51 protein-coding genes and 1 riboswitch (1 of these 52 cut by a window edge) are annotated in these 55,982 nt (G+C 71.8%); of the genes, 25 read left to right on the top strand and 26 right to left on the bottom strand.

Annotated features, from left to right (window positions below):
* The 4 genes from FHP08_RS11330 to FHP08_RS11315 form a co-directional block, all read right to left on the bottom strand.
* Positions 1-371, bottom strand: partial view of a DUF484 family protein gene (locus tag FHP08_RS11330; RefSeq protein WP_147704566.1) — the 5' portion only. Its footprint begins 304 nt before the window's first position; only the first 371 of its 675 coding nucleotides appear in the window; it begins with the start codon at positions 369-371; its stop codon lies off the left edge, out of view.
* Entirely contained in the window at positions 368-1,240 is an 873-nt protein-coding gene (gene dapF / locus FHP08_RS11325) for a diaminopimelate epimerase (RefSeq protein ID WP_147704565.1), read from the bottom strand. The genes FHP08_RS11330 and dapF overlap by 4 nt, the downstream gene beginning before the upstream one ends.
* Before the next feature lie 37 nt (positions 1,241-1,277).
* Complete coding sequence (locus tag FHP08_RS11320) at positions 1,278-2,180, bottom strand: LpxL/LpxP family acyltransferase (RefSeq protein ID WP_147704564.1); 903 nt, start codon at positions 2,178-2,180, stop codon at positions 1,278-1,280.
* Between the two features lie 65 nt (positions 2,181-2,245).
* Entirely contained in the window at positions 2,246-3,160 is a 915-nt protein-coding gene (locus FHP08_RS11315; protein ID WP_147704563.1) for a lysophospholipid acyltransferase family protein, read from the bottom strand.
* A gap of 237 nt (positions 3,161-3,397) precedes the next feature.
* Between FHP08_RS11315 and metK the strand changes: the two genes are divergently transcribed.
* A complete protein-coding gene (gene metK, locus FHP08_RS11310; protein WP_147704562.1) occupies positions 3,398-4,564 on the top strand; it encodes a methionine adenosyltransferase in 1,167 nt (388 codons plus the stop codon).
* Between the two features lie 78 nt (positions 4,565-4,642).
* Here metK and FHP08_RS11305 read toward each other — a convergent pair whose 3' ends face one another.
* The 4 genes from FHP08_RS11305 to FHP08_RS18460 all read right to left on the bottom strand — a co-directional run bounded on the left by FHP08_RS11305 (position 4,643) and on the right by FHP08_RS18460 (position 10,609).
* On the bottom strand, positions 4,643-7,750 hold the full coding sequence (locus FHP08_RS11305) for an efflux RND transporter permease subunit (RefSeq protein WP_147704561.1): 3,108 nt from the start codon (positions 7,748-7,750) through the stop codon (positions 4,643-4,645).
* Between the two features lie 3 nt (positions 7,751-7,753).
* A complete protein-coding gene (locus FHP08_RS11300) occupies positions 7,754-8,938 on the bottom strand; it encodes an efflux RND transporter periplasmic adaptor subunit (RefSeq protein ID WP_147704560.1) in 1,185 nt (394 codons plus the stop codon).
* Between the two features lies 1 nt (position 8,939).
* Entirely contained in the window at positions 8,940-10,256 is a 1,317-nt protein-coding gene (locus tag FHP08_RS11295; RefSeq protein ID WP_147704559.1) for a TolC family protein, read from the bottom strand.
* A gap of 212 nt (positions 10,257-10,468) precedes the next feature.
* Positions 10,469-10,609 (bottom strand): hypothetical protein, encoded by a 141-nt coding sequence (locus tag FHP08_RS18460; RefSeq protein WP_187272270.1) that lies wholly within the window; start codon positions 10,607-10,609, stop codon positions 10,469-10,471.
* Between FHP08_RS18460 and FHP08_RS11290 the strand changes: the two genes are divergently transcribed.
* Positions 10,608-10,997 carry a hypothetical protein gene (locus FHP08_RS11290; protein ID WP_147704558.1) on the top strand — a complete coding sequence of 130 codons (390 nt, stop codon included), beginning with the start codon at positions 10,608-10,610 and terminating at the stop codon, positions 10,995-10,997. The two genes, FHP08_RS18460 and FHP08_RS11290, sit on opposite strands and share 2 nt — an antisense overlap.
* Before the next feature lie 40 nt (positions 10,998-11,037).
* On the opposite strand, the gene pdxH is transcribed toward FHP08_RS11290, so the two are convergent.
* Positions 11,038-11,673: a pyridoxamine 5'-phosphate oxidase gene (gene pdxH / locus FHP08_RS11285; protein WP_147704557.1), complete on the bottom strand. Its 636-nt coding sequence runs from the start codon at positions 11,671-11,673 to the stop codon at positions 11,038-11,040.
* 48 nt (positions 11,674-11,721) lie between these two features.
* On the opposite strand from pdxH, the gene FHP08_RS11280 reads away from it, so the two are divergent.
* A complete protein-coding gene (locus FHP08_RS11280) occupies positions 11,722-12,048 on the top strand; it encodes a ComEA family DNA-binding protein (protein WP_147704790.1) in 327 nt (108 codons plus the stop codon).
* 18 nt (positions 12,049-12,066) lie between these two features.
* On the opposite strand, the gene FHP08_RS11275 is transcribed toward FHP08_RS11280, so the two are convergent.
* From FHP08_RS11275 to FHP08_RS11265, 3 genes are read right to left on the bottom strand one after another with little or no spacing between them, the layout of a single operon-like run.
* The gene (locus FHP08_RS11275) at positions 12,067-12,645 is read right to left on the bottom strand and encodes a hypothetical protein (protein ID WP_147704556.1); all 579 of its coding nucleotides are present in this window, start codon (positions 12,643-12,645) and stop codon (positions 12,067-12,069) included.
* On the bottom strand, positions 12,642-13,943 hold the full coding sequence (locus FHP08_RS11270) for a M48 family metallopeptidase (protein WP_147704555.1): 1,302 nt from the start codon (positions 13,941-13,943) through the stop codon (positions 12,642-12,644). The genes FHP08_RS11275 and FHP08_RS11270 overlap by 4 nt, the downstream gene beginning before the upstream one ends.
* 11 nt (positions 13,944-13,954) lie before the next feature.
* Positions 13,955-14,698 (bottom strand): hypothetical protein, encoded by a 744-nt coding sequence (locus tag FHP08_RS11265; protein ID WP_147704554.1) that lies wholly within the window; start codon positions 14,696-14,698, stop codon positions 13,955-13,957.
* A 261-nt stretch (positions 14,699-14,959) separates the two neighbouring features.
* Here FHP08_RS11265 and FHP08_RS11260 point away from each other — a divergent pair, with 261 nt between their 5' ends.
* From FHP08_RS11260 to FHP08_RS11225, 8 genes are all read left to right on the top strand, one after another.
* Positions 14,960-16,522, top strand: coding sequence for an HD-GYP domain-containing protein (locus FHP08_RS11260; protein ID WP_147704553.1), 1,563 nt, complete (start codon positions 14,960-14,962; stop codon positions 16,520-16,522).
* A 19-nt stretch (positions 16,523-16,541) separates the two neighbouring features.
* Positions 16,542-18,014, top strand: coding sequence for an HD-GYP domain-containing protein (locus FHP08_RS11255; RefSeq protein ID WP_147704552.1), 1,473 nt, complete (start codon positions 16,542-16,544; stop codon positions 18,012-18,014).
* Entirely contained in the window at positions 18,001-19,356 is a 1,356-nt protein-coding gene (locus FHP08_RS11250; RefSeq protein WP_187272269.1) for an EAL domain-containing protein, read from the top strand. Before FHP08_RS11255 ends, FHP08_RS11250 begins: the two co-directional genes overlap by 14 nt.
* 8 nt (positions 19,357-19,364) lie before the next feature.
* Positions 19,365-19,450, top strand: a riboswitch (S-adenosyl-L-homocysteine riboswitch).
* 109 nt (positions 19,451-19,559) lie between these two features.
* Positions 19,560-21,011 (top strand): adenosylhomocysteinase, encoded by a 1,452-nt coding sequence (gene ahcY / locus FHP08_RS11245; protein ID WP_147704550.1) that lies wholly within the window; start codon positions 19,560-19,562, stop codon positions 21,009-21,011.
* A gap of 38 nt (positions 21,012-21,049) precedes the next feature.
* Positions 21,050-21,829 carry a TlyA family RNA methyltransferase gene (locus tag FHP08_RS11240; RefSeq protein WP_187272268.1) on the top strand — a complete coding sequence of 260 codons (780 nt, stop codon included), beginning with the start codon at positions 21,050-21,052 and terminating at the stop codon, positions 21,827-21,829.
* The gene (gene metF / locus FHP08_RS11235) at positions 21,826-22,683 is read left to right on the top strand and encodes a methylenetetrahydrofolate reductase [NAD(P)H] (protein WP_147704549.1); all 858 of its coding nucleotides are present in this window, start codon (positions 21,826-21,828) and stop codon (positions 22,681-22,683) included. The genes FHP08_RS11240 and metF overlap by 4 nt, the downstream gene beginning before the upstream one ends.
* Positions 22,684-22,834: 151 nt before the next feature.
* Positions 22,835-24,415 (top strand): HD-GYP domain-containing protein, encoded by a 1,581-nt coding sequence (locus FHP08_RS11230; protein ID WP_187272267.1) that lies wholly within the window; start codon positions 22,835-22,837, stop codon positions 24,413-24,415.
* Complete coding sequence (locus FHP08_RS11225) at positions 24,405-25,790, top strand: EAL domain-containing protein (protein WP_147704547.1); 1,386 nt, start codon at positions 24,405-24,407, stop codon at positions 25,788-25,790. The genes FHP08_RS11230 and FHP08_RS11225 overlap by 11 nt, the downstream gene beginning before the upstream one ends.
* On the opposite strand, the gene FHP08_RS18455 is transcribed toward FHP08_RS11225, so the two are convergent.
* Positions 25,759-26,358, bottom strand: coding sequence for a 5-formyltetrahydrofolate cyclo-ligase (locus FHP08_RS18455; RefSeq protein ID WP_187272266.1), 600 nt, complete (start codon positions 26,356-26,358; stop codon positions 25,759-25,761). The two genes, FHP08_RS11225 and FHP08_RS18455, sit on opposite strands and share 32 nt — an antisense overlap.
* 36 nt (positions 26,359-26,394) lie before the next feature.
* On the opposite strand from FHP08_RS18455, the gene FHP08_RS11215 reads away from it, so the two are divergent.
* The 3 genes from FHP08_RS11215 to FHP08_RS11205 all read left to right on the top strand — a co-directional run bounded on the left by FHP08_RS11215 (position 26,395) and on the right by FHP08_RS11205 (position 30,652).
* Positions 26,395-28,380 (top strand): lytic transglycosylase domain-containing protein, encoded by a 1,986-nt coding sequence (locus FHP08_RS11215; RefSeq protein ID WP_147704546.1) that lies wholly within the window; start codon positions 26,395-26,397, stop codon positions 28,378-28,380.
* A 78-nt stretch (positions 28,381-28,458) separates the two neighbouring features.
* Positions 28,459-29,424, top strand: a complete 966-nt coding sequence (locus tag FHP08_RS11210; RefSeq protein ID WP_147704545.1) for a complex I NDUFA9 subunit family protein — start codon at positions 28,459-28,461, stop codon at positions 29,422-29,424.
* Between the two features lie 19 nt (positions 29,425-29,443).
* Entirely contained in the window at positions 29,444-30,652 is a 1,209-nt protein-coding gene (locus FHP08_RS11205) for a multifunctional CCA addition/repair protein (protein WP_147704544.1), read from the top strand.
* Here FHP08_RS11205 and FHP08_RS11200 read toward each other — a convergent pair.
* A complete protein-coding gene (locus tag FHP08_RS11200) occupies positions 30,564-30,758 on the bottom strand; it encodes a DUF2905 domain-containing protein (protein ID WP_147704543.1) in 195 nt (64 codons plus the stop codon). The genes FHP08_RS11205 and FHP08_RS11200 overlap by 89 nt on opposite strands.
* Between FHP08_RS11200 and FHP08_RS11195 the strand changes: the two genes are divergently transcribed.
* The gene (locus FHP08_RS11195) at positions 30,739-31,656 is read left to right on the top strand and encodes a DMT family transporter (protein WP_225879112.1); all 918 of its coding nucleotides are present in this window, start codon (positions 30,739-30,741) and stop codon (positions 31,654-31,656) included. The two genes, FHP08_RS11200 and FHP08_RS11195, sit on opposite strands and share 20 nt — an antisense overlap.
* Here FHP08_RS11195 and FHP08_RS11190 read toward each other — a convergent pair.
* Both FHP08_RS11190 and FHP08_RS11185 read right to left on the bottom strand, forming a co-directional pair.
* Positions 31,610-32,386 carry a hypothetical protein gene (locus FHP08_RS11190; RefSeq protein WP_147704541.1) on the bottom strand — a complete coding sequence of 259 codons (777 nt, stop codon included), beginning with the start codon at positions 32,384-32,386 and terminating at the stop codon, positions 31,610-31,612. The genes FHP08_RS11195 and FHP08_RS11190 overlap by 47 nt on opposite strands.
* 130 nt (positions 32,387-32,516) lie before the next feature.
* Positions 32,517-33,776 (bottom strand): class I SAM-dependent methyltransferase, encoded by a 1,260-nt coding sequence (locus FHP08_RS11185; protein ID WP_147704540.1) that lies wholly within the window; start codon positions 33,774-33,776, stop codon positions 32,517-32,519.
* Positions 33,777-33,828: 52 nt separating this feature from the next.
* On the opposite strand from FHP08_RS11185, the gene FHP08_RS11180 reads away from it, so the two are divergent.
* From FHP08_RS11180 to ttcA, 3 genes are all read left to right on the top strand, one after another.
* Positions 33,829-34,605 carry a pteridine reductase gene (locus tag FHP08_RS11180; RefSeq protein WP_147704539.1) on the top strand — a complete coding sequence of 259 codons (777 nt, stop codon included), beginning with the start codon at positions 33,829-33,831 and terminating at the stop codon, positions 34,603-34,605.
* A 76-nt stretch (positions 34,606-34,681) separates the two neighbouring features.
* Complete coding sequence (folB, locus tag FHP08_RS11175) at positions 34,682-35,059, top strand: dihydroneopterin aldolase (protein ID WP_147704538.1); 378 nt, start codon at positions 34,682-34,684, stop codon at positions 35,057-35,059.
* Positions 35,056-36,039: a tRNA 2-thiocytidine(32) synthetase TtcA gene (gene ttcA / locus FHP08_RS11170; RefSeq protein WP_147704537.1), complete on the top strand. Its 984-nt coding sequence runs from the start codon at positions 35,056-35,058 to the stop codon at positions 36,037-36,039. Before folB ends, ttcA begins: the two co-directional genes overlap by 4 nt.
* 25 nt (positions 36,040-36,064) lie before the next feature.
* On the opposite strand, the gene FHP08_RS11165 is transcribed toward ttcA, so the two are convergent.
* The 9 genes from FHP08_RS11165 to FHP08_RS11125 form a co-directional block, all read right to left on the bottom strand.
* Positions 36,065-37,228 carry a PP2C family protein-serine/threonine phosphatase gene (locus FHP08_RS11165; protein ID WP_147704536.1) on the bottom strand — a complete coding sequence of 388 codons (1,164 nt, stop codon included), beginning with the start codon at positions 37,226-37,228 and terminating at the stop codon, positions 36,065-36,067.
* Positions 37,225-38,196, bottom strand: a complete 972-nt coding sequence (locus FHP08_RS11160; protein WP_187272264.1) for a patatin-like phospholipase family protein — start codon at positions 38,194-38,196, stop codon at positions 37,225-37,227. Before FHP08_RS11160 ends, FHP08_RS11165 begins: the two co-directional genes overlap by 4 nt.
* Positions 38,193-39,065 (bottom strand): patatin-like phospholipase family protein, encoded by an 873-nt coding sequence (locus FHP08_RS11155; protein WP_147704534.1) that lies wholly within the window; start codon positions 39,063-39,065, stop codon positions 38,193-38,195. The genes FHP08_RS11160 and FHP08_RS11155 overlap by 4 nt, the downstream gene beginning before the upstream one ends.
* Before the next feature lie 23 nt (positions 39,066-39,088).
* The gene (locus FHP08_RS11150) at positions 39,089-39,430 is read right to left on the bottom strand and encodes an STAS domain-containing protein (RefSeq protein WP_147704533.1); all 342 of its coding nucleotides are present in this window, start codon (positions 39,428-39,430) and stop codon (positions 39,089-39,091) included.
* A gap of 48 nt (positions 39,431-39,478) precedes the next feature.
* Complete coding sequence (locus FHP08_RS11145; RefSeq protein WP_187272263.1) at positions 39,479-39,940, bottom strand: ATP-binding protein; 462 nt, start codon at positions 39,938-39,940, stop codon at positions 39,479-39,481.
* Positions 39,937-40,317 carry a response regulator gene (locus tag FHP08_RS11140; RefSeq protein WP_147704531.1) on the bottom strand — a complete coding sequence of 127 codons (381 nt, stop codon included), beginning with the start codon at positions 40,315-40,317 and terminating at the stop codon, positions 39,937-39,939. Before FHP08_RS11140 ends, FHP08_RS11145 begins: the two co-directional genes overlap by 4 nt.
* Positions 40,314-43,388, bottom strand: coding sequence for an ATP-binding protein (locus tag FHP08_RS11135; protein ID WP_147704530.1), 3,075 nt, complete (start codon positions 43,386-43,388; stop codon positions 40,314-40,316). Before FHP08_RS11135 ends, FHP08_RS11140 begins: the two co-directional genes overlap by 4 nt.
* A 219-nt stretch (positions 43,389-43,607) precedes the next feature.
* On the bottom strand, positions 43,608-46,928 hold the full coding sequence (locus FHP08_RS11130) for a carboxyl transferase domain-containing protein (RefSeq protein WP_147704529.1): 3,321 nt from the start codon (positions 46,926-46,928) through the stop codon (positions 43,608-43,610).
* A gap of 37 nt (positions 46,929-46,965) precedes the next feature.
* Positions 46,966-48,624 carry an AMP-binding protein gene (locus tag FHP08_RS11125; RefSeq protein ID WP_147704528.1) on the bottom strand — a complete coding sequence of 553 codons (1,659 nt, stop codon included), beginning with the start codon at positions 48,622-48,624 and terminating at the stop codon, positions 46,966-46,968.
* Between the two features lie 56 nt (positions 48,625-48,680).
* On the opposite strand from FHP08_RS11125, the gene FHP08_RS11120 reads away from it, so the two are divergent.
* From FHP08_RS11120 to FHP08_RS11100, 5 genes are read left to right on the top strand one after another with little or no spacing between them, the layout of a single operon-like run.
* Positions 48,681-49,391 carry a TetR/AcrR family transcriptional regulator gene (locus FHP08_RS11120; protein WP_147704527.1) on the top strand — a complete coding sequence of 237 codons (711 nt, stop codon included), beginning with the start codon at positions 48,681-48,683 and terminating at the stop codon, positions 49,389-49,391.
* Positions 49,392-49,417: 26 nt separating this feature from the next.
* Entirely contained in the window at positions 49,418-50,053 is a 636-nt protein-coding gene (locus FHP08_RS18450; RefSeq protein ID WP_187272262.1) for a DUF4286 family protein, read from the top strand.
* 44 nt (positions 50,054-50,097) lie between these two features.
* Positions 50,098-51,075 carry a TRAP transporter substrate-binding protein gene (locus FHP08_RS11110; RefSeq protein WP_147704526.1) on the top strand — a complete coding sequence of 326 codons (978 nt, stop codon included), beginning with the start codon at positions 50,098-50,100 and terminating at the stop codon, positions 51,073-51,075.
* A gap of 7 nt (positions 51,076-51,082) precedes the next feature.
* Positions 51,083-51,583: a TRAP transporter small permease gene (locus FHP08_RS11105; protein ID WP_147704525.1), complete on the top strand. Its 501-nt coding sequence runs from the start codon at positions 51,083-51,085 to the stop codon at positions 51,581-51,583.
* Positions 51,583-52,887: a TRAP transporter large permease gene (locus FHP08_RS11100; RefSeq protein ID WP_147704787.1), complete on the top strand. Its 1,305-nt coding sequence runs from the start codon at positions 51,583-51,585 to the stop codon at positions 52,885-52,887. The genes FHP08_RS11105 and FHP08_RS11100 overlap by 1 nt, the downstream gene beginning before the upstream one ends.
* 42 nt (positions 52,888-52,929) lie before the next feature.
* Here the strand turns inward: FHP08_RS11100 and FHP08_RS11095 are convergent, their stop codons facing one another.
* Positions 52,930-53,763, bottom strand: coding sequence for an NHL repeat-containing protein (locus tag FHP08_RS11095; protein ID WP_147704524.1), 834 nt, complete (start codon positions 53,761-53,763; stop codon positions 52,930-52,932).
* Positions 53,764-53,909: 146 nt separating this feature from the next.
* Between FHP08_RS11095 and FHP08_RS11090 the strand changes: the two genes are divergently transcribed.
* Together FHP08_RS11090 and FHP08_RS11085 are read left to right on the top strand one after the other, a co-directional pair.
* Positions 53,910-55,517 (top strand): MFS transporter, encoded by a 1,608-nt coding sequence (locus tag FHP08_RS11090; protein ID WP_225879111.1) that lies wholly within the window; start codon positions 53,910-53,912, stop codon positions 55,515-55,517.
* A 48-nt stretch (positions 55,518-55,565) separates the two neighbouring features.
* Entirely contained in the window at positions 55,566-55,955 is a 390-nt protein-coding gene (locus tag FHP08_RS11085; protein ID WP_147704522.1) for a SirB2 family protein, read from the top strand.
* Positions 55,956-55,982: the final 27 nt, after the last annotated feature.

Below are 55,982 nucleotides of genomic sequence, written 5' to 3'. Positions count from 1 at the left end.
TCGTCGCGCAGGCCCCACAGGCGCATCGCGACCTGCGGCACCGAGAAGATCGTGCCGAGCCCGTCGACCACGATGTCGGGCAAGCGGCCAGCGTCGCCGGCCAGCAGCAGCTGCCGGGTCCACTTCTGCAGCTTGCTGCCGATCGCGTCGTTCTCCTCGCCGATCCGGATCAGCTCGGCGAGCTTGAGCTCGAGCGTGCGGTGCCGCTCGCGCAGCACCTCGACCTGCCGCTCCTGCAGCGAGATCGCACGGCCGCCGTGCGGGTGCGGCAGGGTGATCGTGCCGAGCAGGTCGGCGTGCTGGTCGAAGAACTCGGGGTGATCGCGCAGGTAGCGCGCGACGGCGTCGGTGTCGATTGCGGTGTCGCTCATTCGGAATCCGGTGAAGGGAGTGCGGCGAGATCGATCTCGCCCTCGAAAACGGTGGCGGCCGGGCCGGTCATGAACACGCTGCCACCGTCCCAGGCGATGCTCAGCAGTCCGCCGCGGGTATGCACCTGCACCGGCGAGATAGCCAGCCCGCGCCGGATCGCGGCCACTGCCGCGGCGCAGGCGCCGGTGCCGCAGGCCAGCGTCTCGCCGGCGCCCCGCTCCCAGACCCGCAGGCGGATCCCGCCCGGAACCGGCTGCGCGAAGCCGGCGTTGACCCGGGCCGGAAAGCGCGGCGAATGCTCGATCAGCGGCCCTTCGGAAGCGACCGGCGCGGTGTCGACGTCGTCGACGAACTGCACCGCGTGCGGATTGCCCATCGAGACCACCGAGATCCAGCGGGTGGCGCCGTCGACCGCCAGGGGCCAGGTGTCGTCCTGCCCCTGGGGGCGCGGCGCCAGTCCCGCGGCATCGAAGGGGATGCGGGCCGGCTCGAAGGCCGGCGGGCCCATGTCGACGGTGATCCGGCCGTCGGCCTCGAGCCTGGGTTCGATCACGCCGGACATCGTGGCCACGCGGATCGCGCGCTTGGCCGTCAGCCCCTGGTCGACCACGAAGCGCACGAAGCAGCGCGCGCCGTTGCCGCACTGCTCGACCTCGCCGCCGTCGGCATTGAAGATCCGGTAGCGGAAGTCGACGTCCGAACCGGCAGGTGCCGGCTCGACCAGCAGGACCTGGTCGGCCCCGATGCCGAAGTGGCGGTCGGCGATCCGGCGCCATTGCCCGGGCGTGAAGTCGATGCGCTGGCGAACGCCGTCGATCACGACGAAGTCGTTGCCGGCACCGTGCATCTTGGTGAATCGCAGCTTCATGCCCGAATTATCGCCGATCGCCGCGTGCGCCCCGGCATCAGTCGCCCTCGCCCGTGCGCCGGCCATAGAGGTCGGGCGCGCCCGGCGGCCGCGTCTTGAAGCGCTTGTGCGTCCAGAGGTATTGGGCCGGCATCTCGAGCACGCGCGCCTCGATGAAAGCGTTCATCCGGAGCGCGTCGGCCTCGGCGTCGCCCACCGGGTAGTCCTCCCAGGCCGGGTACACGCGCACCACGTAGCCCTCGTCGGTCATCCGGGTGATGCAGGGCACGATCACCGCCTTCGTGATCTTCGCCAGTCGCGCCATCGAGGTGACCGTCGCGGCCGGCACGCCGAAGAAGGGCACGAAGACCGCGTCGCGCGGGCCCAGGTCCATGTCGGGCAGGAAATAGAAGGGAATCCCGTCGCGGATCGGCTTGAGCGCGGCGCGCAGGCCCTCGGTGCGCAGGATCATCGTCGAGGCCTCGGGATGGAAGCGAGAGCGCCCCCGGGTCATCGCCTCGGTCAGCACCCGGCTCTTCTGTGCGGCGTACATCGAGGCCACCGGCCGGTCGGCCTGCAGGCGGGTCCCGCCGGCATCCAGCCCGAGGAAGTGCGGCGCGAGCAGGATCATCGGCTTGCCGTGATGCGCCTCCAGGTGCTCGATCCCCTCCACCTGGCACAGGGCCCGGATCCGCTCGGGCGACCCGTACCAGAACACGAAGCGCTCGAGGAAGCTGCGCACGTAGTAGCGGAAGTGGTCGCGGGCCACCTGTCGGCGCTTCGCGTCGGTCCAGTCGGGAAAGCACAGCCGCAGGTTGGTGAGCGCGATGCGCCGCCGCGGCGCGGCCAGCCACCAGGCGAGCGAGCCCACGGCCTCGCCCAGCCGGCGCAGCACCGGATACGGCAGCCTGGACACCGCGCGCAACGCGGCGAGACCGAAACGCTCGAGCCTTTCCCCCATCGTGCTTCCCTGACGTCCCTTCGTTCGAATCCCGGATCCGTGCCGGCCGGGCGCCGCCGGCCCGGCTAGCGCCCGGCTGGACGCTTGTACCGGTTGTAACCCCACAGATACTGGTCCGGCCAGCGCCGGATCAGCCGCTCCATGCAGGCGTTCAGCGCTTCCGGCGTCGGCGCCTCGGCCAGCCGCTCGAGGTGCAGCCGCCAGCCGCCCGGCACCCGCTCGCCCACCGCCACCATCACCGCCGCGCCGGTGGCCTGCGCCAGCCGCCGGGGCAAGGTCATCGTCCAGGCGGGCTCGCCGAAGAAGGGCGCCCATTCGCCTTCGCCCTCGCCGGGCACCTGGTCCGGAAGGATACCGACCGCCTCGCCGGCCCGCAGCGCGCGCAGCATCGCGCGCACGCCGGCCATCGCCGCCGGCACCGCCCGCATCGACGCGGTGTTGCGCGACTGCCGCACCAGCGGCCGGATCAGCGCCTTGCGGGGCTCGCGGAACATCACCGTGATCGGCGCCCGGCGCGCGTACCAGCGCGCCGTCGCCTCGAAGGCGCCCAGGTGCGGGGTCAGGAACAGGATCCCGCGCCCCTCCGCCTCGGCCGCGTCGAGCAGGGCCTCGTCGGCGCAGGTCATCCGGGCGGCCAGCGCCTCGGGCGGCCTGCCCCAGATCCAGGGCAGCTCGAAGACCGTCCGGCCGGCGCCGGCCGCGGCCCGCAAGGCAGTCGCCCGACCCGGATGGCCGGCGCGCCGCAGGTTCGCGACGATCTTGCGTCGATAGGCCCCCGAGGCGGCGAAGACGAGCACGCCGGCCAGCGCGCCGATGCCGCGCAGCACCGGCAGCGGCAGCCGGCCGAGCGCCTGGAGGACCCCGGCCAGCGCGCGGGCGCCGAACCCCTCGCGCGGCGCGGACGCGAGATCGCCGCCCGCGCGATCGCTGGCGGTGCGGCCGGTGTCCTGGCTGTCGTGGGGGTACTCGGGCTCGGGCATGGGGCGTTCCGGATCGGCGAAGTCTAGTCGATGCCGGTGGCGGGTTAGCCGCGAGCCCGATCGGCCGATATAATCCGCGCGTCGCCGGTTTAATGGACAACTTGCGGGGCGACGCCCGGGGCCGAAGGGCCGCGGGGAAATACCGCTAAAGCGTCGCCGCTTCTCCGCAAGCCGGCTGCGCCGACCGGGCCGAATCCCTCGACAGGCCCACCGTCCGAGTCCCACTGGAGAAGTGTCTTGTCAAACGAGTTCCTGTTCACCTCCGAGTCGGTTTCCGAAGGCCATCCGGACAAGGTCGCCGACCAGATCTCCGACGCCATCCTCGACGCCCTGCTCGCGCAGGACCCGCACTCGCGCGTCGCCGCCGAGACCCTGTGCAACACCGGCCTGGTCGTGCTGGCCGGCGAGATCACCAGCGCCGCCAACGTCGACTACATCAAGGTCGCGCGTGACACGCTCAAGCGCATCGGCTACGACAACACCGAGTACGGCATCGACTACAAGGGCTGCGCGGTGCTGGTGGCCTACGACAAGCAGTCGCAGGACATCGCCCAGGGCGTGGACCGCGCCGGCGACGACAATCTCGACCAGGGCGCCGGCGACCAGGGCCTGATGTTCGGCTACGCCTGCGACGAGACCCCGGAGCTGATGCCCGCCGCGATCTACTACTCGCACCGGCTGGTGGAGCGGCAGTCGCAGTTGCGCAACAGCGGCAAGCTGGCCTGGCTGCGCCCCGACGCCAAGTCGCAGGTCACGCTGCGCTACGCCGACGGCAAGCCCGCCTCGGTGGACACCGTGGTGCTGTCGACGCAGCACTCGCCCGACATCAGCCAGGCGCTGATCCGCGAGGCGGTGATCGAGGAGATCATCAAGCCGGTCATTCCGAAAGAGCTGATCAAGGGCGAGGTCCGCTACCTGATCAACCCCACCGGGCGCTTCGTGATCGGCGGCCCGCAGGGCGACTGCGGCCTGACCGGACGCAAGATCATCGTCGACACCTACGGCGGCGCGGCCCCGCACGGCGGCGGCGCGTTCTCGGGCAAGGACCCGTCCAAGGTCGACCGCTCGGCCGCCTATGCCGCCCGCTACGTGGCCAAGAACATCGTGGCCGCCGGCCTGGCCAGCAAGTGCCTGGTGCAGGTCTCGTACGCGATCGGCATCGCCAAGCCGACCTCGGTGATGGTCACCACGCAGGGCACCGGCAAGATCGACGACGGCAAGCTGTCGAAGATCGTCCAGGAGGTCTTCGACCTGCGGCCCAAGGGCATCGTGAAGATGCTCGACCTGCTGCGGCCGATCTACGAGAAGACCGCCGCTTACGGCCACTTCGGCCGCGACGAGCCCGAGTTCAGCTGGGAGCGCGCCGACAAGGTCGCCGAGCTACGGGCCAGGGCCGGCGTCTGAAGCAGGGAAGAGGCCTCCTCTCTGCGGGGAGGCCCCGTCCGGAAGGCGGGCGGGCCTGCGGGCCCGCCTCCGTCCACCCTACACCTCCACCGCGCGCTCCCGGTCCACCCAGCGGTAGAGCAGCGGCAGCACCACCAGCGTGAGCAGCGTCGAGGTGATCAGGCCGCCGATCACCACGATCGCCAGCGGCCGCTGGACCTCCGAGCCGGGCCCGGTCGCGAACAGGAAGGGCACCAGGCCCAGCATCGCCACGATCGCCGTCATCATCACCGGCCGGAAGCGCGCCGCGGCGCCCTCGGCGACCGCCTGCGCCACGCTGCGCCCCTCCGCCCTGAGCTTGCGGATGAAGCTCACCAGCACCACGCCGTTGAGCACCGCGACGCCCCACAGCGCGATGAAGCCCACCGAGGCCGGCACCGACAGGTACTCGCCGGTCAGGTACAGGCCCACCACGCCACCGATCGACGCGAAGGGCAGCACCGTGATGATCAGCCCCGCGAAGCGCACCGAGTCGAACAGCACGAACAGCAGGAAAAAGATCGCCGCGATCGTGACCGGCACGATGATCGTCAGGTGGCCCAGCGCCCGCTCCATGTTCTGGAAGGTTCCGCCCCACTCGAAGTAGTAGCCCTCGGGCAGTTCGACCTCCCGTTCGACGCGCTCGCGAAGCTCGGCCACGAAGCCGCCCAGGTCCCGGTCCTGCACGTTGATCCCGACCACGATCCGCCGCTTGCCGCCCTCGCGGCTGACCTGCGCCGGGCCGTCGGCCACCTCGATCCGGGCCAGGCTGTCCAGCTTCACCAGCGCTCCGTTCGGCGCGGTCAGCGTGATCCCGCGGATGTCGTCGACCGAGTCGCGCACCGGCTCGGGGAGCCGCACGACTGCCTGGAAGCGGCGCTCGCCCTCGTAGATCTCGGTGGCCACCTTGCCGCCGATCGCCATCTCGATCACGTCGTGCACGTCCGAGGCGTTGAGCCCGGCGCGCGCGATCGCCTGCCGGTCGATGGCCAGCGTCAGGTACTGCTGGCCGCCCACGCGCTCGACCCGCTGGTCGCGCATGCCCGGAACGGTCGCGGCGATCCGCGCGATCTCCTCGGCCTTCTCCCGCAGCGTCTCCATGTCGTCGCCGAAGATCTTCACCGCGACGTCGGAGCGCACGCCGGTGACCATCTCGTCGACGCGGTCCGAGATCGGCTGGGCCATCGCGACCTGCACGCCGGGGAAGCCGATCAGCCGCTGGCGCATCTCGTGCGCGATGTCGTCCTGCGTCCAGCCCTCGGGCCACTGGTCGCGCGGCAGCAGCGTGGCGATCACGTCGGCCTCGTTGGGGCCCGCCGGATCGGCGGGACTGTCGCCGCGGCCCAGCCGCGAGACGACGGTCTTCACGCCGGGCACCTCGCGGATCAGCTTCACGGCCTCCATCTCCATCGCGAGCGACTCGTTCAGCGAGATGTTCGGCACCCGGTCCATGTTCGGCGAGACCGAGCCCTCCTTCATCTCGGGGATGAACGAGGTGCCCAGCATGGGCAGCAGCGCGAGCGCGCCGGCGAAGGCCGCCGCGGCGAGCGCCAGCGTGGTGCGCTCGCGCGCCAGCGCCAGACCGAGCAGGCGCAGGTAGCCGCGCTTCAGGAAGGCCACCAGCCGGGTATCGTGGTCGCCGTGCCCGGCCGGGGCGCGCAGCAGGTACGAGGACAGCGCCGGCGTGAGCGTGAGCGCGACCAGCAGCGAGATCGCCAGCGCGATCGCGATCGTGTAGGCCAGCGGCGCGAACATCTTGCCCTCCATCCCCTGCAGCGTCATCAGCGGCAGGAAGACCAGGATGATGATGCCGATGCCGAAGACCACCGGGGTCGCGACCTCCCGGACCGCGTCGAGCACGACCCGCGCGCGGTTCTCCCCGGGGCGCGCCGCGATCCTGGCGTGCGCGTTCTCCACGACGACCACCGAGCCGTCGATCATCAGCCCGATCGCGATCGCCATGCCGCCCAGCGACATCAGGTTGGCCGACAGCCCGACCTGGTTCATCACGATGAAGGTCGCCAGCGGCACCAGCGCCAGCGTTGCGATCACGATCAGGCTCGAGCGCAGGTCGCCCAGGAACAGGAAGAGCACGACCATCACGAACACGACGCCCTCGAGCAGCACCTTGGTGACCGTCCACAGCGCGGCGTCCACCAGCTCGGAACGATCGTAGTAGGGCACGATCTTCAGGCCGCCCGGCAGCATGCCCCGGTCGTTGATCTCCTGCACCCGCTGCTTGACGCGTTCGACGACCTCCTTGGCGTTGCCCCCGCGGATCATCATCACGATGCCGCCGACCGCCTCGGTGTAGCCGTCCTTGATCATCGCGCCGTAGCGGACTTCCTCGCCCAGCGTGACCTGGGCGACGTCGCGCAGGTAGACCGGCGTGCCGCCCGACTCCTTGATCACGATCGTCTCGATGTCCTGCAGCCCGCCGATCAGCCCGACGCCGCGCACCAGGTACTGCTCGGCGCCCTGCACCAGGATTCCGCCGCCCGAGTTGGCGTTGTTGCTGGCCAGCGCGCGATGCACGTCGGCGAGATCCAGGCCGTGATAGCGCAGCCGGTCCGGATCGGCGAGCACCTGGTACTGCCGCACGTAGCCGCCGGTCGAGTTGATCTCGGCCACGCCCGGGATCGAGCGCAGCAGCGGCCTGACCACCCAGTCCTGTGCCGTGCGGCGCTCGGTCAGCTCGGCCGGCGTGAGGGCGCGTTCGCCGTCGTCGGGGCGCTCCAGCGTGTACTGGTAGACCTCGCCGAGCGCGGTGGACACCGGCCCGAGCACCGGCATGACGCCGGGCGGCAGGCGCGAGCCGACTTCCATCATCCGCTCCATGACCAGCTGGCGGGCGAAGTAGACGTCGGTGTCGTCGGTGAAGACCAGCGTGATCAGCGACAGGCCGGGCTTGTTCAGCGAGCGCATCTCCTCGAGGCCGGGCAGGCCGGTCATCGCGATCTCGAGGGGCACCGTCACGAAGCGCTCGACCTCTTCGGGCGAGCGGCCGTGGGCCTCGGTCGCGATCTGGACCTGCACGTTGGTGACGTCGGGGAAGGCGTCGACCGACAGCCTGCGGGCGGCGTCGATGCCGAAGGCCAGCAACACCATCGCGACGACGACGACGATCATGCGCTGCCGGATCGCGGCGCGCACAAGGGAGGCGAGCATCGGTCAGCGCCCCCCGTTCGCGAGCTGGCGGCGCTCGTTGTTCAGATGAAACGCGCCGGCCACCGCGATCGTCTCGCCGCGCGACAGCCCGTCGAGCACGATCCGGTTCTCGCCGTCCTCGGGGCCCACGGTGACCGGACGAAGCCTGAAGGCCCCGGACGACTCGGCGACGAAGACCTGGTCGCGATTGCCTTCCCTGACCAGCGCCGTCTTGGGCACGACCACCTGCCGCTTCTCTTCGCCCGCCAGGCGCATCGAGGCGAGCATCGCGGGCTTGAAGTCGCCGGCCGGATTGGCCAGCTCCATGCGCACCCTGACCGTGCGCGTCTGCGGGTCGACCAGGTCGGCGACACGCGACACCTGGCCCTCGACCTCGCGATTGCCGAGCGAAGGCACCTCCAGGACCACCCGCTGGCCCGGCCCGACGTGCCGCACGTCCTTCTCGGGCACGTCGGCCACCGCCCACAGCGCGCGGAGGTCGGTGATCGTGAACAGCTCGTCGGACGGCGCCGCCACCTGCCCCAGCGTCGCGCGGCGATCGATGATCGTGCCGTTCTTGGTCGCGGTGATCGGCGCGGCAGCCAGGATCTGCCCGGTGCCCATCAGCCGATCGATCGACCCGGCCGACAGGCCGAGCGTGCGCAACTGGTCGCGGGCGGCGCGCGTCTCGGCGCGCGCGATGGACAGTTCGCTGTCGCGGCGCTGCAGCTCGGCCGCGCCGATCACGCCGGCGTCCAGCAGCAGGCGCGCGCGCTCGGCCGCGCGTTGCGCGAGCTGCTCGGACGAGTGGGCCTTCAGGAATGCGAGCTGGGCGGTCGACAGCTCGGGGCTGCTGATCTCGGCGAGCAGGTCGCCCTTGCGGACCTGCTGGCCGACGACCGCGTGGATCGCGGTGATCCGCCCGGTGATCGGCGCGCCGACCCGGGCGGTGCGATCCTCGTTCGTCTCGATCCGCCCGGGGATTCGCAGCGTCTCGCGAACCACCCGCTCGGCGGGCTGACCGACTTCCAGGTAGCGCGCGACACCCTCCGAGGGCTGCACCAGGTCGGGCGCGGGCGCCGCCGCCGGCGAACTCGCGGTATCGGCCGCGGCGGGCGGCTTCTGAAGGTTCTCGGGCCCGCCGCAGGCCGCGAGGGCCAGCACCGCCACGACCGGAACCAGGGAGCGATCGATCCAGCGCGAATGCATGTCAGTCTCCACGGAAGAAAGAGGACGCGAGCTGCTCGAGTTCCGCCTGCGCGGCGAAGGCCTCGAAGCGGCCGGCGATGAGTTCGGTCCGCAGCTGGCGGAACTGCCGCTGCGCGTCGAGGTACTCGAGGATTCCGCGCTCGCCGAATCGGTAGGCGGACTCGGCGACCCCCAGCGCCGCCTCGGCCTTCTCGAGCACGCCGTTCTCGAGTGCCGCCACCGTCGAGCGCGCGGTCTCGTAGCGATGCCAGGCGGCCTGCAGGCGCTGCTGCAGCTCGAATCGGCGCTGCTCGGCCAGGGCGTCGGCACGCAGCTGGCGCTGGCGGGCTTCCTCGATCGGCCCGGCTCGCCGGTCGAACAGCGGGATCCGCACCCCGATGCCGGCGCGTGTCGTGTCCAGGTCGGGCGTGCGCTCGCGCGCGAGGAACAGGTCCACACCGGGCATCAGGCTCGCGCGCTCGACCTGTAGCTGCCAGCGCGCCCGCTCGCGCTCCGCCTCGGCAATTCGCAGCTCCGGATGCGCGGCGACCACGTCGCCCGCCAGCAGCGCCGGATCGGCCGGGGGCAACGCGGCCTGGAAGTCGCCCGTCACGTCGAAGGACGCGGGCAAGGAAGGCGCGACCAGCTCCCGCAAGCGGGCGCGCGTGGCGGAGAGTTCGCCCTCGCGCTGCGCCAGCGCGGTCCGCGCGCGAGCCGCTTCGGTCTCCGCCCGGATCAAGTCGAAGCGCGGCGCCTCGCCGGTGGAGACCCGGACCGCCACCCGATCACGGATCAGTTCGGCAAGGCCGAGCTCCTGGCGCGCGGCCGCCACCAGCTCCCGCGCCCGCATCAGGTCGAAGTACCGGACCTTGACGCCGGCCACCAGCGCCTGCTCGGTGGCGCGCACCGCGAGTTCCGCCGCCTGCGCCGTCGCCTCGGAGCCCCTTCCCCTGGCGTCGCGCAGGGTCGGGGACTCCAGGCGCTGGGTGATCGCGATCGAACTGCCGCTCCCGGCCGGAGCGCCCGCGAGCCGCGCGTCCGAGTTCGAACGGCCCACCTGGAGCTCGGGATTCGGATAGGCGCGCGCGGTGGCGATGCCCGCGCGCGCGGCGAGCGCCTCGGCGCGAGCCGCCGCCATGGCCGGGCTCTCGACCCGGGCCCGATCGACGAGTTGCTCCAGCGTGAATCGGGGCGCCTCGGCCTGGGCGCCGCCCCAGCCGAGCAGCCCGGCGATCAGGACGGGAGAAAGGAGTGAATGCAGTCGCCGCGGGCGCGGCGGGCAGCGGCCGGGGCGCGCGCACGCGCCGACCGGCCCGGAAGCGGGATCCGAGATTCGCATCGAAAGGAACCGGCGCGGGCAAGCCGACCCGTAAAGACGCCGGGCCCCCACGCGATGGCCCACCGCCGGCCGGAGCCGGACGACGTCTTCAAGGTCTTGCCAGCGGGACGCGCGCGTGGTGCGGAACGCGTTTCACCGGGTGCGATCCGAGGGCGGAGGGCTCCGCCCGGATTGACCGGATCGACCTCGGACCGGCGAGCTCCGGTCCGTAGCTACTCCCCTTGAGGGAAAGCGCGGATCATCCGGAAGCGGCCGGCTTCGATCAATGATTTCCCCAGATTCATTGGGCATTTGCCGCCGGAAATGATGGGGATCAAGGCCGCGACCGCCTTGCCGCGGTTCAATGCGGGCATGAATCCGGTCCTCCACGCTGTGTCGCGCCTGCTCGACGGCGTCCCCGGCTTGCCCGGGGCGCTGTCGGCTGCCGACCTGTCCGAAACCCTGTCGGGCGAACCCCGGATCAGGATGGCCACGCGTCTCGCGCTGGTGAAGCTGGCCGCCCGCTGCGAGCAACCGGATCCGGTGGCGCCGGAAGACGTCAAGGTCTGCACGATGTGCGCGCCGCTGATCGCGCGCCGTCTCGAACAGCTCTCGCGCGCCGGCGACGAAGAAGCGCTGGCCGGTCTGGTGGGCCTGGCGCCGCAACTGCGCGAGCTCTCCGCGGAACTGCGCCGCGAGAACAATCCGCTGGCGGTCCTGCCGCGGGCCCTGCTCGAGCTGTTGCGCGCGCAGTTGCACTGACCTGCGCCAGCCCGCCCCCTTGCAGCGGCGCGGAACCCGGTCAGGGCGCGAGCCGCTCCCTCAGCCAGTGCTCGCCTTCGCGTCGGTAGACCAGCCGGTCGTGCAGGCGCGACGGCCGACCCTGCCAGAACTCCCAGCGATCGGGCACCAGCCTGAAGCCGCCCCAATGCGGCGGCCTGGGCGGATGGGTGCCAAACTTCAAACCGAACTCCGCTGCGCGCCTGACCAGCACCGCGCGAGATGAAATCGGCCGGCTCTGCTCGGAGGCCCAGGCGCCGATCCGGGAAGCGAGCGGACGAGACGCGAAGTACGCATCGGCCTCGGGGCCCTCGACCCGGTCGACCGGACCTTCGATCCGCACCACCCGCTCCATCTCGACCCAGTGGAACTGCAGCGCCGCGAAGGGGTTCCCCGCCAGCTCGCGCCCCTTCCGGCTCTCGTAGTTCGTGTACCAGACGATGCCTCGCTCGTCGGCGTCCTTGATGAGGACCACCCGCGTGGACGGCCGGTTGTCGGGCCCGACGGTGGCCACGGTCATGGCGTTGGGCTCCGGCAGGCCGGCCTCGATCGCCTCGTGCAGCCAGGCCTGGAACTGGCGAAGCGGATCGTCGGCTGCGTGGGTTTCGTCGAGTTCGCCGCGCTCGTAGCTCTTGCGGATATCCGAGATTCGCTTCATGTTGGCAGTTTAGCGCCGAGCGCCCCAACCGGAGTGGAGTCCCCAATGATGAAATCCCTGTCGAGCATCCTTGCCACGGCCATCGCCGGCTTCCTGCTCTCGTCGGGCGTGGCGCTCGCGCAGGGCGCGGCGACCGGGCCGGCCGATCCGAAACAGCAGGCCACGCAGCAGCGCGCGCCGGCCGCCGAGAAACTCGACATCAACAGCGCCAGCGCCGAGGATCTCGAGAAGCTCGAGGGCATCGGCCCCGCCCGGGCGGCAGCGATCGTCAAGGGGCGCCCCTACAAGGGCAAGGACGACCTGGTCCGGCGCAAGATCGTCCCGCAGTCGGTCTACGACAAGATCAGCGACCGCATCATCGCGAAACAGAAGTGAGAAACGGGGCTTCGGGGCTCAGAGCGGGGCGAGCCTGACCGTCGCGATCGTCTGCTCGCAGACCGGCCGCGCCCGCTCGAAGTAGTACCTGGCCAGCGCGGTGCAACTGGTCCAGAACATCTTCGTCTCGCCGCGCACGGCCGCGACGATCCGCTCGTACTGGGCGCCGCGCGCGGTCCTTTCGGTCAGGTGCAGCCGGAACGCGGGCCGCCCGTCGATCCGCGTTTCGCCCGACGACTTCAGCTCGATTCGGCTGTCCTTTTCGCTGGCCCTGAGCTCGGCGAGCATCAGTTCGCCGAGCTCGCGCGGGGAGACATCCTTCGCCGGCTTCGCCTTCGTCAGCGGGAAGGCCTTGTCGACGTCGAAGCGGCTCAGCACGAGCTGCTGGATCCCGAAGCCGTCCATCGTCAGCACGATGCGGTCGCCGCTTTCGACAGGGGACCGGCGCCATCCCGCCGGCGCCTGCAGCGTGAACCCCTTCTCGGGACTCTCGATGCCGGCCGTCGCCTGGTAGCGTTCCCACTGAGGCGCGGTCGCGCACCCACCCGCCAGCACCGCGAAGGCCGCAACGGCCAGTCGCGCCAGCACTCCCTTCATCGCGTCTCTCCCTGTCCGGCGGGTTCCGGCTCGCCGGTTCCGCTTCCGTCAGATCGTTGCAGACGCCCGAGCTCGGCCTCGATCGCCTCGCGATCGACCGCGCCGGGCGCGCCGTCGAGGTAGCGGCGGTAGGCATCAGCCGCCTCGGCCATCCTGCCGGCGCGCCTCTCGATTTCGGCGAGGCCGCGCCAGGCCGCCGCCTGCCCCGGGTCGCGTTCCAGCACCGCCCGATAGACGCCGACCGCGCGGTCGGGATCGCCCTCGCCGGCGCGCAAGCGATAGGCTTCGCCGAGCCAGAATGCCGCGGCCGGCTCCACCTCGCCTGCCTGGAACGGCGCCTCGAGCAGCGCGACAATCGACCGGTGACGCCCCGTCTCGGCGGCGAGCCGCAGGTACTCGAGCCGCGCGCGCGCAGTCGCCTGCCGGTAGCGCAGCACGCGTGCCGGGTCGGGATCAGCCGCCGAGGCCGCCGGCGCCGCGTTGCCGGTCGCCGCGGCATGCCCGGCGCCCTGCCCGGCGCCCTGCCCGGCGCCCTGCCCCGCGGGCAAGGCGGCGATCAGCTCCCGGAAGGCCTCGGTGCGCTCGAGCATCGACGGATGCGACGCGAAGAAGGTCGGCTGCTTGCGGTCATACAGCTTCGCGTCGGCAGCCAGCCGTTCGAAGGCCTCGACGCCCGCCTGCGGCGGATAGCCGGCACGCACGACGCGCTCGAAGCCGGCGCGATCGGCCTCGCGCTCGTGGTCTCGCGAGTAGCCGTAGAACGCGCCGGCCAGCGCCAGGCTGCCGATCGCGCCGATGCCGCCGGTCAGCACGGTGAGCCCGACGCCGAAGGCGCTCATCGACTTCGCGCTCGACATCTGCTGGTAGCCGTGCCGGTGCACGAAGTGTGCCGCCTCGTGGCCGAGCACCACCGCCAGCTGGGCCTCGCTGCCCAGCACGCCGACGAGACCCAGGGTCAGGTAGACGCTGCCGTTGGGCAGCACGAAGGCATTCGGGTCCGCGTCGCGCAGGACGCCCTTCAGGACGATCGTGCCGCGGAAGTCCGGGTACAGGCCGTCGAGGACCGACCCGACGTAGGCGAGCAGCGCCTCGTCGCGGACCAGGTTGCGGGCCCTGCGGATCGAACGGTCGAGGTCGTCGCCGGCCGACCAGACCCGCCGCTCCTCCTCGACCAGCGCGGCCGGGTCGGGCGGCGCGCCGAAGGGCTCGACCTCGGTCGCGCCGGCCGCCCCCGGCACCACAGGCGCGGCGAGCGCAACGAGGGCCGCGACCAGCGGCGCTGCAAGCCGTGACGACATCGCTGGACCGCTCAGCGCTGCGCGCCCGGGCGCGGCAGCGACGCGAAGGTCTTCTCGACGACCTCGCGCATCGTCGCCTCTTCGGTGAGGTTGCCGCTGCGGATGCCCTCGGAGTGAAGCCAGAGGATGTCGCCGGTGGCGAGGTCGATCAGGCCGCAGCGCACCCGCGCGAATCCGGTCGGCAATCCTATCCCGACCAGCGCGCCGAGCACCGTCATCGCCTTTCGGCCGCCGGTGCTCTGGTAGTCGATGCCGAAAGTCACCATCAGCGAGTCGGCGCCGGTTCGCTCGCGAAGCCAGGGCAGGCCGTAGCCCAGCGTGTAGTCGAAGCGCGCCGCACGATCCTCCCACCCGGCCAGTCCCGGACGGGTGTTCGCGAAGCCCTCGGCCACGACGACGTCGAAGGTCGCGACCAGATCGTCGAGCTCGTCCTGCTCGTCGTCGCTCAGCCTGGGCATCGGGACCGTGCCGAGGTCCGCGCGGCCCGCGAGCACCTGGCTCAGGACCGCCTCGAAGTGCTGGTTGGCCCGGCGCGTCAGGTCGGGCACCTTCTGCGTGACGCCGCCGGCCGACAGTTCGTGGACGTCGATCCGGGGCGCGAGGACCAGCAGCTTGAGCGGCGCCTGGCGCGGCCCCGGCTCGGCGAGACGGTGGTGGACGCGCGTGTTCTCGTCGGTGGCGGCCATCGCCGGCGCCGCGAGCGAAGCCGCCAGACACAGCGCCAGCGCGGCGCAGCCCCCGTTCACGATCCGCATTCGGCCCCCTCGCCCACGACGCGCCCGATTCGCCCGATTCGCCCGATTCGCGCAGATTCTGATGCATCGCGTCCGGGGTTCGCTTGACCGCGAGCAACACGGACGCGATGCGTCGGCGCAACAGCCCCGGCGGTCCGCGCCCGGCCGGAACCTGCCGTTCGGTGGCGGAACCACTGCCGGTCGGCAGCGAAGCTTTGAGGCAAGCCCGCCGCGCCACTAGGTTCGGACCTCCATGCCGAAGCGCTTCAGCCGACTCGTCCGATGACGACCCACACCCTGCAGGCCGAACCCGAAACGATCGAGATCGCATCCGGCAGGAGCCCGGATTCGGGACTCTTCCGGATTCCCGCCGACCGCCTGCGGATCGGCATGTTCGTCGCCGAGCTCGACCGCCCCTGGACCGACACGCCCTTCCCCGGCCATGGTCTGCTGGTCGAGGCCGTCGAGCAACTCGCGGCCCTGCGCGCGCAATGCAACGAAGTCGTGGTCGACGCGGGTTTCTCGGAGCCCCGCGTCCAGGACGAGCTCCGGGCCGCGGCCGCCACGCGGCTTCCCGGATCGGCGCCCCCGGTCGCGAGCCTGCGTCCGGGTTGGCGACGGCCGGCCAGTCGCACACGCGACGACATCCGGTTCACGTCGGGCCAGCTGCGCCGGGTACGCGAGCTCGCCGCGACCTGCGCGCCCGTCCTTGCCGAGTCGCCGCCGCGGGACGAGGGGACCGGCATCGACCTACAGCGAGCCGCTCCGAGCGGTTTCCTCGACCGGCTGAAGGCCCGCCTCGGGGGATCGACTTCCGGTCCCGAGGACACGGGCCGGCCGAATCGGCCCGCCCGGCTCGGCGCGCCGGCCGGCCAGATCCGCTGGCCCGACCCGATCGAGCTGGCCGACGCCCTGCCTGACGCCCGCCCGGCGTTCGCCGCGGCCGAGCGCCAGGTCTTCGCGGCCTTCGACCGGGTGCGCCAGGGGCACGGCCTCGACCTGGGGGCCCTCCTGGGCGCGGCCGATTCGCTGGTATCGGTGGTCCTGGAATGCCCCGACGCGGCCCGCTGGCTCACCGCCATCCACGGCCAGCGCAGCAGCCTCTGGGTGCCCGCGATCGCCGATGCCACGCTGCTCGCCGAGTTCGGCAGGCACCTCGGCATGCCGCGCGAAACCCTCCTGGAGCTTGCGACCGTCGGCCTGCTGGCCGACGCGGGCAAGACCCTGCTGCCCCGCGAACTGCTCGAGCACCCGGGCATGCTCTCCCCGGTCGAGTTCGCGCTGGTCAAGCAGCACGTGTCGCTGGGCCTCGACATGATCGAGAACGCCGGAAGCCTGCCGCCGCACGTCATGCGCGGCATTGCCGAGCATCACGAGAGGCTGGACGGATCGGGCTATCCGGGCGCGCTCGGCGGCGGCGCGATCGGACTTCACGGCCGGATGGCCGCGATCGTCGACACCTACGCCGCGCTGACCACGTCCCGGGCCTACGCCAACGCGCTCGCCCCGGAGAACGCGCTGGCTGCGCTCCTCGGCTGGTCGGGCCGCCTGTTCTGCCCCGACCTGGTCGAGCAGTTCGTGGCCATGCTGGGCCCTTACCCGGTCGGCTCGCTGGTCGAGCTGGAGCGCGGCGAACTCGCCGTCGTCATCGACCGCAACGCCGGCGCGCGCCTGCACCCCAGGCTCGTGGTGCTCACAGCCCCCGACAAGGGCCCGCTGCGGCCGGTGCCCGGCCGCGGCGGCGCGCAGAGCCCCGACGAGATCTACCGCGGGCTCAAGGTCCGGATCGCCCGCGGCGCGCGCGCCGGCGCGTACGGGCTGCAGGTGCCGGACATCCCGATCTGATCCGCGGAGGCGGCACACGATGAGCGCGACACGCTTCGCCCGTTCCCTCGAACGCTACCTGCTGCCGATCGAGGCCGTCACGGTCGGGATGTACGTGACCGACATCGACCGGCCCTGGCTCGACACGCCCTTCGTGATGGAAGGCTTCCTGGTTCGGACCGAGCGCGAGATCCTGGCGCTGCGCCAGCACACCCGCCTCGCCTACGTGGACCTCCAGCGCTCCAGCGAGTCGGTGGCGGCGGCGGTCAGGGCGGCGGCGCTGGACAGGAAGAAGGCGCGCGAGCCTGCGCAGCGCGGCGCCGCCGCGGCGCGACGCTCCGGCCCGGGCCAGGACGGCGACGCCGGCGGTCGAACCGGAGAGCCGACATCGCTGCTCGGCCGCATGCGGCGCTGGTTCGACCGCCCGGCCGCGCCCGAAGCGAGCGCGGAGGAACGATTGTCCCAGGCGGCGCTGGCCGCGAAACTGCAGATCCCGCCTTCGCAGAAGCTCGAGCGCTACGCGGCGCCGCGCCCCATCCAGGCCGAGCTGCCGCGCGCCCAGTCCACGTTCGCGCGCGGCGTCGACATGCTGGGCGCGCTGATGCGCGACCTGCGCGGCGACGCGCGCCCGAGCCTGCGCGACGTGGAGGAGGTCGCCGACGGCCTGGTCGAGAGCATGATCGAGTGCCCCGACGCGATGCTGTGGGTGGCCAGGATGCGCTCGCACAACCAGCGCACCTACATGCACTGCCTGAGGGTGGCCCTGCACCTGATCGCGCTCGGCCGGCAGATCGGGTTCCCGCGCGAGGACCTGGTCCGGCTGGGGCTGATCGGCATGCTGGCCGACGTCGGCAAGATCCGCGTGCCGCGCGCGCTGCTGGACAAGCCCGCCCTGCTCACGCCTTCGGAGCACGACATGGTCAAGCTCCACGTGCAGCTGGGCCTCGACGCGCTGGGCAAGAGCATGAAGCTCGACGACAAGGTGGTCCAGGGCATCCTGCAGCACCACGAACGGATGGACGGCACCGGCTACCCGGCAGGCCTGAAGGGCAAGGAGATCGGCATCTTCGGCCGCATGACCGCGATCGCGGACTGTTTCGCGGCGCTCACCATCGACCGGCCGTATGCCAAGGCGATGTCCGCGCAGGATGCGATGCTGAACCTCTACAAGTGGAGCGGCGGCTCCTTCCACGAAGCCCTGGTCGAGCAGTTCGTCCAGGCCATCGGCGTCTTTCCGGTCGGCGGGCTGGTGGAGCTGAGCAACGGCGAGATCGCGGTCGTGCTGGCGCACAACCAGGTTCGCCGCCTCGAGCCCCGCGTGCTGGTGATCGCCGTCGGCGAGGGCGAGATGATCGGGCGCCCCTTCGAGCGCGACCTCCTGACGAAACCGGTGGACGCCGAGGGCCGCCCGATCCGGATCGCCCGGGGCTTGCCCAGCGGCGCCTGGGGCCTGCGGCCCGCCGACTACTATGCGATCGATTCCGGGAAGCAGTCCGCGGATGCCGTCGCCTGAGCCGCTCGCGAGCCGCGCCGAGCGCGGGCTCGCCCAGGCCCGCGTGTCCCCGGAGGGGCTCGTGCGCCGTCTCGCCGGCCGCCTGGCCCGCGCCGACGGCTCGCCGGGGTCCCGCTGGGTCGGCCTGCTCACGATCGCGCTGCACACGCGCGATCGCAGGCTTGCGCTCGCGCCGCCGGAAGTCTCCCGGCAGGCGCTCGCCGAGATCGAGGGCCGCATGCGCCGGGTGCTGCGCGCGGGCGACCGCTACGCCTTCGTGGCGCGCGAGGAGCTCTGGATCATGCTGGCCGCCCTGCCCGACGGCGCAGTCGCGGAGCTTGCCGCGGGCTCGCTGCAGGACCTGTTCGAGCAGCCTGTCGCGCTCGCCGACGGATCGTCGTGGCGCATCGACATCCTGCCGGTGATCGGCGGCGCCTGCGCGCCCGCCGCCGCGGGAATCGGCGCCGCTGCGCTGCTCGCCGCCGCCGACGCGGCCCGGCGCGAGAACGCCGGCGCCAGCCCGCGTCCGGCGATCCGCCGGCTCGCGGACGCCACCGTCGTGCGCGAGGCGCCCGAGAGCCTGGCCCGCGCGCTGGAGCACGCGCTGGAGTGGAACGAGCTGGAAGTCCACTTCCAGCCGCAGGTCGACGTCCGGTCCGGCCGCTGCGAGGCGGCCGAGGCCCTGATCCGCTGGCGACGCCCGGACGGAAGCCGGGTCAGCCCGGCCCGGATCATCGAGATCTGCGAACAGCGCGAGACGATCGGCCAGCTGGCGCGCTTCACGCTGAACACCACGCTGCGCCATCTCGCCCAGTGGCGCGGCGCCGGCCTGCCGGTCTCGGTGGGCGTGAACCTGTCGGCGACCACGCTGTCCGATCCCACGCTGCCGATGGTCGTGTCGCAGGCGCTGGACACCTGGGACGTGCCGGCCGCGCAGCTCACGCTCGAACTGACCGAGAGTGCGCTGATCCGCGACGAACGCGCCGCGGCCGAGTCCCTGTCCGCGCTGCGCGAGCTGGGCTGCCGGCTGTCGATCGACGACTTCGGGACCGGCTACTCGCCCTACACCTACCTGCGCCGGTTCTCGTTCCACGAGCTCAAGATCGACCAGGCATTCGTGCGCAACATCACGACCGAGGCCCCCGACCGGAAGATCGTCCACTCGCTGGTGGCTCTGGCCCACGCCTTCGGCATGCAGGCGGTCGCCGAGGGCGTCGAGGATCAGGCCACCTTGGCCGCGCTCGGCGAGGCCGGCTGCGACCTCGCCCAGGGCTGGCATTTCGCGGCGGCGCTGCCGCCCGAAGCCTTCGTCGCCTGGTGCCGGGCAAGGCATTGCGCGATCGGCCGGGAAGCGACGGTATAATCCGCCACTCTCCCGAGGAGCGCTGCAACGGTCGCCGGTTTCCCCCGCGCGCCGCCAGGCTCGGGACCGATCCACCGAACGGCGCTCGTCTAACCGTGATTTCGTCACGGCAGACGGGCCCGGCCGGGCGAGCGCCGCAACGAGCCGCGCCCAGCCGACCGCGATCGCCCGCTGCCAGACGGATCACCCAGATGGAGTGATTCATGTCCGCCGTTCTCGATACCAACAAGGCCGCGGTCGCCGCCGGCGATTTCCGCGTTGCCGATCTCTCGCTGGCCGGCTGGGGCCGCAAGGAAATCCGCATCGCCGAGACCGAGATGCCCGGCCTGATGGCGATCCGCGAGGAATACGCCGCCAGCCAGCCGCTGAAGGGCGCGCGCATCACCGGCTCGCTGCACATGACGATCCAGACCGCCGTGCTGATCGAGACGCTCACCGCGCTCGGCGCGCAGGTGCGCTGGGCCTCGTGCAACATCTTCTCGACCCAGGACCACGCCGCGGCCGCGATCGCCGCCGCGGGCATCCCGGTCTTCGCCCACAAGGGCGAGTCGCTGGCCGAGTACTGGGACTACACGCACCGGATCTTCGACTGGGCCGACGGCCAGCCCTCGAACATGATCCTCGACGACGGCGGCGACGCCACGCTGCTGATCCACCTGGGCACCCGGGCCGCGAAGGACCCGTCCCTCCTCGCCAACCCCGGCAGCGAGGAAGAGGTCGAGCTTTTCGAGTCGATCCGCCGCCAGCTCGCGAAGGACCCTTCCTGGTACGAGCGGCAGCTGAACGCGATCGTCGGCGTGACCGAGGAGACCACCACCGGCGTCAAGCGCCTGTACCAGATGTCGGCCAAGGGCGAGCTCGCCTTCCGCGCGATCAACGTCAACGACTCGGTCACCAAGAGCAAGTTCGACAACCTGTATGGCTGCCGAGAGTCGCTGGTCGACGGCATCAAGCGCGCCACCGACGTGATGATCGCCGGCAAGGTCGCGGTCGTGGCCGGCTACGGCGACGTGGGCAAGGGCTCGGCGCAGGCGTTGCGCGCGCTGTCGGCCCAGGTGTGGATCACCGAGTGCGACCCGATCTGCGCGCTGCAGGCGGCCATGGAAGGCTATCGCGTGGTGACCATGGACTACGCGGCCGACAAGGCCGACATCTTCGTCACCGCCACCGGCAACCGCGACGTGATCACCTTCGATCACATGGCGCGGATGAAGGACCAGGCGATCGTCTGCAACATCGGCCACTTCGACAACGAGATCGACGTCGCCGGGCTCAAGAAGCACTGCCGCTGGGAAGAGATCAAGCCGCAGGTCGACCACGTGATCTTCCCGGCCAGGGGCGGCGAGCCCGAGAAGCGGATCATCCTGCTGGCCGAGGGCCGGCTGGTGAACCTGGGCTGCGCGACCGGCCATCCGTCCTACGTGATGAGCTCGTCCTTCGCCAACCAGGTGATCGCGCAGATCGAGCTGTGGAGCCACCGCGACTACTACGAGCGCGGCAAGGTCTACGTGCTGCCCAAGCACCTCGACGAGAAGGTCGCGCGGCTGCAGCTCAAGAAACTGGGCGCGATGCTCACCGAGCTCACGACCGAGCAGGCCGGCTACATCGGCGTGCCGGTCGAGGGCCCGTACAAGCCCGACAGCTACCGCTACTGAGCCCCGGCCGGCAGGCGGCGACCCGGCCCCGGACCATCGTGCGCGCCGACCAGCTGCTGGTCGCGCGGGGCCTCGCGGCCTCGCGCACCCGTGCGCGCGAGCTGATCGACGCGGGCGCGGTCCGCATGCGAACGGCTGGCGGCGACGAGCCGGTGGGCAAGCCCTCGACCCAGCTCGCCGACGATGCCGAGCTGCTGGTCGACGATTCGGCCCGGCCGCGCCACGTGTCGCGCGGCGGGCTCAAGCTCGAGGGCGCGCTGGCGGCGTCCGGCGTCGACCCTCGCGGGCTGGTCTGCCTGGACCTCGGGCAGAGCACCGGCGGCTTCACCGACTGCCTGCTGCAGGCGGGCGCGGCGCGCGTGGTCGGCGTCGACGTGGGGCACGGGCAACTGCATCCGTCGCTGCAGGCCGATCCGCGCGTCGCGGCCTTCGAGGGCGTCAACGTGCGGGGGCTGCCCGAAACGGCCGGCGAGGCCCTGCAGGCCGCGCTGCCCGCGGCCGGCTTCGACCTGGTCGTCGCCGACCTGAGCTTCATCTCGCTGGCCCATGCGCTCGCGCCCGCCGCGGCCCTGCTCCGCGGGGGCGGCACCCTGCTCGCGCTGGTCAAGCCCCAGTTCGAGGTGGGCCCGGGCGGCGTCGACTCGCGCGGCATCGTGCGCGACGCGTCGCGCCACGCCGAGGTGCGCCAGCGCATCGAGGCCGCGGCCCGGGCGGCAGGACTCGCGCCGCGCGGCTGGCACGACAGCCCGATCCGGGGCGGCGACGGCAACCGGGAATTCTTCCTCCACGCAGTGAAAGCATCGAACGAAGTGAAATGACCGAGATTCCATCCCCCGCCCAGGCGGTCGACCTGAGCTTCGAGTTCTTCCCGCCGAACACGCCCGAGGGCGCGCGCAAGCTGCGCGAGGTCCGGGCCCGGCTCGCCGCGCTCGCGCCGAGCTTCTTCAGCGTGACCTACGGCGCCGGCGGCGCCACCCGCGACAAGACGATGGCCACCGTCGACGAGATCGCCGCCGAGGGCCGCCAGGTGGCCCCGCACCTGTCCTGCATCGGCGCGACCCGCGAATCGGTCGCCGAGCTGCTCGACACCTGGCGCGCCCGTGGCATCCGCCGGCTGGTGGCGTTGCGCGGCGACCTGCCTTCGGGCATGGTCGACACCGGCGACTTCCGCTACGCGAGCGACCTGGTCGCCTTCATCCGCGCGCGCAGCGGCGATGCCTTCCACATCGAGGTGGCGGCCTATCCGGAAGTGCACCCGCAGGCGCGCTCGGCCGACGACGACCTTCGCGCCTTCGTCACCAAGATGAAGGCCGGCGCCGACTCGGCGATCACCCAGTACTTCTACAACGCCGACGCCTATTTCCGCTTCCGCGACGATGCGCAGCGCGCGGGCGTGAGCGCGCCGATCGTCCCCGGCATCATGCCGATCAACAACTTCGTCCAGCTGGCCCGCTTCTCGGATGCCTGCGGCGCCGAGATCCCGCGCTGGATCCGGATGCGGCTGGCCGGCTACGGCGACGACCTCGCGTCGATCCGCGCCTTCGGGCTGGAAGTCGTCTGCGGGCTGTGCAGCCGCCTGCTCGAAGGCGGGGCGCCGGGCCTGCACCTGTACACGCTGAACCAGGCCGACGCCGCCGAGCGGATCGTCCAGGCGCTGCGCCTGCGCGGCTGAGGCCGGCCGGCGCGGCCGGCGCGCGGGGTGCTCCGCGGGCATGACGCGCCCGCAACGGCGCCGCCGCCGTTCGTCGGGCGGGATCGCCGCCGGCCCGGCGGCCGGCCCGCTGCCGGTTCCCGGGAATCGGGGCTTGGCTAACATCCACTACATGGATACCCCGACCCTCGCCCGCGCCTCGACCGGCACCCGGAAGCTCCGGGTCGGCGTCGGCCAGCTCGCGTCGGGCATGTACGTGGTCGAGCTCGACCGCCCGTGGCTCGACACGCCCTTCCTGCTGGAAGGCTTCCTCGTCGACAGTCCGATCGAACTCGAGACGCTGCGCCGCTATTGCCGCTACGTCTACGTCGACCCGGACCGTTCCGACCCGACGCTGGCCCGCCGGATCCGCGACGCGGAGCTGGCCGATGCGCCGCTGGTGGCATCGCCGCGCCGCTCGGAGACCACCGTCCGCCTCGAGTTGCCGAAGCGCAGCGGCGAGGCCAGGCAGGAGCGCCGCGCCTCGCCTGCGCCCAAGGCGCGCGCCGACGCCCGCGTGAGCAGCGAGACCCGCGAGCGCTTCCGGCGATTCGTCCGGGCGACGGCGGTCGCCGGCGAGTCGCTGCAGGCCCCCGCCGGCGTGCTGGGCCGCACGGCCGGGTGGCTGCGACGCTGGATGGCCGCCGACGACCGCGACCCGGTCGCCTGGCAGCAGCGCTCGCTGCAGGCAGTCCACGACCTGCTCCCCCCGGGCACGCGGGTGGTCAGGCACCCGGATCCGCAGCCCTTCGCCGAGGCCATGCCCGCCGCGCGCGCGGCGATCGCCCGGGCCGGCCACGCCACCGAAGCCTTGTACGAAGCGGTTCGGGACGGCCGCGACGCACCCGTCGGGCCGCTCCACGAAAGCGTGACGCTGCTGGTGGCCGCGATGATCGCCAACCCCGACGCGCCCGCCTGGGCGGCCCGGGTCGGCGGGGCCGCGAGCCGCGACACCCGCCACGCGCTGACGGTGGCCCTGCATCTGCTTGCCGTGGGCCGCTCGATCGGCCTGGATCGCGAGACCCTGCGCGCGCTCGCCACGATCGGCCTGCTCGCCGACGCGGGCAAGGCCCGCCTGCCGCGCGCCCTGCTCGAGAAGCCGGGCATGCTCTCGGCGAGCGAGCACACGATCGTGAAGGAACACGTCCGGCTGGGCCTCGAAGCGGTGGAGCGAAGCGGCCCGCTGGCCGCCGAGGTCAGGGCCGGCGTCGCCCAGCACCACGAGCGCCTCGACGGCTCCGGCTACCCGAAGGGGCTGCAGGGCGAGGAGATCAGTTTCTGGGGACGGCTGGCCGCGATCGCCGACAGCTTCGCCGCGCTGGTCTCGCCGCGCCCCTACGCCGAGGCCCTGGCGCCGCAGGAAGCGATGATGAGCCTGTACGAGTGGGCCGGCAACTCCTTCGACGAGGCGCTGGTCGAGCAGTTCGTGCAGGCGATCGGGATCTTCCCGGTCGGCAGCATCGTCGAGCTGTCGAGCGGCGAGATCGCCGTGGTCATCGGCCACAACCGGATCCGCCGGCTCGAGCCGCGGGTCCTCGCGATCTCCGATGCGGCGCGCGAACCGCTGGGCGCACCCGTGCCCAGGGAGCTGCCTTCGCTTCACCGCGGCAGCCCGCCGGACGCCTTGCGCGTGGCGCGCGGGCTGCCCGCCAGCGCCTTCGACCTGGGCCGCATCGACCTGACGGCGTTCATGCCGGGCCGCGATGTCGCCTGATCGCAGCGACGCGCCGCGCGACGGCGCCGGCGACGCCCCGGGCCGCAAGCGCGCGTCGCCGCGGATCGCGCCGGCAGCACTGCTGGAAATGCTCGCCGCGCGCTGCGGCGCGCGCGCGTCCGGACGGACCGCGCTGCTCGTGGTGGCGCTGAATCGTTCGGATCGCCTTGCCGCGCTCGCGCAGGACGCATCGAACCAGTACGTGCTCGCCGAAGTCGCGCGCCGCGTGCAGTCGATGCTGGGGCCCGCCGACCGCTACGCCTTCGTGGCCAACGACGAGCTCTGGTTGGTGCTGGGCGACCTGGCCGACGAATCGCTGGCCGAGCTCGCCGGGCAGACGCTGCACGACACGCTGCAGCGTCCGATCCGCGCTCGGCGCGCCGACGGAAGCCCGGCCGTGGTCCAGTTGCGCCCGGTGATCGGCGGCGCGTGGACCACGATGCGCACGCTCGCCGATCCGATGAGCATGGTCGCCGCCGCCTCGCAGGCCTGCGCAAGGGCGCGCACCCAGGAGAACCAGCTGCTGATCTCGCGGCTCGACGACGACGCGGCGCTGATCCGGCGCGACGAGCTCGAGCGCGACCTGCGCGCCGCGTTGCACGCAAACCAGCTCGACGTGCACTTCCAGCCGCAGATCGACCTGGCGAGCGGGCGCTGCGTGGCGCTGGAATCGCTGATACGCTGGAACCGCGCCGACGGCAGCGCGGTGAATCCCGCGCTGATCGCCTCGGTCTGCGAGGAGCGGGGCATGATGGGCGCGCTCACCCAGTTCGTGCTCAACAACGCGCTGCGCAACCAGAAGCGCTGGGAAGGCCAGGGGCTCGACCTGTCGGTGTCGGTCAACCTGTCGCCCACCGTGCTGTCCGACGCGGCCTTCCCGATGCTGGTCTCGCACGCGCTGGCCACCTGGGGCGTGCCGGGCGAGCGTCTCACGCTCGAATTCACCGAGTCGGCGATCGCCCAGAACGAGCAGCCTGCCATCGAGTTCATGGGGCAGTTGCGCGCGCTGGGCTGCCGGCTGTCGCTCGACGATTTCGGCACCGGCTATTCGTCGATCGCCTGGTTCGGCAAGCTGCCGCTCGACGAACTGAAGATCGACCGCAGCTTCGTGCGCGAGCTCGAATCCTCCGAAAGGAACACGCCGAGCCGCACCGTGGGCGCGCTGATCGGGCTGGCGCACGCCTACGGCCTGCGCGTGCTGGCCGAGGCGGTCGAATCGCCTCGTGTGGCGGCGATGCTCGCCGCGGCCGGCTGCGATCGCGCACAAGGCTTCAGTTTCTCGCCGGCGCTGCCCGCACAGGCGGTCGCCGACTGGTGCCGCCGTCACGACGAGGCCAGCCTGCTCAGCCGCAGCGAAGCAGCCTCGATTCGGTGACGATGACCTGCAGGCGCCGGTCATGGGATTCGGGCTCCAGCGCCACCTCGCAGCAGTCGTAGGCCGCGCCCGCCGCGGGCACGTCCAGCGCGGCGAGCGTGCGGTCGTAGTAGCCGCCGCCATAGCCCAGCCGCCATCCGGACGGATCGAAGCCCACGCAGGGCGCCACGACCAGCGCCGGGCGGACCGTCTCGAAGGGTTCGGGCACCATGACCCGGTGCGCCTGCTCGGCCATTGCGATGCCCGGTCGCCAGCGCCCGAAGGCCAGCGGCCGGTCGCGAGCCACGACCCGCGGCAACGCGATCGTCCAGCCGCGCGCGACCAGCTCGCCGAAGATGCCGCGCGGATCGGGTTCGCCGGCCAGCGGCCACCACAGACCGATCACGCCGGGCGCCCAGCCGTCGACATCGAGCCAGTCGAGCAGGCGCCGTGCGATCGCCGCATCGAGCTCGCGGCGCTGCGTGTCGGGGATCTTCTTGCGCGCGGTCAGCAAGGCGCTGCGCAGCCCGCTCCGGCCGCCGCCCGACGGCTCCGACGCGTCGCCCCCCCGTGTTATCCTCGATCGCAAGTCAGTTGTCCCGAGCAGTCGTACCAGTACAAGGCGATGAAACACCGGATCGCGCAGCTTGCGATTGTAGGCACGATCGCCCTCCTCCTCGCCGCCGCCCAGGTTCCGGGGCTGGCGAAGTCCCCCGCCAAGAAGCCCGCCGAGGCGCCCCGCGCACTGAGCGCCGACGAGGCCGTCGCCGAGGCGCGCCGCGCCTTCGTGCGCAACGACGCCGCCCGCTTCGAGGCGGCCGCCCGCCTGGTCGAACCCGATCACCTGCTCGCCAGGTACATCGACTTCTGGCGTGTCCGGATGGACCTGCGCAAGCAGGAGGCCTCGCCGGTGCCCAGCGCCAGCGCGGCCGACCGGCAGGTGCGCCGCTTCCTGGTCGAGCACGAAGGGACCGTCGTGGCCGACCTGATGCGCCGCGACTGGCTGATGGACCTGGGCAAGCGCCGCAACTGGGAGCCGTTCGACGCCGAATACGCGGCCTGGGTGCTGCGCGACGACGACCAGGTCCACTGCTATCACTGGCTGGGCCGCGTGGAACGCAAGCTCGCCGCCGACGGCGCGCTCGCCGCGATCGACGAACCCCGCCATCTGCGCGACGGCTGTGGCGACCTGCTCGAAGCGATGCACGAGACCGGCCGCATCGACCGCGAGCGGGTGCGCCAACGCATGCTGGCGGCGCTCGAGGTCGACTCGCGCGACAGCGTCGAGCGCACCGCCACGCTGCTCGGCCTGGACGCCGATGCGATCGCCAACGCCTGGTCCCGCCCGCTCGCGGCGCTGGCCAAGTCCTCGGGGCGCGAGCACACGCTGATCGCGATCGCCCGCTACGCCCGCAGCAATCCGCAGGAAGCGGCCCGCTGGCTCGAGGAAGGCCGTGCCCCGCTGAAGGGCCCTGACCTCGCCTTCGCCTGGTCGCAGGTGGCGGCCGCCGGCATGCGCCGGCTCGCGTCCGAGTCCTTCGAATGGACGCGCCGCGCGCTCGACGCGCGGGTGGGCGACGAGACCCTGGCCTGGATGGCCCGCGCCGCGCTGCGCGAGCAGCAGTGGCCCACGCTGCGCGCGATCGTCGCGCGGATGAGCGAGGAAGGCCGCAACGACCCGGCATGGGCCTACTGGGAGGGCCGGGCGCTGCTCGCCGCCGGCGACATCGAAGGCGGCCGCGAACGGTTGGGCAAGGTCGCCGGCGGCTTCCACTTCTACGGACAACTCGCCGCCGAGGAGCTCGGCGAGCTCGTCCGCACGCCGCCGCGCGCGCAGCGCGCCAGCGAGGCCGAGATCGCCGCGGCAGCCGCCAATCCGGGCTTCGCCCGCGCGCTGCGCTTCTACGAGATCGGCCTGCGGCTCGAGGGCAATCGCGAGTGGAACTACCAGCTGCGCGGCATGAACGACCGCCAGCTGCTGGCTGCCGCCGGGTTCGCCTGCCGGCAGCGGGTGCTCGACCGCTGCGTGAACACCGCCGACCTCACCCGGGCCGAGCACGATTTCTCGCTGCGCTTCGTGACACCCTTCATCGACGAGCTCGAGCCGGTCGCCGCCGAGCGCGAGCTCGACCCGGCCTGGATCTATGGCCTGATCCGCCAGGAGTCGCGCTTCATCATGGACGCCCGTTCCTCGGCCGGCGCGCAGGGGCTGATGCAGATCATGCCGGCCACCGCCCGCTGGATCGCGGGCAAGCTCGGCGTCGACCGCTTCCAGGTGTCGCAGCTCAACGAGCTCCAGACCAACCTCCAGTTCGGCACCTATTACCTGCGCACCGTGCTCGACAAGCTCGACGGCTCGCCGGTGCTCGCATCGGCCGCCTACAACGCCGGGCCGCGCCGGCCGCTCAACTGGCGCGCCACGCTGCCCGCTCCGGTCGAGGGCGCCATCTTCGCGGAGATCATCCCGTTCTCGGAAACGCGCGACTACGTGAAGAAGGTGCTCTCCAATGCGGTGATCTACGCCGAGCTGTTCAGCGGGAAGCCGCAGTCGCTCAAGGCCAGGCTGGGCACGATCACGCCGCAGCCGGCCACGCAGAGCGAGGTGCCCTGAGCGACCCTCGAATCGAGGCTTCCTCTCGCGGCCATTCCGCCGGACACTCTCTCTTTCTCGTTTTCTCAGGATTCGGACATGCGTCATTCGCGGGTGCTGGTGATCGGCGGATCGGGCTTCATCGGCGGCCACCTGGTGGCCGAGCTGGCGGCCCGCGGCAAGCAGGTCGTGGTGCCCACGCGCAACCGGATGGCGGCCCGCCGCCTGCTCTCGCTGCCCACTGTCGAGGTAGTCGAGGCCGACGTGCACCGCGACCACGATCTCGCCACGCTGGCCGTCAAGGCCGACGCGGTGGTGAACCTGGTCGGCATGCTGCACGACCGCCGTGGCAAGCCCTGGGGGCCCGGCTTCGACCGGGCCCACGTCCAGCTTCCGAGGCGCGTCGCCGCCGCCTGCGTCGCCGCCGGCGTGAACCGCCTGCTGCACATGTCGGCGCTCGGCGTGACCGAGGGCGGAGAGGAGACCGCGCCGTCGATGTACCTGCGCTCCAAGGCCGCCGGCGAGCGCGCGGTCCGGGAGAGCGGCCTGGGCGGCTGGACCATCATGCGGCCCTCCGTGGTGTTCGGTCCCGACGATCGCTTCCTGAACCTGTTCGCGGGGCTGCAGAAATGGCTGCCGGTGATGGCGGTCGGCCGGGCTGGCGCGAAGTTCCAGCCGGTCTTCGTGGGCGACGTCGCGCGGGCCTTCGCCAACGCGCTCGACGAGCCGGCCACCCTGGGCCGCTGCTACGAGCTCGCGGGCCCCGACGTGTACACGCTGCGCGAGCTGGTGAAGCTCGCGGGCGGACTGGCCGGCGTGCAACGCCCGGTCATCGGCCTGAACGATTTCCTGGGCCGCGCCCAGGCCCTGTTCCTCGAGTTCGCACCCGGCCCCACGCTGATGTCCCGCGACAACTACGACTCGATGTCGATCGACAACGTGGCCTCGGGCCCGGTCGCGCCCGAGCTGGGTGTGCGGCTCACCGCGCTGGCGGCGCTCATGCCGCGCTGGACGGCGGATCGCAACGCGCGGATCGGGGTGACCCGGACCCGCGCGCATCGCTGAGCGCGGACAAGCCGCTCGCATGCAGGTCTACTGCGTCGGCGGCGCGGTGCGCGACGAGCTGCTGGGGCTGCCGGTCCGGGACCGTGACTGGGTGGTGGTCGGCGCCACCCCGGAGACGCTGAAGGCGCAGGGCTTCCAGCCGGTGGGCCGCGACTTCCCGGTCTTCCTGCACCCCGACACCCGCGAGGAATACGCGCTGGCCCGCACCGAGCGCAAGTCGGGACGCGGCTATCGCGGCTTCGTCGTGCAGTTCTCGCCCGACGTCACGCTCGAGGACGACCTCAAGCGGCGCGACCTCACGATCAACGCCATGGCGCGTGACGCCGACGGCACGCTGATCGACCCCTGGAACGGCCTGCGCGACCTGCGCGAGCGCGTCCTGCGCCACGTCAGCGAGGCCTTCGGCGAGGACCCGGTGCGCATCCTGCGCATCGCGCGCTTCGCGGCCCGCTTCCACGACTTCACGATCGCGCCCGAGACCCGTGCGCTGATGCGCGACATGGTCGCGCAGGGCGAGGCCGACCACCTGGTGGCCGAACGGGTCTGGCAGGAGCTGTCGCGCGGCCTGATGGAGACGCACCCTTCCCGGATGATCGCCGTGCTGCGCGAGTGCGGCGCGCTCGAGCGCATCGCTCCCGAGCTCGAGGAGGTCTGGCACGAAGGCATGGCCGGCACGCTCGACGCCGCCGCGGCCGCGGGGGCCTCGCTGCCGGTCCGCTTCGCCGTGCTGCTGCACGGCGTGGCCGCGGCCGACGACCCGAAGCGACCCGGCCATCGGCGCGACCCCGGCGAACGGGCCGACGCGATCGCGGAACGCTTGCGCGCGCCGACCGACTGCCGCGACGTCGCGCGGCTGGTCGCCGCCGAGCTGCCGGTGCTCGAGATCGCCGACACGCTGGACGTGGAAGGCCTGGTGCGGGTGGTCGAGCGCATGGACGGCCTGCGCCGCGCGCAACGCATGGAGCGGGTCCTGGAGGCCTGCGGCATCGTGCACCGCAACCCCGCGCTGGCGCGGGTCAGGCTGGCCGCCGACGCGATGCGCGCGATCGACGCCGGCGCGATCGCCAGGGCGGGCCCGCCGAAGACGATCCGCGAACGGCTCCACCAGGCCCGCGTGCGGGCGGTGGAAGACGCGCTGCTCAGAGCAGGCGAGCCAGGCCCATCGCCAGCAACGACAGCAGGATCGTCGACATCAGCGGGATCGACCAGCGACGGCCGAACAGGATGAAGTCGAAGTCGCCGGGCAGCCTGCCGATCCCGAAGCGACGCAGCACCGGCATCAGGCCCGAAAAGAGCGCCAGCGCCAGCACCACCGTGATCAGCCACTTCAGCATCGGGCGATTATCCCATTCGTGCCTCTACGCCCTGTCGGTGCTGGCCATGGCGATCATGGACGCGCTCGCCAAGGGCGCCTCGTCGGTGCCGATCGCGCAGACGCTGCTGGTGCGCGGGCTGATCGCCTGCACGGTGATCGTCTTCGTGGCGCGCTCGGCCGGGTTCGAGTCGCCGGTGCGCATTCCGCGGCGCGCCGGCCTGCAGACGCTGCGCGGGCTGCTGGTGGCCGGCACCGTGGCCACCTTCTTCCTGAGCCTGCGCGAGCTGCCGCTCGCCGACGCGACCGCGATCGCGATGATCGCGCCGCTGCTGCTGGTGCTGGCCGGCCGGCTGGTGCTGAACGAGCCGCTGCGGCCCGCGCAACTGCTCGCCTGCGCGATCGGCTTCGCCGGCATGCTGCTGATCGTGCAACCCGGCGGAGCGGGCGCCGCGGCCGGCAGCCACGGCGGCTGGCTCGGGCTCGGCACCGGCGCCTGGCTCGCGCTCGCTTCGGCGGTCCTCTACGTGGCGCTGGTGCTGGTCACCCGCGTGCTCGGGGTCTCGAGCCCGGCCACGACCACCGCCTGGTACGGCAACGCGGTGGTCACGCTGCTGTGCGCCGCGCTGCTGGCCTTCCAGGGCTGGACGCCGCCCACCGCCTCGCAATGGGCCACGCTGGCCGGGCTGGGCATCGCCGCAGCGGTGTCCAACCTCCTTCACACGCAGGCGCTGCGCGGCGTCGAGGTGGGCCAGGCCGGCACCCTCGACTACTCGATCCTGGTGTGGGCGGCGCTGCTCGGCTGGATCTTCTGGGGCGACCTGCCCGGGCCGGCCACGATCGCCGGCAGCCTGCTGATCGCGGGCGCCGGGATCAGCGCGATGCGAGCGGGCGCGCGTGCCGCTGGAGGAAGGCGGTGATCGCGGCCGGCCTGAGTTGCGGCTCGCGCGGATCGGCGCGACCGCCGGCCACCCGGTTCATCCACTGCATGTAGCCCTGCATCCGCTGCACCACCTCGGGCCAGTCGCCGGCGGCATGGCTGGCCGGGTCGGGCAGCGCGTGGCACTGGCTGCAGGCCTGCGCGAACATCCTGCCGTCGTCTCCGGCCAGCTCGCGCTTGAGCAAGGACGAGGCGTCGTCGCCGATCGGCGCCAGCGCGTGCCGGCGCAGGTAAGCGACGATCTGCCTGACTTCCGGCTCCGTAGGCGCCGCCAGCCGCCGCGGCGCGCCGCCTTCCGCGGCAGGCCCGAGCATCATCCTGGCCATCAGCTGGCCCAGGTTGCCCTCGCCGCGCATGCGCGGCAGCATTCGCTCGACGATCTTTTCCCACTGCCCGGCCTCGTGCATCGCCGGGCTGGGCAGGTGATGGCACTGAACGCAATAGAGCGCGGTCAGGCGCGCACCCTCCGAGGCCGGCTCGGGCAAGGTCGAGGGTCGCAGCCGCTGCGGCAGGATCCGGACGAGCATCTGCCCGTGAGCGCTCGACTCCCAGCGGCGCACCGATTCGGCGGCCAGCCGGTCGAGCTCGGCGGGCGACGGCGCCCCGTCACGGGCCATGGCCGGAATGGCCGACAAGCCCCACAGGGCGACGAGCATGCCGCGCAGGGAGACGCGCAAGGCCCCGCGAAGGCGGGCGGCGGAATCGGGCATCGCGAGCGGCTCCCGGGCGTGAGCGGGTGGGCGAGGGCCGAACGGGTCGGCCGGAAGGCGATCGGGTCCGGAGGAAGTCTCTCGCGAATCGGCGCGCCGTTCAATCGGCCGCCCGCAGTTCAATCGACCGCTACAGCGCGCCGCGCCGATCGCCCCGCGCGAAGCCGATCGCCTCGTCGGGCAGGCCGCGGCCCCAGGCAATGGCCTTGAACAACTCGCCCATCTCGGCCTCGGACACCAGCTTCTGCAGCGCGGCCGCCTGGCGGGCCCAGGCGCCCGCATCCTCGGGCGAGACCCGCATCGCGAGCTCCGGCAGGCCGCAGCCGAACAGGAAGCTCGCCTGCGAGGCGTAGCCCAGCGAGTCCAGCCGCGCGGCGCGGGCGGCGGCGTCCATCGCCGAGAAATCCACGTGGGCGGTGAGATCCTGCAGACCCGGCAGCCACAGCGGGTCGTCGTGGGACCGGTGGCGGTAGTGGCACATCAGCGTGCCCTGGGCGCGCTGAGGGTGGTAGTACTCGGCGCGCGGAAAGCCGTAGTCGATCAGCAGCACCGCGCCGCGCGCCAGCCGGGCGCCTACCGAGGCGATCCAGGCGGCGGCCTGCTCGCCGAGCTCGGAGCGGTAGCCCCCGGGCCAGCCGCCCTGTGCGGCCCAGCCAGCCTCGTCGAGCGCGGCGCGCACCGCGCGCTCGAAGCCGGAATCGGCGGGCCGGTCGGCGAACGCGAAGCGCGGCGCCTCAACGCGGCCCGTGGCCGGATCGTCCGGCATGCCGGGTCCGGCCGGCGCGCCCGCCGCACTGTCCGGCGCCAGCACCACCCCCCGCTCGACCACCTGACCGCCGGCCAGCCCGAACAAGCGGACCGGCATCGCGTCGAGCAGCTCGTTGCCGAGCACCACGCCCTCGATTCGCTCGGGCAGCGCATCGAGCCACTCCACCCGGCCGAGCATCGCAGGCGCGCTGGCAGCCAGCGTCTCGCGCTGGCGCGCGCGCAACTCGCCCGACAACTCCACGATCCGGTAACGAACGCGGCCATGCCCCGCCTCGGCCAGGGCCTCCAGGACCGTGGCCGCCAGCGCGCCGGTGCCGGCGCCGAACTCGTAGACCGCTTCGGGCGCCCCCTGACCGAACCATTGCGCCAGCTGCGCCGCCACGCAGCGGCCGAACAGGGGCGAGATCAGCGGCGCGGTCACGAAGTCCCCGGCCTCGCCGAACTTGCGGCTGCCGCCCGAGTAGTAGCCGAGCCCCGGCTCGTAGAGGGCGCGCGCCATGAAGGCGTCGAAGCCGATCCAGCCGCCGGCCGCGCGGATCGCCTCGGCAATGACTTCGGAGAGCCGGCGCGAGGTCGCGAGCTGATCCTCGTCGGGCAGGGGCAGGCTGGGGGCGGGGCGCATGGGCCGGCAGTCTAGATGATTTAAACTGGCCTGTTCACCGAACACCGCCCCCATGACCGACAGCCCCTCCATCGCGGACAGCCCCGCAGCGCGCCCCGTGGCCCTGGTCACCGGCGCCGCCCGCAGGATCGGCGCGGCGATCGCCTCGCACCTGCATGCGGGGGGCTACGATGTGGTCGTTCACTATCGCAGTTCGTCCGAAGAGGCAACGGATCTCGTCGAAACGCTGAACCGGGCCCGGGCAGGGTCGGCCATCGCGATCGGGGCCGACCTGTCGCGCGCGGCCGATTGCGCGGCGCTGATCGAGCGCGCTGCCGCCTGGCGCGGCGGCCGGCTCGACGCGCTCGTCAACAATGCCTCGAGCTTTCGCCGCACCCCGCTGGGCACGATCGACGAGGCCGCCTGGCACGATCTGGTCGACGGCAACCTGAAGGCGGCGCTGTTCTGCAGCCAGGCCGCTGCGCCCTGGCTGCGCGCGGCCGGCGGCGCGATCGTCAACCTGTGCGACGTGCACACCGAGCGCCCGCTGCGCGAGTTCTCGGTCTACTCGGCGGCCAAGGCCGGCATCGTCGCGCTGACCCGGGCGCTGGCGCTGGAGCTCGCGCCGGCGGTGCGCGTGAACGCGGTGTCGCCCGGCTCGCTCGACTGGCCGGAGGACGGCATCTTCACCGAGGCCGAGCGCCGCGCGACCGAGGCCGCGATTCCGCTGGCGCGCCTGGGCACCGGCGAGGACATCGCCCGCGCGGTCGAGTTCCTGCTGCGCGGCAACCGCTACGTCACCGGACACGCGCTCGCCGTGGACGGCGGCGCCAGCCTGGTCTCGCGCTGACCGGCCGCCTCCGCCATCCCGCACGCGCGAGCCGACGAAAGCGAACCCACGAGAGCGCGCCCACCGGACCGGGTACATGATGCAAGACAGCTTCCACGACTGCTACCGCCTGCTGGTGCAGGACGTCGAGATCGACTGCTTCCTCGGCGTCTACGAGCACGAGCAGGCCCGCAAGCGGCCGATCGTCGTCGAGGTCGAGATGTACGTGCCGCACGCCACGAAGATCTCGCGCCGCGACGAGCTGGCCGAGACCGTCAACTACGAGCGCGTGGTCGAGACCATCGAGCGCGTGGTCGGCGACCGCCGCTTCAAGCTGGTCGAGACCCTGTGCGGCGAGCTGGCCGACGAGATCGCCCGGCTGCCCGGCCTGCGCGCGCTGAAGGTCTCGGTCACCAAGCCGCAGCCGCTGCCGCGCGCGAAGGCGGTGCGCGTCGAAGTCTGGAGGCATCCGTGAGCAGCCTTCTTCCCGGCGCCGGCGCGAACGCCGCCGCGGCGCCACACGCCGACGCCGCGCCGTCCGCGCGCAGGCTCGAGAAGCTCGCCTACGAGCGAAACAAGCTGCACAAGCGGCTGCTTCGGCTCACCGGCCAGGCGATCGGCGACTTCGGCATGATCGAGGACGGCGACAAGGTCATGGTCTGCCTGTCCGGCGGCAAGGACAGCTACGGCCTGCTCGACCTGCTGCTCACGCTGCGCGAACGCGCGCCGATCTCCTTCGAGATCGTCGCGGTCAACCTCGACCAGAAGCAGCCGGGCTTCCCCGAGCACGTGCTGCCCGACTACCTGCGCAAGCTCGGCGTGCCCTTCCACATCGAGAACCAGGACACCTACTCGATCGTCACCCGGGTGATCCCCGAAGGGCGCACGATGTGCTCGCTGTGCTCGCGGCTGCGCCGAGGCATCCTGTACCGGGTGGCCGACGAACTCGGCGCCACGAAGATCGCATTGGGCCATCACCGCGACGACATCCTCGAGACCTTCTTCCTGAACATGTTCTTCGGCGGCAAGCTCAAGGGCATGCCGCCCAAGCTCGTCTCCGACGACGGCCGCCACATCGTGATCCGGCCGCTGGCCTACGTCGAGGAACACGACCTGGAGGCCTACGCGCAGTGGCGCGAGTTCCCGATCATTCCCTGCAACCTGTGCGGCTCGCAGGAGAACCTGAAGCGGCGCGAGATCAAGCAGCTGATGCGGGAGTGGGAAAAGCGCTTCCCGGGTCGGGTCGACAACATCTTCGCCGCGCTGTCGCGGGTCACGCCTTCGCACCTGATGGACCGCGGGCTGTTCGACTTCACGGGCCTGCAGGCCACCGGCGCCCCGGTGGAAGACGGCGACATCGCCTTCGACGTGAGCCCGGAGTTCGAGGCCACGCCCGCCGCCCGGCACGAAGGCGAGACCTCGGTGGTCGAGCTGGTTCGCCGCAGGCCGGCCTGAGGCACGGCGCGGGAACCGGCGCGCCTCAGCCCGGCAGCCGCCGCACCGCCAGCATCGTCACGTCGTCGGAGCGCTCGCTGCCGAGCGCCCCGAGCCCGGCCACGATCTCGTCGAGCAGGGCATCGACGGACCCCTGCCGCCGTGCGATCCGGGCCAGGATTCCCGCCTCGCCGAAAGGCGCCGCGGCACTGCCGGCGTCGGTGACGCCGTCGGTGTAGGCCATCAGGAGCTCGCCCGGCCCGATGCGGCTGGATGCGACCTCGAAGCGCTGCCCCGGCATCAGCCCGAGCGCCGGACCGGTCGGCCCGAGCCGATCGATCGCGCCGCCGGCGCGCGCGAGCAGGGGCGCGTCATGCCCGGCGTTCACGTACACGAGCTCGCCGCTGCGCGGCTCGAGCGCCGCCACGAAGGCCGTCGCGAACATGTTCGCGCTGCCGTGGACGGTGGCGATGTAGTCGCTGGTCGCGCGCACGGTTCGCGCCAGCGTGGCACGCGCGTCGACGTCGTCCTGCTGGGTCGCGATCGCGCGGATCAGGCTGCGGAACAGCGCCATGTACAAGGCGGCGCCGACCCCCTTGTCGCAGACATCGGCCACCACCAGGGCGACGCCGCCATGCCCGACCGGAAAGAGATCGTAGAAGTCGCCAGCCACCTGCCGCGCCGGCAGGAAGCGCGCGCCGAGGTCCCAGCCGTCGAGGCGCGGAATCTGGTCGGGCAGGAAGCCCGCCTGGATCTGCCTGCCGATCTCGAGCTCGCGCTCGATCGCCTGAAACTGGCGGCGCTCGGCGTCGCGCAGGCGCTTGCGCGCGAGCGACGACTCGACCCGCGCGCGCAGCACCGCCGGGTCGAAAGGCTTGGGCAGGTAGTCGTCGGCGCCCAGCTCCAGACAGCGCACCACGCTCTCGCTCTCGTCGATCGCCGACACCATGACCACGGGAACGTGGCACAGCGCCTCGTCGGCCCTCATCGTCTCGAGCACCTGGTAGCCGTCCATGCCCGGCATCGTGATGTCGAGCAGGACCAGGTCGTAGTCGGCCTCGCGCAAGGCCTCGAGGGCCCGCACGCCGTCCTCGGCGATCGCCACCTCGTGACCGAGCCGGGCCAGGCGGCGCGCCAGCAGCTCGCAGTTCGTCGGGTTGTCGTCGACCACCAGCAGCCGGGCCGCCTGCCCGGGCGCGAATCCGTTCATGTGGCCGCCGCACCCACGTCCGCGTCGCCCCGGCGGCACGGCGCGTCCTGCTCGCCCGCACCCTCCCGCGCGCCGCCCCCGCCGCGGCCGGCCCCCTCGGAAAGGCCCAGCAGCCGCCTCAGGTAGGGGAGCTCGCGCCGCGCCGCGAGCTCGCCCTGCTCGATCAGGTAGCCGATCTGGTCCGCGTCGGCGAGCCTGATCCGCCGGTCCAGGTCCGGGATCATCGGGATCACCTCGGCATGGTGGGCCACGCTGTAGAAGGCGAGCTGCGAGCGCAGCAGGTGGTTGACCGTGGTGGTCTTCAGATGCAGCACGAGCTGCATCAGGTTCCCGACCTCGGTCTGCGGCGACTCCTCGAAGCCGATCGCCACGATCACGTCGGCGCCCTCGCGCATCGCCACGTCGACCGGCAGCGGATCGCAGGCGCCGCCGTCGGTCAGCAGGCGGCCGTCGACCCGCCACGGCGGCAGCACCATCGGGATCGCGATGCTGGCCCGCAGCGCGTCGGCCAGGCTTCCGCTCGACAGCACGACCTGGTCGCCGCTCTGGAAGTCGGTGGCCACGATCCGCAGCGGCAGGCCCAGGTCGCCGAACTCGGAGTCGCCGACGAAGTCACGGATTGCAGCGTTCACCTTGCGATCGTCGAGCAGCGCGAACTCCGGGCCGAAGCCGAATGCGCGCGGCAGCAGCGCGCGCGGCACCGCCCGGTAGTCGAGCGACTGGAACATGCCGTGCAGGCTGGCCACGAAGCGCTCGGCCTGGCGATCCGCGGCTTCCGCGCCGCGCGCCAGCCACACCGCGCACAGGCTCCCGCCGCTGCAGCCGACCGCCAGGTCGATCGGCACGCCGGCATCGCGCAGCACCCGGATCGAGCCCAGGGCCGCCGCGCACTTCAGGCCGCCCGAGCCGATCACGACCGCGACCCGGGGCCGGCGCGCGCCCGCCCCGGAAGCAGGCGTTTCGCTCACCCGCGCGCTCCCGCCGCGGCCTCGCTCGCCAGCAGCTGGCGCAGGTAGGGCAGCTGCTCCTCGGCGGCGCGCTGGCCCTCGTCGATGATGTAGCCGATCTTGCCGGTGTCGAACAGCCGGACGCGCTCGCGGAACTCCGGGATGATCGCGATCACCTCGCTGTGATGCGCGAGGCTGTGGAACGCGAAGCGCGACTTCAGCAGGTTGTTCGACATGATCGCGCTGAGCTGGAAGGCGAATCGCCCGGCCGACTTCACCGATTCCTGGAAGGGGCTCTCGAAGCCCAGCGCGATGATCACGTCGGCGCCGTTCTTCATCGCCACGCTGATCGGCAGCGGGTCGGCCAGGTAGCCGTCCACCAGCAGCCGGTCGCCGACGCGCCACGGCGTGAAAGCGAAGGGCAGGGCCACGCTGGCGCGGATCGCGTCGACCAGGCTGCCTTTCGACAGCACCACCAGCTCGCCGTTGGCGAAGTCGGTGGCGGTCACGTGCAGCGGCAACTGAAGGTCCTCGATGCGGGCGTCGCCGAAGACCCGCCTCAGCCGCTGCATGATCAGCGCGTCGTCGCGCAGGCCGAAGCCCTCGGTGCGGAAGCCGAGCATGCGCGGCGCGATCGCGCGCAGCATCGCCATCGTGTTCCGCTTGCCGGTGATCTCCTTCGTCCACAGCTCGGTGGTGATCCGGGCGGCGTCGTCGCCGGCGTGGCCGGCCGCCATCAGCCCGGCGTAGATCGAGCCCGCGCTGCAGCCGACCAGCATGTCGATCGCGATGCCCTCGCGCGCAAGCACCTTCTGGATGCCGATCGCGGCGGCGCACTTGACGCTGCCCGAACCGATGACCAGCGCGACGCGCTTCCGATTGACGCTCATGTCCGACTCCGGATCGTGGGGGCTCAGGCGGCGTCGAAGCTGACGACCGCGCCGTCGACGTCGGGGAACAGGTTCAGGATGCTGGTGAAACCCGAGATCTCGAGCACCCTGAGCACCGGCGGCGACACGCCGGCCAGCCGCAGGTCGCCGCCGCGCCGGCGCGCATCCTTCACCGTTGCGAGCAGGGCCCGCAGGCCCGCGCTGCTGATGTACTCGACCTGGCGCAGGTCGGCCACCAGCCTGAAGCGGTCGTTGCCGAGCGCGTCGGACATCGCGCCGGTCAGGGTCTCGGCGGTCAGGCTGTCCACGCTGCCCGCGATTTCGACGACCGTGACGTGCTCGACGGTCCTCATCTGGATCTGCATCTGCGGTTTCCTCGCTTTGTCGTTTTAGTGATTCTTTCGGTTCTGCGCTCAGTGCCGGTTCGAGTCCGACGGCCTGAAGCGACGGATCATCGTGAGCCGGTTGCCGCCGCCTTCCCGGGGGGCGTGGCGGACTTCGTCCATCAACTCGCGGATCAGGAGCCAGCCCAGCCCGCCCATCGGCCTGTCCTCGACGGCTGCCTGCAGGTCCGGGACCGGCGCGGCGTCGGGCGCGAAAGGCCGCGCCCGGTCGGCGATCTCCACCCTCACGCCGCCGGGATCCCCGGCGATCGTCAGCTCGATCGGCCCTGGGGGCATGTCCGCATAGCCATGCTCGATCACGTTGACGCAGGCCTCCTCGACCGCCAGCCGCACCGCATGGGCCGTCTGCTCGTCGAGGCCCGCCTCGCTGGCGACCTCGATCGCGAAGCCGAGCAGTTCGGGCAGGCTGGCGCGCACCGCCTGGCAGCTCAGGTTGCGCACGATCCGCCGCCGTGTCGTCGCCGCGCTCACCCGCCCGCTCCGCTCAGGCCGAGCAGCGCCGCGATCTTCTCCAGCAACCGCGACAGCTCGACCGGCTTGGTGTCGAAATCGTCGCAGCCGGCCGCCATCGCCTGCTCGCGGTCGCCGGCCATCGCGTGGGCGGTCAGCGCGATCACCGGGATGCGCCGGGTCGCCTGGTCGGCTTTCAGCCTGCGGGTCGCTTCCCATCCGTCGATCACCGGCAGGCTCAGGTCCATCAGGATCAGGTCGGGCGCCGAGTCGTGCGCGCGCGCGATCGCTTCGCCGCCGTCGACCGCCTGCACCACCTGGTAGCCCTGCCGCGCAAGACGGCGCGAGAGCATGTCGCGGTTGAGCTCGTTGTCCTCGACGAGAAGGATGGTCGTCATGATCGTGGTTCTCCCGCCGCGGCGCGCGGCGCCTGCCCTCCGGCGGACATGCGGACGGGGATCCGCACGGCGAAGCGTGCCCCGTTCCCCGGCACGTTCTCGGCCTTCAGCTCGCCGCCCATCATCGCGCACAGCCGGCGGCTGACCCGCAGGCCCAGGCTGGGCGTGGCGGGATCGAGCGAGGCCAGCTCCTGCGCCACGTCCAGCGGCAGGGCCAGCATCGCCAGCTGCTCGTCGGCCAGCCCCGGGCCGGAATCCACGACCTCGAACGCCAGCCAGTCGCCGTCGACCTTCGCCGACAGGGACACCCGGCCGTTGCGCGAGCGCCGTCCGGCGTTCAGCAGCAGGTTCACCAGCACCTGCTTCAGTTTCGGCGCGTCGCCCAGCCACGCGCCCTCGCCGATCTCGGCGCGAACGTCGAGGACGTTGCCGTTGCGCTCGACCACCGGCTTCGCCAGGGCGCCGAGATCGCGCAGGATCCGGCCGAGGTCCAGCCGCTCGAGCGCCGCGCGCTCGTCGCGCATGTCGTGGAATCGCGCCAGCGCGATCATCGTGTCGAGCGTGTCGCGCATCTGCAGGCCCGCCGCCCGGATCGCCGACAGGTCGTGCCGGCGCTGCCGCAGCGAGGCCTGGTCGAGCTCCTCGTTCAGCAGCTCGCTGTAGCCGATGATCGCGTTCAGCGGCGTGCGAAGCTCGTAGCCGGTCTTCGACAGGAAGGCGAGGCGCGCGTCGATCGTCCGCTCCGTGGCCGCGGCGCCGCCGACCAGCGGACTCAGGTCCTCGATGCAGGCGATGACCGTCTTCTCGCCGGCGTAGCCCAGGTACTCGGCCGAGATCCAGCCCGGGAAGCGCGTGCCGTCGGCGCGCTGGAACTCGATCTCGAGCCGGCGCACCCGTCCCTGGCGCGACAGCGTGCCGAGGAAGCGCTCGCGGTCGACCGCCTCGGCGTAGTACAGGTGGTGCACCGACTTGCCGATCAACGAGGCGACCGTGCAGCGGAACAGCTCCTCGCAGCGCGGGTTGCACTCGAGGATCACGCCGTCCGCGATGCGCACGATCAGCAGGAAGACCGGTGCGTTGTCGATGAGGCCGCGCACCGCCGACGCGTTCTGCTCTGCCGAGCGTCGGGCCCGCAGCAGCTCCATCTCGGAATGCTTCATGCGGGTGACGTCCTTCGCGAAGCCCTCGAAGTGGCTGACCCGGCCGCGGGGGTCGCGCACCGCGCGGGCGTCGAGAGACAGCCAGATCAGCTCGCCGTCCTTGCGCCGGGCCTGGCAGTCGAAGTCGGCGACCGCGCCATCGCGCATCAGCCGCGATCGCAGGTCGGCCAGCTGGGCCGGATCGGCGAACAGCTGGCGCGACAGGTCGGTCACGTGCTCGCGCATGTCGTCGGGCGAGTCGTAGCCGAGGATGCGCGCGGTCGCCAGGTTGACTTCGGGATGCGCGCCGTGCGCGGGCAGCCGGAACACCAGCGGCGCGCTGGCGCTTTCGGCGAGGATCCGGTAGCCCTCTTCGGTGAAGCGCCAGCCGTCCGCGGCCTGCCCGTCGCCCGTGCGCCCCTGGGCCGCTTGCGCGCCGCCCGCCCGGGCCGGCGCAGCCCCGGGGGTGGCCGAGCCCGGCGTACCGGCCTGCGCGGCGGCGCGGGCCGGCGCCTCGCCGGGGGCCGCCGGGCGCTTCGCCGAGACCGGCGAGGTCACGATGAAGCGCGTGCCGCGGCCGAGCTCGCTCTGCACCTCGATCCCGCCGCCCATCAGCTCGCACAGCCGCTTGCTGATCGCCAGGCCCAGCCCGGTGCCGCCGTACTTGCGCGTGGTCGTCGAGTCGGCCTGCGTGAAGGGGCGAAAGAGCATGGCCCGCTGCTCGTCGGTCATCCCGATTCCCGTGTCGGCGACCTCGATCCTCAGCAGCTCGGCGCCGTCCCTGCCCGCCGTCCGGGTCGCGCGCACGGTGACGGTACCGTCATGGGTGAACTTGCCGGCGTTCGACAGCAGGTTCAGCAGCACCTGCCGCAGGCGGATGCTGTCGCCGGTGATGGTGCCGAGGTCCTCGGGCACCTCCGTCTCGAGTCGGTTGCCCTGCTTGCGTATCAGCGGCAGCGCGGTCGCGCAGACCTCCTGGATCACCAGCCCGGGGCTGAACTGGTCCACGACCAGGTCGATCTTGCCGGCCTCGATCTTGGCCAGGTCGAGCACGTCGTTGATCAGCCCGAGCAGGTGCTTGCCGGCGCCCTGGATCTTCTTCAGGTCGTCGAGCAGCGCGGCATCGGCCTGCTCGCCGAGGTCCTCCTGGACCATTTCACTGTAGCCGATGATCGCGTTCAACGGCGTGCGCAGCTCGTGGCTCATGTTGGCCAGGAAGGCGCTCTTGGCGCGGTTGGCCGACTCGGCCAGCTCGCGCGCGCGCTCGGCCTCGACCCGCTCGGTCTCGGCCAGGTCGTAGGTGGCCTCGAGCACCCGTTTCTGCTCCTCGAGCTCGGTGCGGCGCTCCAGCGCCTCGCGCTTGGCGCGTTGCGCCCGGCGCGCCTCGACGTACGAGCGCCAGCCGAACACCGCAGTGAACAGCACGACGCCGATGCCCGACAACGCGGTCGTGAGCATCGACGAGTCGGGCTCGAAGCGAAAGCCGGTCGCCACGCCGCCCAGCCCCATCCCGACCACCGACCAGCCGACGCCGTTGACCGCGTGCCTGGCGCCGCCCACGCTGAGGTTGGTGGCGTTGACCGACGCGAACATCGTGACGCCGGCCCAGACGCTGAAGCCGCTCAGCGCGGTGATCAGGCCGGTCATCAGCGAGTCGACCAGCAGGTTGCGCAGTTCGGCTCCCTTGGAGTCCGGGCTGCGGCACGCGATCTGGTAGCCGATGTGCGACCAGGCGAGCAGGTAGAAGCCGGTCACCGCCCAGACCCAGGTCGGCGTCGGCCGGCCGATGTAGACCGAGCTCACCACGACGAAGATGGCCAGGTGCGCCATGATCCGCACCGGGTAGTCGAGCTCGACGATCGGATGGACCTTGCGGCGCGCCGCGACTGGTGGCTGTCGCGCCCCCGTGCGGGCGGCACCGACAGTGCTCATCCTGTCCCCCTTGAACTGGATTCTGCGGGAATCTTCGCCAGCTTCGTTCTTCTTCTGGCCAGGATGCCTCGTTGCCGGACTCCTGGCCTCGGGCGTGGCCGGCAAGCGCGCCAGCAGGCTGTCACTTGTACCGCCGGGCGCTGCGCCCGTCAAACTCCTTTTCGGACTTTCCGGCCTTTCTCGCGTCTTCTCGCACAGGGCGCGGCTTTCGGGCGGCCTTCACCAGGTGTCGACGAAGCCGCGCCGCGGCGGCAGCGGAGCCGCCGATGCCGACTCGAGCCCCCGCGCCAGCCAGCTCCGCGTGACGGCGGGATCGATGACCGCGTCGATCTCGAGGTGCACCGCGGTGCTGACCGCCGAGCCCTTCTCGTACTGACTGGCCACCAGTTCGCGGTACAGCGCCTCGCGCTCCGGGCCCTCGGGCGCCGCCTCGAGCTCCTTGCGAAAGCCCAGCCGCACCGCACCCTCCAGGCCCATGCCGCCGAACTCGCCGGTAGGCCAGGCCACGGTGAAGGCCGGCGCATGGAAGCCGCCGGCGGCCATGGCCATCGCGCCCAGGCCGTAGCCCTTGCGCAGCACCACCGCGAAGTACGGCACCCGCAGCTTGGCGGCCGCCACGAACATCCGGCTCACGTGCCGGACCTGGGCACGGGTCTCGATCTCGGGTCCCACCATGAAGCCCGGCGTGTCGACCAGCGAGACGATCGGCAGGCCGTGCGCATCGCACAGCTGGACGAAGCGCGCCGCCTTGTCGGCGGCGTCGGCGTCGATCGCGCCGGACAGATGCAGCGGATTGTTGGCCAGCACGCCCACCGGCCGGCCCTCGATGCGCGCCAGCGCGGTGTGGATGCCGGCGCCGAAGCCGGTTCGCAGCCACAGCAGCGAGCCTTCGTCGACCAGCCCCCGCACCGCGGCCCGCGTGTCGTAGACCCGCAGACGGTTCTCGGGCACCACGCCGCGCAGGGCCTCCTGGTCCGGCGCCTGCCAGGCGTCGATGCGGCCCTGGAACATCGACAGGTAGTGCCTGGCGGCGGCCACCGCCTGCGCTTCGTCGTCGACCAGGATGTCGATCACGCCGTTGGCGTGCTGCACCGGGCTCGGCCCGATCTCCTCCGGCCGGAACGCGCCCAGGCCGCCGCCCTCGATCATGGCCGGCCCGCCCATCCCGAGGTTGCTGTCGCGGGTCGCGATGATCGCGTCGGCGCAGCCCACCAGCGCGGCGTTGCCGGCGAAACAGCGGCCCGCCACGATGGCGACCACCGGCACCTGGCCGCTCAGCGCCGCGAAGGCGCCGAAGGTGCTCAGGTCGAGCCCGGCCACCACCGGCATGTCGACATCGCCTGGCCGCCCGCCGCCGCCTTCCCCGAACAGCACCACCGGCAGGCGCTGCCGGGCCGCCAGCTCGAGCATCCGGTCGGTCTTGGCATGGTTGCGAAAGCCCTGGGTGCCGGCCAGCACGGTGAAGTCGTAGGCCATGACCACGCAGCGCGACCGTTCGGCGCCGAAGCGCTCCCGGTTGACGCTGCCGATGCCGGTGACCATGCCGTCGGCCGGCGTGTTCGCGGCCAGGTCCTCCATGCTGCGGCGACGGGTCTGGGCCGCCACGGCAAGCGCGCCGTACTCCACGAAGGAGCCCGGGTCGCACAGGTCGGCGATGTTCTCGCGCGCGGTGCGCAGGCCCTTCGCGTGACGACGGGCCACGGCCTCGGGACGGGCCGCATCGAGGGTGAGGGCGTGGCGCTCGATCAGCCGCTGCAGGTCCGGGCGGATGGCGCGCGGGTCGCCGGCGTGCCCGGCCGCCTCGCCTGCCTGGTCGACGCCGGCAGCCTCGATCACCGCCAGCGGCTGCGCCTCCAGGACCTGGTCGCCGGCCTGCGCGCGCAGCGCGACGACCCGGCCGGTCGCGCCGGTCTGGACCGTGTGCTCCATCTTCATCGCTTCGAGCACCGCCACCGTCTGGCCGGCGCGCACCGTGCCGCCCACGGCCACCGCCAGGTCGACCAGCCTGCCGGCCATCGGCGCGCGGACCGCATGCAGGCCCTCCGGCACGGCCTCCTCGGCCGGTCCGCGCGAGGGCCCGGCGGCCTGCAGCGCGTTCGCGTGAGCCGAAGACGCGCTCGCGGCAGCCGCCTGCGCGCCCGCGCGGTCCTGCGCTTCGAGCTCGGCCGCACGCGCCAGCAGCGGCGCCAGGATGGACTCCACGTGCCGAGTGTGCACCGCCTGCGTGGCGAACTCCTCGCGCTCGGCCAGCGCGCGCAGCAGGTGCAGGTTGGTGGCGATGCCCGCGATCCGCGTCTCGGCCAGCGCCCGCTGCCCGCGCCTCAGGGCCTCGGCGAAGTCGCCGCGCGCCGACACGATCAGCTTGGCGAGCAACGTGTCGAAGTTGGGCGAGGGCGCGTAGCCGGGGCGCCCGTGGGTGTCCACCCGCACGCCGGGACCGGAGGGCAGGTCGAAGCGATCGAGGCGCCCGGCCGCAGGCCGCGCCAGGCCCTGCGCGTCGAGCGTCTCGGCGTTGATCCGGAACTGGATGGCGAATCCCTCGGGCCGCGGCGGGCGCATCGGATCGAGCCCGACCTCGCGCAGCGAGCGGCCGGCCGCGATGCCGAGTTGCACCGCCACCAGGTCGACCCCGGTGACCGCCTCGGTGATCGTGTGCTCGACCTGAAGGCGCGGGTTGGCCTCGATGAACACGAAGGGCAGCTCCGGGTCGGGCCCCTCGTCCACCAGGAACTCGAAGGTGCCCAGGCTGCGATAGCCGGCCTCGCGCGCCATGCGCAGCGCCGCCTCGACGATCCGCTCGCGCAGCGCCGGCGACAGCGCCGGGCTGGGCGCGATCTCGACCAGCTTCTGGAAGCGGCGCTGGAGCGTGCAGTCGCGCTCGCCCAGCGCGATCGCTGCGTGCCCGTCGCCGACCACCTGGACCTCTACGTGACGGGCCCGCGCGATCAGTCGCTCGGCATAGACCGCGTCGAGCCCGAAGGCCGCGCGCGCCTCCGAGGTGCAGCGCGCGTAGGCCTCGGCCAGCGCCTCGCGCGAGGTGACCGCGCGCATCCCGCGCCCGCCGCCGCCGCCGACCGCCTTGATCACGATGTCGGGCCGGACATCGAAGAAGGCCTCGATCTCGGCCAGCGTGGCCCCGCCGCGCGTCGACGGCATGACCGGCACGCCGCACTGGCGGGCGTGATCGATCGCCGCCGCCTTGTCCCCGAAGAGCTCCAGCTGGGCCACCGTGGGGCCCACGAAGACCAGCCCGGCGCGCGCGCAGGCCGCCGCGAACTCCGGCCGTTCGCTCAGGAAGCCGTAGCCGGGGTGGACCGCGTCGCAGCCGGTGCGCGAGGCCGCGTCGACGATCGCCGCGATGTCCAGGTAGGCGCCCGGCCCGCTCGCGTCGAGCGCCACCCGCTCGTCGGCGAGTTCCAGGTGCGGCAGCGCGGCGTCGTCGCGCGAATGGATCGCCACCGTGGCGATGCCCAGGTCGCGCGCGGCGCGCAGGATGCGCAGCGCGATCTCGCCGCGGTTGGCAATCAGGAGCTTGTTCACGCGAGGGTCGTCCTTCGGCGTCGGCCGCATGTCGGCATCAATCTTCCTTCAGCAGGCGGCGCAGCATCTTGCCGGCGCCGGTGGCCGGCAGCGAGTCGCGGAAGGCCACCCGGCGCGGCGCCTTGTACACCGCCATGTTCTCGCGCGCCCAGGCAACGATGTCCGACTCGCTGGGCCGGCCGGCCTCGGGCAGGCCCGGCTTCAGCACCACGAAGGCCTTCACGATCTCGCCCTTCTCGGGATCGGGCACGCCGATCACGCCGGCCTGCGCGATCGCCGGATGCCGGATCAGGATCGACTCCACCTCTTCCGGGAACACGCTGTAGCCGGAGACCTTGATCATCTCCTTGAAGCGGCCCATGAAGGTGAGGTAGCCGTCGGCGTCCACCCGCCCCATGTCGCCGGTGTGGACCCAGCCGTCGCGCAGGGTCTTGGCGGTGGCCTCGGGCTTCTTCCAGTAGCCCTTGAACACGCCGCGCCCGCGGATGGTGATCTCGCCCGGTTCGCCGGCCGGCATCTCGCGGCCGCTGTCCGGATCGACGATGCGCACTTCGTTGCCGGGCACCGGCTTGCCGTGGGTGCCCCAGCGGATCGCGTCGGGCGGCATCGCCGTGTCCATCGTGTGCGTCTCGGACAGGCCGTAGGCCGCCTCGTAGCTCAGGCAGTTGGGCGCGAACTCGCGCCATTGGCCCGCCAGCGCCTCGGTGAACGCGATCCCGAAGCTGGTCACCGGGTTCATCTCGAGGCTGGCCAGGTCGAAATCCTTAGCGCCCGGCACCTGCATCGCGGCCACGTTCATCGGCGCGATGCTGTACCACCAGGTCACGCGATGGCGGGCGATCGCCTGCAGCACGGCCTTCGGGTCGAAACGATGGAAAAGCACGGTGGTGGCGCCCGCGTACACGGTCATGTTCACGCCCATCAGCATGCCAGCGATGTGGTAGAGCGGCGCGATCGCCAGCATCGTGTCGCCGGCGCCCACACGGTAGATGTCGCAGGACACCTCGGTCTTGTAGAGCGCGTTGCCGAAGCTCAGCATCGCGCCCTTGGGCAGGCCGGTGGTGCCCGAGGTGTAGGTCATCAGCGCGACGTCGTCCATGGCCACCCCGACCGCCGGCGGCACCGCGCCGCTGCGCGCGGCCGCGAGGAAGTCCTCGGCGCCTTCCAGGATCGCGGTCGGCCGCGAGGGGACCGCGCCCCGCTGCGCGAGCTCCTGCGCGAGTTCCGAGCGCTCCTGCGCGAGCTCCTCAGGCAGGTCCATCGACGGGAGCTCCGGCAGCAGGTCCGCGTAGCGCACCACGAACACGTGCTCCAGCGCGGTCGCCGACCGCACCTTGTCGACCACCGGCATCAGCGGCGCCGCCGCCACGATCACCCGCGCGCCCAGGTCGTCGAGCTGGTACCGCAGCTCGTGTTCCTTGTTGAGCGGCCCGCAGGGGCAGACGATCGCGCCGAGCTTCTGGATGCCGTAGTGCGCGATCAGGTACTGCGGACAGTTCTGCATGAACAGCGCCACCGGCTCGCCCTTGCGCACGCCCAGCTCGGCGAGCCGCGCGGCGAAGCCGTCGCTCAGCCGGTCGAGTTCGCCATAGCTCAAGGCCGCGCCGTACCAGAGCACCGCCGGGTGGGCAGGCCGCGCGCGGGCGTGATCGCGCAGGTGTTCGTGCAGCGGCTTGGGGGCGCCAGTGCCAGTCATCGCAGGTCTCCGCCGGGGATTGGATGCGTCGGTCAAAGGATGCCACAATTCTACCGATGAGTAGAACCGGGTCATCCGCTGTCGACCACGCCGCGCCGCACGCCGGGCGGTCGCGCGCCCCTGCGCCGGGCGCGGCCACCGGCCGCCAGGCCTTCGCCACCGCCGGCACCGACGAGAAGCGCGAGCGCATCATGGCCGTGGCCGCCCGGCTCTTCTTCGAGCACGGCTACGCCAGCACCACCATCGCGCTGATCGCGCGCGAGCTGGGCGTGACCAAGCCCTTCGTCTACTACTATTTCCGCGACAAGCTCGAGCTGTTCGAGGCCATCTCCTGGCGGCCCACCGTGGAGTGCCTGACCGCGATGGACTTCGACCCGGCCGACCCGAGGCCCGCCCACCTCAAGCTGGCCGAGGGCCTGGAGAAGCTGATTCGCGCCACCGTGGCGCACCACCCGGCCGCCACGCTGCCCTACCGCGAGCCGCAGGTCTACGGCGCCGGCTATCGCAAGGCCGCCAGGCGCCTGGCCGACGGCTTCTACGCGAAGACCGCCTCGCTGCTGGAGCAGGCTCGCCGCGACGGCCAGGCCGACTTCGACGACGCCAAGGTCACTGCGCTGGCCGTCGCCGGCATCCCGGGTTTTCTGCACGCGTGGTACCGTCCGGCCGGCCGATTCGGCCCGGACGAGATCGTGGCCCAGCTCACTCGAATCGCCGTGCGGGCGGTCGGACTCCGGCCTGGCCTCCGGCCTGATAATAGGCGTCGTTGATCCACTCCAGACAGGTTCTTTCCACCATGACCCAGCCCCGCGCCCAGCTCTGCATCTGGACCGACGTCGACCCCGCCTGGGAGCTCGACTTCAACCGCTGGTACGACCGCGAGCACATGCAGGAGCGCGTCGCGATCCCCGGCTTCCAGTCGGCCCGCCGCTTCCAGGCGCTCGGCGAGTGCCCGCGCCCCTGGCTCGCGCTGTACTACACCGACACCCTCGACGTCTTTCGCAGCGAGCCCTATCGCAAGGCCTTCGCCAACCAGACCGAATGGTCGCTGCGCAACTTCGAGCGGATGCGGGGCACGCAACGGCGCGTCGGCGAGCTCGCGCTCGAGCTCGGCGAGCCGGGCGGCGAGGGCGGCGCCCTGGCCGCGTTCGTGATCCCCGAGAGCGGCGCGGACATGGCAACGCTGCGCGAGGCGCTCTCCCGGGCGGTTCGGGAGGATCACGTCGTGCGCGGCTCGGTGCTGCGCACGGACTCGGGGCTGTCCTCGCCGGTCACGCCCAACACACCGCCGGCGCCGGCCGATATGATGGTGACCATCGAGGCCACGCAGCCCGAGGCTGCGCTCGAGCACGCGCAGGCGCTGGCCGGCGCGCTCGGCGTGGCGCCCGAAGGCGTCTACGCCTTCAGGATGCTCTGGCGCCTCGGCGCCTGATCCTTTCACGATCCCGCAACCGATAACCCGAAGGAGCTCCGCTGATGAACCCGATTCGTCGCTACACGCTGCCCGCCATGGCCGCGCTGGCCTTGTGCGCCACCACCGCCCAGGCCGCCGAACGCTGGAATCTGTCGGCCGAACAGCCCGACGGCAACTACATCACCGTCACCGCCCGGGAGTTCGCCGAGGACGTCAACAAGGCGACCAAGGGCGAGGTCGAGATCAAGGTGCACTCGAACTCGGTGCTGTTCAAGCGCCAGGAGGTCAAGCGCGCGGTCCAGACCGGCCAGGTCCAGGTCGGCGACATGCTGATCTCCTTCCTCGGCAACGAGGACCCGATCTACGAGGTGGACGCAGTGCCGCTGCTGGCGCGCGACTTCGACAGCGCCTGGAAGCTCTGGCAGGCCAGCCGCGAGAAACTCGCCGCCCGCCTCGAGAAGCAGGGCATCAAGCTGCTGTACAGCGTGCCCTGGCCGCCGCAGAGCATCTACACCAAGAAACCGGTCACCAGCATGGCCGACTTCAAGGGCATGAAGTTCCGCGCCTACAACGCCGCCACCGCCCGCCTGGCCGAGCTGATGGGCGCGGTGCCGGCCACGGTCAACTCCGGCGACGTGCCGCAGGCCTTCGGCACCGGCCTGATCGAGGCGATGATCACCTCGCCGGCCACCGGCGTGGACACCCAGGCATGGGACTTCTCCAAGTACTACTACGACGTGAAGGCCTTCATCCCGAAGAACGTCACCATGGTGAACGCCCGCGCCTTCGCCAAACTGTCGCCCGACGCCCAGAAGGCGGTGCTGGCGGCGGCCGAGCGCGCCGAGAAGCGCGGCTGGGAGCTGGCCCGCGCCAAGACCGACGAGCTGGTGGCCACGTTGAAGAAGAACGGCATGGAAGTCGGCCCGGCGCCCGCCGCGGTCGAGGCCGAGCTCGGCAAGATCGGCGCGACCATGGCCGAAGAGTGGCTGAAGAAGGCCGGCGCCGACGGCAAGGCCGTGCTGGACGCCGCCAAGCGCTGACCCGGCCATGGCGCTCCTGCACAAGCTCTATCGACTTTCCGGCTACCTGTCGGCAGTAAGCCTCGTGCTGATCTGCGTGCTGATCCTGGCGCAGATCCTTGCCCGAAGCTTCGGCACCATGGTGCCCGACTCCGACGAGTTCGCCGCCTGGGCGATGGCAGCCTCCGGTTTCTTCGGGCTTCCGTACGCGCTGCACGCCGGCGCGCACATCCGGGTCACCGCCGCGCTGCGCTTCCTGCCGGAGCACCTCCGTCACGCAACCGAGGTGCTCGCCAGCGCGATCGCGCTGGCGGTCGCCGCTTACCTCGCCTGGTACTGCGCGGCCTTCGTCCTCGAGAGCTACACCTTCAAGGAGGTTTCGCCGGGCCTGCTCGCGCTGCCGATGTGGGTTCCGCAGCTGTCGATGGTCTTCGGCTCGGCGCTGCTCGCGCTGGCCTTCGCCGAACGGCTGGTGTGCGTGCTTCGCCGTCAGGGCTTCGAGACCGGCGAAGGCGCCTCGGGGGAATGATGGACCTGATCACCGTCGGCCTCATCCTCCTCGCCATCCTGTTCCTGATGCTGGGCCTCGGCGTCTGGATCGCCCCGGCGCTGATCGCGGTCGGCCTGGTGGCAATGGAATTCTTCGCCGGCGCGCCGGCCGGCTCGATCCTCGCCTCGAACAGCTGGTCGTCGAGCGCCAGCTGGACGATGACCGCGCTGCCGCTGTTCATCTGGATGGGCGAGATCCTCTATCGCACCAGGCTGTCCGACGACATGTTCGCCGGCCTGTCACCCTGGGTCGGCAGGCTGCCCGGGCGCCTGATGCACGTGAACGTGTTCGGCTGCGCGATCTTCGCCGCCGTCAGCGGCTCTTCGGCGGCCACTGCCGCCACGATCGGCCGCATCTCGCTGCCCGAGCTGAAGGCGCGCGGCTACCCGGAGTCGATCTCGCTCGGCTCGCTGGCCGGCTCCGGCACGCTGGGCCTGCTGATTCCTCCGTCGATCATCATGATCGTGTACGGCGTGGCCGCGCAGATCTCGGTCGCGCGCCTGTTCATCGCCGGTGTGCTGCCCGGCATCATGCTGGCAGCGCTGTTCTCGGGCTACCTGGTCCTCTGGTCGCTGCTGAACAAGGACAAGATCCCGCCGCCCGAAGCACGCATGAGCTTCGGCGAGAAGCTGCGCGCCTCGCGCCGGCTGATCCCGGTGCTGCTTCTGATCGGTGGCGTCATCGGCTCGATCTACGCTGGCATCGCTACCGCCACCGAGGCCGCGGCGGTCGGCGTCGTCGGGGCGCTGCTGATCGCCGCGCTGTCGGGCTCGCTGACCCCGGCGACCCTGCTCGACAGCCTGCTCGGCGCGGTGCGCACCTCCTGCATGATCTTCTTCATCCTGCTGGGAGCCGCCTACCTGACCTCGGCGATGAGCTTCACCGGTCTGCCGGCCGCGCTGGCCGACTGGATCGTCGCGATGAAGCTCGACGCCTGGCTTCTGCTGGTCGCGCTGACGCTGTTCTTCATCGTCCTCGGTTGCTTCCTCGACGGCATCTCGATCGTCCTGCTGACCACCTCGGTGATCCTGCCGGCGGTCCAGGCGGCCGGCGTCGACCTGCTCTGGTTCGGCATCTACCTGATCTTCGTCATCGAGATGGCGCAGATCACGCCGCCGGTCGGTTTCAACCTTTTCGTCGTGCAGAGCCTGACCGGCAAGGACATGTTCCTCGTCGCGAAGTATTGTCTTCCGTTCTTTCTCGTGATGGTCCTGGGCACGATCATGATCACCGTGTTCCCGGACATCGTGATGGCGCTGCCCAAGGCGATGATCGCGCGCTGAGCCCCGGCCGGCCCCGCGGCGCGGCGAGCCGCAGGGTTCGGGTCAGCCGCAGGGCTCGTACTTCGTGACGTGGTGCTCGGGGCCCTGTTCGGCCACGTAGAGTCCCCCCGAGCTGTCTCCGGCGATGCCGTGCGGATACACGCCGAAGGCGCGCATCCGCCCGATCACCCGGCCGCTCGTGTCGCAGACCGAGATCCGCGGCGTCTGCTCGGTGACGAACACCCGCCCCGAAGGATCGACCCACAGGTCCATCGGTCGCACGAATGGTCCCCAGACGGCCAGGAATCCCCCCTGCGCGTCGAAGACCTGGATCCGGTCGTTGTCCCGATCGCATACGAGCACCCGCCCGTCGGGCAGCACGCTCACCGCGTGCGGCGTGCTGAACTCGCCGGGGCCCGCTCCCGGTTCGCCCCAGCTCGAGCACCAGGACCCGTCGGCCCGGAAACGGTGAATCCGCGCGTTGCCGTAGCCGTCGGCGACATAGATGTCGCCGCTGGGGGCGACCGCGATGCCGGTGGGACTGTTGAAGGGCTCGCCCCAGCGCGGCTCGCCGAAGCGCCCGAGCTCGCCGAGCGGCCGATAATCCCGATCGAAGATCAGCACCTGGTGCGCATCGTAGGTCGAGACCAGCAGGCGTCCATCCGGTGCGATGCAGATGCCATGGGCGCTGACGAGGCGCGGGTGGTCCAGGGTGTCGACGAACCGGCCTGCAGAATCGAACACCATGATCATCGGCCGCTCGCGACGCAGCAGGTACACCTTGTCGTCGGGCGACACGGCGATCTGGCTGACCGGAAAGATGCCGGTCGCCTGCTGCCAGGGCCGCACGACCCGGTACTTCACGACACCGCCATGCACGAAGAAGGGCTCCGCCACGTCTTGCTCCGGAATGCTCGAGGGCCCGATCCTAATCGAAACGCCACGCACCGCTGCCGCGCCCGCCGCGAGGCCCTCCTGCCTCTTTTGGGCTTATCCTGTCCGCCTGGACCCGAGCCCCCTGCGTCCGCACCCACCGGTTCGCCGTGACCTCCGACGACCCTTCCGCCGCCAAGACCTCCTCCTCCCCGTGGGCGCCGCTCTTCGAGCCGGTGTTTCGCAGGCTATGGGCGGTCTGGCTCGTCGCCAACACCTGCATGTGGATGAACGACGTGGCGGCGGCGTGGCTGATGACCTCACTGACCACGTCGCCGGTCATGGTCGCGCTGGTGCAGACGGCGTCCACATTGCCGGTGTTCATGCTGGGCCTGCCCAGCGGCGCGCTGGCCGACATCGTCGACCGGCGGCGCTTCTTCATGGTCACCCAGTTCTGGGTCGCCGGCTCGGCCACGCTGCTCTGCCTGGCCATCCTGTCCGGCGCGATCAACCCGACCCTGCTGCTGCTGCTCGTGTTCGCCAACGGCATCGGGCTGGCGCTGCGCTGGCCGGTCTACTCGGCGCTGATACCCGAGCTGGTGCCGCGCAGCCAGCTGCCGCAGGCGCTGGCGCTCAACGGCGTGGGCATGAACGCCTCGCGGATCATCGGTCCGGTGGTGGCCGGGGCGCTGATCGCCGGCGCGGGCACCGCCTGGGTCTTCGTGCTGAACGCCGCGCTGTCGATCGTGGCCGGGCTGGTCATCCTCACCTGGCGCCGCGAGCGCAAGACCGCCAGCTCGCTGCCGGGCGAGCGCTTTCTCGGGGCGATGCGGGTCGGCGTGCAGTACGTTCGCAAGTCGCCGCCGATGCGCGCCGCGCTCATCCGGATCTCCCTGTTCTTCGCGCAGTCCACCGCCTTGCTGGCCCTGCTTCCGCTGATCGCCATGCAGATGCCGGGCGGCTCGGCCGGCACCTTCACGGTGCTGCTGGCCGCGATGGGCGCCGGCGCGATCGTCTCGGCCATCTTCATCCCGCGCTGGCGACGCAAGTACCCGCACGACCGGGTGGTGCTCGCCGGAAGCTCGGTGCTGGCCGTGTTGATGGTCGTGGTCGTCCACGCGCCGAACCTCTGGGTGGCCATCCCGGCCATGGTCGTCAGCGGCATTGCCTGGCTGACCGTCGCCAACACGATCTCGGTGTCCGCGCAACTCTCGCTGCCCGACTGGGTGCGCGCGCGCGGCATGTCCACCTTCCAGATGGGAATCATGGGCGGCGGCGCGCTCGGCGCGGCGGTGTGGGGCCAGGTCGCCTCGATGACCGACCTGCGCACCAGCGTGACGCTGGCCGCCGTGACGGGCGTGCTGGCGGCGTGGCTCACCCGCGACATGAAGCTCGGCGGCACCGTGGCCGAGGACCTGACCCCGTCGCGCCAGTTCACGCCGCCGGTGCCGGGCTGGGAGTTCGATCCGCGCGACGGCCCGGTGCTCACCACGATCGAGTACCGGATCGACCCGGCCAACGCCGAGGAGTTCCGCCGCGTGATGCAGGAAACCGGGCGCCGGCGCCTGAGCCGCGGGGCGCTGTCCTGGGAGCTGTTCCGCGACGTGAAGGATCCCGGCCGCTTCATCGAGTACATGATCGACGAATCCTGGCTGGAGCACGTGCGCCACTTCGACCGCCTCACCTACTCCGACGAGTTGCTGCGCGATCGCCGGCTGTCCATGCACATCGGCGAGGAGCCGCCGCGGATCACCCGCAGCATCGCCGACGCCGACTAGGCGCGTGAACATACCCCGACGCCGCTCAACGCACGTTAGCATTGGCCCATGCTCGACTACACCGCCCTCAAGCACATTCACGCCACCGCGGCCACGATCAGCATCGCCGGCTTCGCGCTGCGCTACGCCTGGATGATCGCGGGATCGCCGCGCCTGCATTCGCGCGCCGCGAAAGTATTGCCGCACATCGTGGACACGATCCTGCTGGCCAGCGCGATCCTGCTGGCGGTGCAGGCGGGCATCGCGCCCTGGTCGGTGGGCTGGCTGGGCTTCAAGGTGATCGGCCTGGTCGTGTACATCGTGCTGGGCACCATCGCGCTCAAGCGCGGCCGCACCCGCGGCGCCCGGATCGCGGCCGGCGCGGCGGCGATCGCCCTGTTCGGCGCGATCGTCTGGGCGGCGCGCTACAAGTCGGTGCCCCTGCTCGGCGCGCTCTGAGCGTCGCGTGGGGCGCTCCGAGCCTTG

This window comes from Zeimonas arvi, from assembly GCF_008039575.1.
GTDB lineage: Bacteria > Pseudomonadota > Gammaproteobacteria > Burkholderiales > Burkholderiaceae_E > Zeimonas > Zeimonas arvi.
This window is presented reverse-complemented; position numbering and strand designations above follow the sequence as displayed.

Bases quoted from the DNA above. Each gene is read 5' to 3' on its own strand.
- dapF (WP_147704565.1), bottom strand. From the start codon at position 1,240: ATGAAGCTGCGATTCACCAAGATGCACGGTGCCGGCAACGACTTCGTC.
- FHP08_RS11320 (WP_147704564.1), bottom strand. From the start codon at position 2,180: ATGGGGGAAAGGCTCGAGCGTTTCGGTCTCGCCGCGTTGCGCGCGGTG.
- FHP08_RS11315 (WP_147704563.1), bottom strand. From the start codon at position 3,160: ATGCCCGAGCCCGAGTACCCCCACGACAGCCAGGACACCGGCCGCACC.
- FHP08_RS11305 (WP_147704561.1), bottom strand. From the start codon at position 7,750: ATGCTCGCCTCCCTTGTGCGCGCCGCGATCCGGCAGCGCATGATCGTC.
- FHP08_RS11300 (WP_147704560.1), bottom strand. From the start codon at position 8,938: ATGCATTCGCGCTGGATCGATCGCTCCCTGGTTCCGGTCGTGGCGGTG.
- FHP08_RS11295 (WP_147704559.1), bottom strand. From the start codon at position 10,256: ATGCGAATCTCGGATCCCGCTTCCGGGCCGGTCGGCGCGTGCGCGCGC.
- FHP08_RS11290 (WP_147704558.1), top strand. From the start codon at position 10,608: ATGAATCCGGTCCTCCACGCTGTGTCGCGCCTGCTCGACGGCGTCCCC.
- FHP08_RS18460 (WP_187272270.1), bottom strand. From the start codon at position 10,609: ATGCCCGCATTGAACCGCGGCAAGGCGGTCGCGGCCTTGATCCCCATC.
- pdxH (WP_147704557.1), bottom strand. From the start codon at position 11,673: ATGAAGCGAATCTCGGATATCCGCAAGAGCTACGAGCGCGGCGAACTC.
- FHP08_RS11280 (WP_147704790.1), top strand. From the start codon at position 11,722: ATGAAATCCCTGTCGAGCATCCTTGCCACGGCCATCGCCGGCTTCCTG.
- FHP08_RS11275 (WP_147704556.1), bottom strand. From the start codon at position 12,645: ATGAAGGGAGTGCTGGCGCGACTGGCCGTTGCGGCCTTCGCGGTGCTG.
- FHP08_RS11270 (WP_147704555.1), bottom strand. From the start codon at position 13,943: ATGTCGTCACGGCTTGCAGCGCCGCTGGTCGCGGCCCTCGTTGCGCTC.
- FHP08_RS11265 (WP_147704554.1), bottom strand. From the start codon at position 14,698: ATGCGGATCGTGAACGGGGGCTGCGCCGCGCTGGCGCTGTGTCTGGCG.
- FHP08_RS11260 (WP_147704553.1), top strand. From the start codon at position 14,960: ATGACGACCCACACCCTGCAGGCCGAACCCGAAACGATCGAGATCGCA.
- FHP08_RS11255 (WP_147704552.1), top strand. From the start codon at position 16,542: ATGAGCGCGACACGCTTCGCCCGTTCCCTCGAACGCTACCTGCTGCCG.
- FHP08_RS11250 (WP_187272269.1), top strand. From the start codon at position 18,001: ATGCCGTCGCCTGAGCCGCTCGCGAGCCGCGCCGAGCGCGGGCTCGCC.
- ahcY (WP_147704550.1), top strand. From the start codon at position 19,560: ATGTCCGCCGTTCTCGATACCAACAAGGCCGCGGTCGCCGCCGGCGAT.
- metF (WP_147704549.1), top strand. From the start codon at position 21,826: ATGACCGAGATTCCATCCCCCGCCCAGGCGGTCGACCTGAGCTTCGAG.
- FHP08_RS11230 (WP_187272267.1), top strand. From the start codon at position 22,835: ATGGATACCCCGACCCTCGCCCGCGCCTCGACCGGCACCCGGAAGCTC.
- FHP08_RS11225 (WP_147704547.1), top strand. From the start codon at position 24,405: ATGTCGCCTGATCGCAGCGACGCGCCGCGCGACGGCGCCGGCGACGCC.
- FHP08_RS11215 (WP_147704546.1), top strand. From the start codon at position 26,395: ATGAAACACCGGATCGCGCAGCTTGCGATTGTAGGCACGATCGCCCTC.
- FHP08_RS11210 (WP_147704545.1), top strand. From the start codon at position 28,459: ATGCGTCATTCGCGGGTGCTGGTGATCGGCGGATCGGGCTTCATCGGC.
- FHP08_RS11205 (WP_147704544.1), top strand. From the start codon at position 29,444: ATGCAGGTCTACTGCGTCGGCGGCGCGGTGCGCGACGAGCTGCTGGGG.
- FHP08_RS11200 (WP_147704543.1), bottom strand. From the start codon at position 30,758: ATGCTGAAGTGGCTGATCACGGTGGTGCTGGCGCTGGCGCTCTTTTCG.
- FHP08_RS11190 (WP_147704541.1), bottom strand. From the start codon at position 32,386: ATGCCCGATTCCGCCGCCCGCCTTCGCGGGGCCTTGCGCGTCTCCCTG.
- FHP08_RS11185 (WP_147704540.1), bottom strand. From the start codon at position 33,776: ATGCGCCCCGCCCCCAGCCTGCCCCTGCCCGACGAGGATCAGCTCGCG.
- FHP08_RS11180 (WP_147704539.1), top strand. From the start codon at position 33,829: ATGACCGACAGCCCCTCCATCGCGGACAGCCCCGCAGCGCGCCCCGTG.
- folB (WP_147704538.1), top strand. From the start codon at position 34,682: ATGATGCAAGACAGCTTCCACGACTGCTACCGCCTGCTGGTGCAGGAC.
- FHP08_RS11165 (WP_147704536.1), bottom strand. From the start codon at position 37,228: ATGAACGGATTCGCGCCCGGGCAGGCGGCCCGGCTGCTGGTGGTCGAC.
- FHP08_RS11155 (WP_147704534.1), bottom strand. From the start codon at position 39,065: ATGAGCGTCAATCGGAAGCGCGTCGCGCTGGTCATCGGTTCGGGCAGC.
- FHP08_RS11150 (WP_147704533.1), bottom strand. From the start codon at position 39,430: ATGCAGATCCAGATGAGGACCGTCGAGCACGTCACGGTCGTCGAAATC.
- FHP08_RS11140 (WP_147704531.1), bottom strand. From the start codon at position 40,317: ATGACGACCATCCTTCTCGTCGAGGACAACGAGCTCAACCGCGACATG.
- FHP08_RS11135 (WP_147704530.1), bottom strand. From the start codon at position 43,388: ATGAGCACTGTCGGTGCCGCCCGCACGGGGGCGCGACAGCCACCAGTC.
- FHP08_RS11125 (WP_147704528.1), bottom strand. From the start codon at position 48,624: ATGACTGGCACTGGCGCCCCCAAGCCGCTGCACGAACACCTGCGCGAT.
- FHP08_RS11120 (WP_147704527.1), top strand. From the start codon at position 48,681: ATGAGTAGAACCGGGTCATCCGCTGTCGACCACGCCGCGCCGCACGCC.
- FHP08_RS18450 (WP_187272262.1), top strand. From the start codon at position 49,418: ATGACCCAGCCCCGCGCCCAGCTCTGCATCTGGACCGACGTCGACCCC.
- FHP08_RS11110 (WP_147704526.1), top strand. From the start codon at position 50,098: ATGAACCCGATTCGTCGCTACACGCTGCCCGCCATGGCCGCGCTGGCC.
- FHP08_RS11105 (WP_147704525.1), top strand. From the start codon at position 51,083: ATGGCGCTCCTGCACAAGCTCTATCGACTTTCCGGCTACCTGTCGGCA.
- FHP08_RS11100 (WP_147704787.1), top strand. From the start codon at position 51,583: ATGGACCTGATCACCGTCGGCCTCATCCTCCTCGCCATCCTGTTCCTG.
- FHP08_RS11085 (WP_147704522.1), top strand. From the start codon at position 55,566: ATGCTCGACTACACCGCCCTCAAGCACATTCACGCCACCGCGGCCACG.